The organism is Brevundimonas sp. (assembly GCF_046295775.1).
Classification (GTDB): Bacteria; Pseudomonadota; Alphaproteobacteria; order Caulobacterales; family Caulobacteraceae; genus Brevundimonas.
Map to the genome: position 1 here is coordinate 1 of NZ_JBKBML010000021.1, position 41,536 is coordinate 41,536.

The following is a 41,536-nucleotide window of genomic DNA, read 5'->3' on the forward strand; positions in this document are numbered from 1 at the left end:
CTTGAAAACCGCCGTAGGTGGAAGCCTACCGTGGGTTCGAATCCCACCCTGTCCGCCACCGACCCCAGCCAGCTTGTCTCTGGGGGGTGGTGCTCACCCTAACCCTCGCACATCTCGCATCTAATCCCGCGTCAACCGCCGTGGCTGGGCCGTATTCCAGGCCGTCTCCGCGCGCATTTCGCGATCCCAACGCCACCAGTCTCCGCGCGGTCTCGAGCTGGTGGAGTTTGCCTAATTCCCTGTTATCGCGATTTCGAGGTCGGTATCCAGCGCGCCGCCCCCACGCTTAAACCTCCGCAAATCCGGGCGATTCCGAGGTGATCTGGCCTTTCAGGCCCAAATCAGAACAGGGAATTTAATCTGACCAGAACACGGAATCTAACAGGAGGAGATCAGGGGCAAAACACGACCACAACACGCCGGGTCAGCGAATTGGCTAGCTCAGCAAAATCGTTGCCGCTGCTCGATCCAACAGGTTGGAATGGGTCCACTCATCAGCTGAGCCAAGCTCAGAGTTGGGGGTTGTCGACCTTCGAGGATCTGGCCCTGGATGTCGGGAGCCAGGAACGCCAGCCTCACCAGATTACGCTCATAGGCGCTCTTGGGAACCTGAGCATCGAGCGCGTCAAACGTGGCCTTCCCAGAGTTCCACCCCAGACCCTTGGCAAGACGGTGTGCCTGTCGAAGCCCCTTGATCAACACCGGATCAGGTCGAGATCTTTGGGGCAGCGCGCCACCCCGAGGTGCGATCAGATCGACACGCCCGCCGCGGACCTGACACCGGACCGGAAGGTCGAGGAGCATCTGAGTCAGATCGTGGGGATCGGCCTGCAGCTTCGAGCACGCGCCGGCCGAGAGTTGGTCGGACTTGAGCGTCAGCCGGACTGACTGCTCCAGAACGTCGATACGCGCGACCGGCATGGTCAGCGCCTGAAGGGATGTCGCCGCCCCGCCCAGCACGGATTGCAGCCCGCGCTCGACGACCTCATGGATCGCCTCCGCCTTCACCCGACGAATGGTGTTGCGATCGACCCGACTCGCCCTCCCCTGCTGTAGAGGTGCCGAGACATAGTAGCGGTAAACCTTGCCGCCCCGGCCGTAACCGAATGACGGGCTCATCGGATGGCCGTCCCCATCCTTCAGCAGTCCCTTGAGCGGCAGGTCTGAGGATCGCAACGCCCTATCGCGATAAGTGACGGCATTGGCGCGGATTTGAGCCTGCACGCGATCGAACACCTCGGGATCGATGATGGCGGGATGCGCGCCGGCGGCGGCGCCTTCGCTATGGGCGATCTCACCGAGATAGATGCGGTTCTTTAGGGTATGGAACAGGCCGCCTCTGCTGAACGCCACGCCTCCGGACCTCACACCCTTCCCGCTTACCCGCGCACGGGTGCGCCATCCGTCTGTTTCGAGGCGGGCCTCTAAGGCGGCGACCGATCCCAGCTCCAAATAGAGCTCGAATATCCGGCGGACCCTGGGGGCTTCGACCGGGTCGAGCGTCAGAGCGCGGGTCGCCTTGTCGGTGGGCAGGCCATAGCCAAGAGGCGGCACGCCGCCCATCCACATGCCTTTCTTCTTGGAGGCGGCGATCTTGTCGCGAATACGCTCGCCCGTGACCTCGCGCTCGAACTGGGCGAACGACAGCAGGACGTTCAACGTCAGGCGGCCCATGGAGGTGGTGGTGTTGAACGCCTGGGTTACCGAGACGAACGAGGCGTCGGCCCGATCCAGCCGCTCCACAATGCGGGCGAAATCAGACAGTGCCCGGGTCAACCGGTCGATCTTGTAGACGACGATCGTATCGATCTGCCCGGCGTCCACGTCCGCCATCAACTGCTTGAGAGCCGGACGCTCCATGTTGCCGCCTGAAAACCCGCCGTCGTCATAGATGGTGGGGATGAGCTTCCAGCCTTCGGCAGCCTGGCTCTTGATATACGCCTCGCAGGCTTCCCTCTGAGCATGGAGGCTGTTGAACGCTTGGTCCAAACCCTCCTCGGTGCTTTTGCGGGTGTAGATGGCGCAGCGGATGGCCTTCATCGTCCACCCTCCTCTCGCAAGCCGAAGAACCTAGGCCCGTTCCACCGCGTACCCGTGATGGCGCGGGCGACCTGAGAAAGGCTGGCATAGCGGCCATCTGACCAAACCAACTTGCCGTCGGGAGCGACCACCACCTCGTGGCGCACGCCCTGCCATTCGCGTGACAGCTTCGTCCCTGGCGTCAGCACCGAAGTCGCCGGCGCCGTTCCGGGTCGTCGAAGAGATCGTCGTTGATCAATGCCAAGACCGCCGGTTTGGTCGGCTTGAAGGCGAAACGCCAAGGCCAACGCCAACAACTCCGTTGACCGAAGACGCGGCGGCGGACCGAAGCGTTGGCGCCAGGCCTGACGAAGCGAATGAAGATCCATATCGGCGATGACGTCGAATGAGTTGTTCAAGGTCATGTTCACATCAAGATTGAAGTCACATTCGGCTTTGATGATGAAGTTTGCTCGAACTCAGCGACAAGTCCACCGACTAAGTCTCTACATTTTTAGATATATGCACGTACGACACACGTAACTTTCTGTGGATATTTCATATTATCAGAATTTATGGATTGCCAGATCGTGCCACGCGCACCACCCTAACCTCACAACCGGGAAAAAACTGAAGCACTTGATCGGCCGAGAGGCTGAAAAGGAGAAGTTATGCCTGGTGTGCCGAACGATCGCCCGCTCGCGGTCGAGTATGTGAAACTGTCTGACCTGCGGCTGGACCCGAACAATCCCCGCACACACTCCAAAAAGCAGGTAGCGCAGATCGCCGCCAGCATGCGCGAGTTCGGGATGGTCAATCCCGTCCTCGTCACCGAACACCTTGAGGTCATCGCGGGCCATGGCCGGGTGCTCGCTGTGGGAGTTTTGGAGCACGAGTTCGTGCCCGTTATTCGGCTCTACGGCCTATCTACTGCTCAGAAGAAGCAGCTTCGGATCGCCGACAACAAGATCGCGCTCAATGCGAGTTGGGACACGACCCTTCTTCGTCAGGAGATCCTGGAACTCCAGGCGCTGGAGATTGAGATCGATTTCACGGTGATGGGCTTCGAGCCGGCCGAGATCGATCTGATGCTGGCGTCGAAAGGGGAGGATACCGCCGAAGACGATCACCTCCCCGAGGCCCCAGCGACGCCGCGCGCACAGACGGGCGACATCTGGCAGCTCGGCAAACACCGGATCGGTTGTGGCGACAGCCGTGATGAGGCGTTTGTCCGCCGTGTGGTAGGCGATGACGCCGTGATCGACGCCGTCTTCGTGGATCCGCCCTACAATGTCTCGATCCAAAGCCACGCCAATGTCCGCTCCGATCACAAGGAGTTCGCCATGGCGTCCGGCGAGATGACGGATTCGACGTTCATCCGCTTCCTGGAGGTAACGCTCGGCGTCTGCGCTGCCGTCTCACGCGACGGGGCGGTGCATTTCGTCTGCATGGACTGGCGGCATATGGAGCATCTGTTGCGCGCCGGCGAGGTCGTCTATGACGAGCTCATCAACCTGTGCGTCTGGAACAAGTCCAATGCCGGCATGGGCTCGCCCTACCGCTCCAAGCATGAACTAGTGTTCGTCTACCGCGCCGGCTCCGCCCAGCATCAAAACAACATCGAGCTCGGCAAACATGGGCGTAACCGGACCAATGTCTGGGACTACAGCTCGGTCAATGTGGGCGGCTCTCGAGGCGCCGAGCTCAAATGGCATCCCACCGTCAAGCCGGCAGCTATGGTCGCCGCCGCCATCCAGGACGTCACGCGTCGTGGCGACTTAGTGCTCGACACCTTCCTGGGCTCCGGCACCACGCTCATCGCCGCCGAACGTACCGGCCGGGTCTGCCGCGGCGTCGAGATCGATCCCGCCTATGTCGACATCGCCATCGAGCGTTGGGAAGCGATCACCGGAAAGACGGCGGAACGGGTCGACAGCGCCGGCGGCTATGATGCTGGCCAGGAGGTCGCGGCATGACCGACAGCGGCGAAGGTGAATACGAAGTCGGCTATGGAAAACCGCCGAAAGCCACCCGCTGGATGAAAGGCGGCCGCTCTCCCAATCCCCGCGGCCGGCCAAAAAAGAGGCCCGTACTCGAACGTGCGCGCTCCACCCGCCAGATCTATGACGACATCATCGCCGTCATGGAGGAGGACGTGGTGGTGCGCACGCCCAAGGGCCAGAAGCGCATTCCCGCGAGCCTAGCCCTTCTGAAGAAGGCTCGCGAGGATGCGTTCAAGGGCAATGGCGTCAACAACCGTGCCTTGCAGAAGCTATATGTGGAGGCAATGGACTTCAGAGAACGCGAGCGCGACACGATCGCCTGGGAGGAGCTCATGGCGTTGGAGAAGAAGCTGAAGCGTGGCGGCATGCTCGCCGAAGACTACGAGATGCTCAACCTCCTGCGCCGCCTTGTCCGTGAAGAGTGAGGATCAACCCGCCAGGATCTTCGACTTCATCCCCTGAAACTCAGCGTCGCTGATCACCCCGGCGTCGAACATCACCTTGGCCTTCTGGATTTCGTCGACCACGCCTCCACCGGTTGCCGGGGCGCCCGCGTGGAAAACGACGCCGCCGGCGGCTGCGCGCACTTCTTCCATTCCGCGAACACGGCGCTTCTCTTCCCAGGCCTGTTCTTCATGCTGAGCGCGGGCATACATGCTGGAGGCGGGCTCACTCGGCACCCCTTCAACGCGGATCGCCATCAGCGGTCGGCCGATGTGGGCGAAGCGGAGGTTGGAGCCGCACAGCATTCCTAAGACGTTCTGTTCAATCGTGGCGTCGATCAGGTCTTTCCACTGGATGTCGGTCATCTTGAAGCCACCCAGCAGGCCGCGCTTCATGGTGATAACCCGGCTGTTGGTGATGGCGATCTGAGTGCGCCGGCTGAACAGGGCGAACACCCGGTGTTGTAGAGCGGAGGTGATCACCTGCTCATCGGCCATCAGCACCTTGTTCAGTTCTCTCTTGGCTTTTTCCGTCCGACCGCCGGCGCCGAGGAACACGGCCGCCATCCAGAGCGCCAGCACCGGTATGCCTAAAAAGGTGGCGATCAGGACGCACGCCGCGACAAGGAAAAACAGAACTCGAAAAATACCTGACATCAGCCCATCCCCTCCTAGGACGAATCGACATTCACCGCATCCAGAGCATTGAAGCGGCGATATGGACGAAGGCGAGGTAGTGGCTGCCCAGCCTGTCGAACCGGGTGGCGAAGCGTCTGAAGTGCTTGAGCTTGTTGAAGCAGCGCTCGACGCGGTTGCGCATCTTGTAGATCAGGGGATCGTGCGGGATCGATGTGTTGCGCGAGCGGGTCGAGGGGATGACGGCCTCGGCTCCGATCCTGGCCAGATGGGCGCGCAGGCTGTTGGCGTCATAGGCTCGGTCGGCGAGGACAGCCGCAGGCTGATAACATTCCAGAAGCGCCGGGACGGCGAGAATGTCGTGGCTCTGGCCTGGCGCGATCAGGAAGCGGACCGGTCGTCCGAGCGTGTCGCAGGCCATGTGGACCTTGGTCGTCAGTCCCCCTCTGGAACGCCCCACAGTCGGATCGAGGCCCCCTTTTTTGAGCCGCTGCCCCGGCCGGTCGTCGCCTGCTGATGAGCCCGCACCAGGGTCGAGTCCAGCATAAGATACCGGTTGTCCCGATCCTCGGCGAGATCGGCGAAGACCTTCTCCCACACCCCGGCCGCCGCCCATCGGCTGAAGCGTTTGTGCGCCGTCCTCCACTTGCCGTAGCGCTCCGGAAGATCCTGCCAGTGGGCGCCGGACCGCAGCACCCAGAGCACCCCGTTCACGAACAGCCGGTTGTCGGACCCCGTCCGGCCGGGGTCCGACGCCTTGCCCGGCAGCAAGGGCGCGATCCGCGACCACTGCGCATCATCCAGTTCGTAACGCTTCACGCCCACCGCTGACCTCCGCTAAAGCGGAGACCTATGAATCACGCATCAGGCCGGGCGTGAATCCCTGAATGTCGATTGGACCTAGAACAAAGGAGTAGGTAGCGGACGGTATTCCGCTGGCGTGCAGTGGGCCTCTTCGTTCTGCGGCGAACGTCTATCGAAATGCACGAACCGCCCACTTTGGCGATCAATGTAGACGTATCGACCGTCAATCGGTTCGAGGAGCTCGATCCGATCGGGCGTCACTTCGTGAATGTCGAGGACATTGCGACATGCGTGGTTGAACGTTTCACCACGCACGGTCGTGGTCCGGCAGTATCGTGATGTCGTCAGATCGAACGAGAAGCGTTCAGTTATAGGCACCCTGCCCCTCAGCGGGTGATATTGAACCGAACCTTCGCAGATCAGATCAAATTGATCGGCAGCCGCAACCGGCGTCGCGACTAGCGACACAGCTATCACTAAAATTCTCAAGAGACTTCTCCCGTCACGTGCCGGGTCAGAAGCCCAGCAATGCTCCTATCGTGGGAGCATAGACAAACCAGGCCATGAGCGGAAGCGCTATTGAGGTGCTTTCATGCCCGCCTGGGTTTCGTCGCCGGTTCACAGGGAGATTGTCGCCGCGCTGATTGAAGCGCGGCGCCAGCGTGGCATGACCCAACGTGATCTCGCCGCAGCGCTCGGCAAGCCGCCTTCGTTTATCGGTAAAATCGAGGCCATCGAGCGGAATGTCAGCGTCCTGGAATTCGTCGCTTGGGCCCGTGCGGTGGAAGCTGACCCCTCAGCACTATTGCCGCTAGGCGGTGAAGTGCCGGAGCTCTGAGCTAGAGCAAGCAGGCAGCTTTTGCCGTGCCTGGTTTGCGCCAAAAGCGGAAGTCCACACCCTGCCGTGAACACGACCTTCGGTGCCTAACTTGGTGCTGTCGAACATCGCAGTAGCTACAAAGCGCCTGATTGTGGCATGCGCCATCACACCGCCATGCGGCTCTTGAGCTAGTGATTAGCTTCCGGGTTGCGGTAACTATCAGGGCACGGCGACGTCGTGGGACCGACAAGGGTTTAGGAGGAGGCCACAGCTGTCTGTCTTATCGACGTGCGGGCCTTGGCGGAGCAGACGATGGCGAAATCAAAGTCAGGCGGGACGACGTCCGGGGAGGTGCCGAAACGGCTGACACCGACCCCTGAAGTGATGCGGGAGCTATATCTCTTATCGGGCAACAACTGCGCGATGCCGGACTGCGATGGCCTGATCATCGACGCCAAGGGCGTCGTGGTGGGTGAAGTCTGCCACATTAGCTCCGCCATGCCAGACGGAGCGCGGTTTGACCCACAGAAAACTAATGAACAACGTCGGGAGGTCTCGAACCTGATCTTGCTGTGCCGGGGTCATCACACCCAAGTGGACAGCAAGCAGCGAAGAAAAGACTATCCGGTCGAAGTGCTAACGAAAATCAAGCGGGAGCACGAAGCCAAATTCAAAGGCCTCGCAGACGCGCTGACGCATTCGTTCAACACCGGCTATGCGGATTCAACCGACAAACTGAAGCCGACGGACGCAAAGACCTATGCTCGTCTAGCGACCATTCTGCCCGAGGCAGCCCTTAAAGGTGAAGACGCGGCGAGACGCAAAAAGCAAATCTCAGCCTACGTCGCAAAGATGAAGGTGGTGCCCGACGCTGAGCGTCTGTTCATGCTCGCGATCATCAAACGCGCGCTCAAACTGGGGAAGGACGAGATGGTTGTGCATGTGGATGACGTGAAGAGCGCCCTGAGCGTCGGTCACAGCCGGATCAAGACCATGGGCGACGCTCTGTCACGCTACGGCGTTGGCGATGTCGATCTCTACGGCACGGGTCGAGGCACCGATGAACACCACGTCGGCATCAGAGACCCCTCCGACTACCTGACCTGGGCAGAGATCGCCGAATTCTGCGACAACACTGGTGTCCCGCTGGACGATTTTGTCCTGCGACTGAAGTTCGGTTTGCTCGACGGCTGAGCACTGGATGTATGGTCATATGCGCCAGTTATGGACATCGGCCTACTGCCCCAAATGCAGATCAATGCTCAGCTGAGAAATGTTCGCTGAAAGCAACAAATAGCGAGGGACGTCTATGGGCGAAGCGAAAAAGAAGATGGCGGCGGCGAGAGAATGGCGGGAGAGCCTTAGCCCGGACGAAATCGTCGTAGCAGACGCTGCGGCCAAGCTTTTCAGCGCGTTTGTCCAGCCCTTTCAGGCCATGGGCATGTGCTACCGCTTAACCTTCTTCCTCGCGGAATACCTGCAGGACCACCACGGGATCAGTGTTGTGCCGATAGTCGGCTACATCAACGATGGCGAGGGGGATATCATGGCGTCCCACGCTTGGATCGAACTTGGAGGGAAGAAGGTCGATCTCGCGCTGGCCTTTACGGAGCATCCCGAGGCCCAACTTGTAGGCGAGGTCCTTATCCTCGATCGCGTGACACGTCCTGGCGTCCGCTACACCTATCATCGCGAGAGGTCGCCGGAGGCGTTGAGGGCGATCATGCGCCTTCGTTCGGATATGAAGTTCGCGACCTTAGCCGACCATAAGGAGCAGGAGCATCTCACCATGAAGGCGCGCGCTCAGAACCCTGACCTGCGTCGCGCTTATCTTGACGACGCTCCTGACGGTTTCGTCTACGATCGCCTGGTTAAGTTGATCGAGTGAACCGGCCAGACAACGCCCTCGCCGGCGCGCGCGCTTGACGCGAGGACCTAGCACTTCGCCAAGCGCACGCAGTGTCGCACCAGCTCACGTTCTGGTGCAGGAGGTCCAGCTATGGTCCCATCCGACTATCCTGACGACTACGATGAGGACGACAGGCTCGACCCGAGCCGCGACTGGGAAGACGCAGCAAGCATCCACCCGGGCGCGCTGCCGGGCGCGCTGCGCCGCCTTACGCTGCTGGGGGACGATCCCTTCCTGAGCATGCAGGCGACGAACATCGGCCTAGTCGACGCCTTCCTTAACACCCTCGAAAGCCGGCTCATGCGTGAGCGCGTGACCCAAGACAGCACACCGCCCGACACCGCCTTTGTGCTCGCACAATCGCAAATGTGGATCTTCTCGACCTATGAGCTGCTGCGCACCTGGAAGCAGCGAGCCAAGGACACCATCAAGCTGATCGAGAACGGCGGGGTCGAGATGCGGCTGGCGAAGCTTCTGAAGCCTCTCAGCTACCGACACACGGCGCGCGAGATGCGGGCGCGGCAGCTGCAAAAGATCGCCATCATGCCCAACGCTTTGGACGTGCTCGACGCGGACTTGCGGCGAACCCATGTAACCTTCGGGCTGATGGAGGCGCTGCGGATGGCGCTGGCCAAGCACGAGGTGCCGAAGGTGAAGGATTCGGTGGCCTTCGCGCCAGGGTACGGTCGGATCAATATGTGGAATGGCTCGATCGACTTCGAGCTGTCCACGGACGCAGGAATTTTAGGGACCACGAGCCATCGCGAACTGGCCGAAGGGCTTCGACATATGTTTAATGGGCCACCGCAGACTTGGGACGAGCTCGCGAACTTCAACGACTACCTGAAGGGCCCGCCAGCGTCGTTTTGGCCTCCAGGACCGTAAGGTCTACAGGTAGGCTTTCATACGGAGCGCCACTATAGTTGGTCGCGCCTTAGAGGTGCCGCTCGATTTTGTCGCTAACCCCAGTGCTGGAAACGTCGAGTACAGGTAACGTGCACTGGAATTCACATTTTACGACTTCAATTACTGGATTCGTGCCCGATAGCGGGCGTTCCGAACGGTGCCGTTGCGTCAGGCTCGGCCTTAGTCGACGCCGCTGATGCGCCATATGCGGAAGTTAGCCACGCGCCCGAGAGGGGCGTTCAGGACGAGCCAGTTCAAGACATCACTCGAGCATCTCGCGAGATTTGAAAGTGAGAATAGTCAAAACCTCTCCATTAGCGGCCCGAATGCTCTGCTCGAAAATCTCGTACCGATCCGCATCGAAGCGATCAAACCAGGCATCAGCTCCGATGATCGTACGAGGCGATTTTTGCATCGCTCCATGCAGGACGTCCAATGCAGCCGATTCCGCATCGATTTCGTCGCGGGGGAACCAGCGTGATGGAACGGCTGGACCGGCGCGAAACCAGCGCCTGCCTTTTGGACCGTGACATACGAGGATTGCTGGCTCTGGACCCAAGGTGACGAGCCTGAGCGCCGTGGCGCTTCGGCTCGTGCCGAACTGTTCACGTAATTCGTCTACGGACTCGAAGGTCGTCTTTTTGAGCTTCGCCGCTGCAGGCTCGAACAGATAACCGTCGCAGTCGCCCTCGTACTATCGGCCGCCACCTCCTCCTGTGACAGCCCTGCGCGCAGCGCGACCGGACCTGAACAGCCGCGCGAAGCGACCATTCAGGACACTGATCTTCGGGTAGTGAACGGAACGGTCGTCGGCATCGCAGATGGCGACACCATCACGGTCGTGATGCCCAACCTAGAGGAGGTGAAGGTTCGGCTCGCAAACATCGATGCGCCGGAGCGCGGACAGCCTTGGGGCAATCGCTCGAAACAGGTCCTCTCCGGTATGGTCTCCGGGCGCGAAGTCGGCGTGAGGCAGACTGACGTGGATCGATGGGGACGGATCGTCGGCCACGTTTCCGTCGGGACCCAAGACGTTAATCGGGAGATGGTCGCGCAAGGCGCCGCTTGGGCGTTCAGGCGCTACCTGACCGACCCTTCTTTGATCGAAGTGGAGGCGGTCGCGAAGCGCGATCGTCTTGGCCTATGGGCCATGCCGGAGGCTGAAACGGTGCCGCCGTGGGAGTGGCGCCAAGGCGTTCGGGAACCGTCGGCTCCGGGTCCGGCACCGGTGCGGCAGCAGGCGCTTCCGTCGGCTGTGCCTGCGGGCGCGGCAGCACTCAGCTGCGGCCCGAAAACTCGATGTTCGCAAATGGCGTCCTGCGCTGAGGCCGAATTTTACCTTCGGCAATGTCGACTGACGACGATAGACGGCAATCGAGATGGAGAGCCGTGTGAGCAGCTTTGCGGGACCGCGTCGCGCTAGCAGGCGCTGCCGGCGTCCGGACAGCGGCGCGGCTGCTCGACGGCGGTGCCCAACGCCAGCCCGCGATCGTTCCGACAGCGAATGACGCGAGTCTGCTTTCGGACCTCAACAAATGTCCGCTGCTGGCGCATGGCTGACATCAGGCTTCTGGCTACAGATCGGACGCGGTCGACGCCGGCTAATGGTGGGAAGCGGAATGCGGATCGTCCTAGTACACGGGCACCACATCCCACCCTGTCAGGCCAAGCATAAACTCTCCGAAATCACGCACAGCCCCGTCGCGCGGTGACCATCGGTTAACAAAGCTGTACTGCCCCTGATTGCTGGCGACTTCGATAATCCACCTCGACCCGTCAAGACCGTCACCGCAGATCTTCGGTCGTTCGCCATGCACCTCAGTCGTACTGAGGGTCGCATGCAGTTGGCTTATTTCAGCATGGGTCAAAGGGCGCTCAAGAGTTCTAGGTCGACCTTGGAAGCCGCCTCCTCCGGCCCTCTGTTTGGCTGTCAAATATGCGCTGTCACCATCCGTTTGGTCTATCCGGACAACTATTGGTTCGTGAAAGCTGCGAAGCCACAATAATCGATATGAAGCGGTCTGGCCGGGACTGTTTCCAGTAGAAATCCTATAGAGTGATGGCTCGCTAAACGCACGAAGCTCTCCTGCAAACCAATCTGCTTCGAATGTAGAAATGACCGCTTCTTCGACATGTCCATAGCGACATCCGCTCGGCTGGTTGAGGAGCATGGGTGCAAAATAGATAGTTCTTGTCGTGCTATACCATCCAGCGAACAGAGCTGCCGCAAGGACCATCAAAGCCAATACTAGCGCGAATCCCTTCGGCATCATCTGGCCCGACATGAAATCATACCCCAAGGAAATTCGCGACTGGCGCGCAGCCGTCAGTGCGCCTGCAATAACCCGATTTCTCATAGTGAACCCAACGTCTGTAAAGGTTCGAGAGCAGACCTCGCCCATTCGCCAGATTGCAGACATTCGCCACGGCTTCCGAATGTCGAGTTGTCGGCGGAATGCCAACGCCTGCTCCTGGCGCTTAGCGGTCGCTAGCTCCCCTCCCCCTGTTCCCGCCTTGTTCGCGAAATGCGCATAAGCGGCATTATGCCGATGCGCCTAATATAACGAGAAGCATTCTGGCGAACATCAGACGGCGGCAAAAACCATAATTTTCACCCGAGTTGTAACCAAAACTCTGGGTCAAACCGTTTGGACGGCACGGCATCGAATTCAGTACTTGGTTCTAACATCCAACGTGCGCTCACGAATCATACGCAACAAAAGCGGCCCATCGTAGATCATATTAAGAGGTATCTTAACACGCCCCGCCACAGTCGATACTAGCGTCAGCTCAGATTCATCCCGACCAATTTCCACACTTACAGGATCATCCCCTTCAAAATCATACCGACGCTCTCTTAAATGACTAACATGTATACTATTTCTATCCACGCGCAAAAACCGATGCGCAGTAAGCGACATTATGAATTCAGGCAAGTATCTTATAAGGCCAACAAACAAAACTAGGCCGCAGGCATAAATAACGTAAATACCTGGCGGCTCTCTCAATGCCCCTAAGTACGTCGTTGGAAGGCCCGGAATAAAACTCGCGAAGCATACACACGCAACGACTACATACCTAGGGACAATCTTTGCGGCATTGTACTTGAAGCTTTGCTCAAATTCTACTGACAATACTGCCCCCTTAATCCAGCGTAGCTTCGAGCGGCAGCTGTGCCGGCCGCCTCTCCCGAGCTAGCACCTGCTGTCGCACCGGCAGCAGCCAAAGCAATTGCGCCGGGCCCTGTCGGTGACGCGCCCATCCCCGCGGCCATGCCGCCTAAAGCGCCTCCCATCGCCCCCCCAACCAGTGGAGCTATGAGATTGAGTGCTATAACATCAACACTCTGCCCTCGCATTGTCCCTTCCCACACGGCGGCACCCATGCCACCGGCGTTGAGTAAGAACCTCATTGGAGCAAAGGCGCGAGCGTGTTCCGATCCCGCAGCCGCTTCAACTGTATTTTCCAGCGCGCCGTGCGCTGAGCCGGCAATACCAGCTGTCATTGCGACTCCCGTAGCCCTTGATCCCGCTTGACAGTCGACCGGCTGTGAACGTCCCTCGAACGAACCGAGAATCGCCCCCCGGAACGGAGTGAATCCGATATTTTGCCCATCGTCCCATCCAGTAAACCGCCACCCGCTCAGAAAGCGTTCAATCCCGTCACGATCACAAATAGCGTTCGAAGGGCATCTTCTTCCAATAACAGGCCCAGTAGTACAATCTGGCCGGTCCATCACAGTCCCACAGTCACGCTCCAGCCCCATCGGATCGGTGAAGTTCACCGGATCCCCACCGACGTAGGCGTAGAGGTTGGGTCCGTCGCCGTATCCAATCGGATCGGTTTGCGTGAACCGCCCCAGCTGGGGCGCGTAGGCACGGGCGCGGTAGTGGTAGAGCTGCGCCTGCGGCAACCACATCTGCCCCGTGTACTGCAGCCGGCCCTGGTTGCCGGCGCCCGGCACGCCGTATTCGTCGTAGGTGTTGATCGCCAGGGTGGCGCCGGAGTTGTCCGTCAGGCCGACCACTGACCCGCGCTCATCAGTCATCAGCCAGCGCCGGTCGAAGCCCGTGCCCTCATAGGTCGCCAGCACGTCATCCAGGCCCGCGCCCGGCACATAGCGCCGCACCAGCTGGCCAGCGCTGTTGTACTCCCCCACGACCTGATGGCCGTCGTAGAAGAACATCACGTCCTCCGACGAGCCGGTCGTGCGCGCCAGCCGACCCAGCGGATCGTAGAACAGCGACGCGCCATTAGCTGCGATCATCTGATTGGCCTGATCGTAGCCGTAGCTGCCCACGCCGGGGGCCGAGGTGATGTTGAGCCGGGCGTCGTGGCTTGTAGCCGCGCCGTTGATGCTGCCGACTTGGTTGCGGCGGTTATGCGTATAGTTCGTCAGGCCCGCGCCGGGCGTATGGGCGTAGGCGCTGTTGGAGGCGGTGCGGCTCATGATCTGGCCGGCGGGGTTATAGGTGAAGCCCAGCGTTAGGTCCTGCGCCGTGCCCGCCGCATTGTGGGTCAGGCCCGACAGTCTCCCCGCCGCGTCGTAGGCGTAGGTGGTGTTGGCTCCGTTCGCCCGCGTGATCGATGCGCGACGCCCCAGGTTGTCATAGCCGTAGCTGGCCAGGGGCCAGTTGGTCCCATTCTCGCGAACCCCCGTCAGATCGCCGGCGACGTTGTAGTCGTACGCCGCCCAGAAGCCGTCCGGCCAGTGGATCGAGGTCCGACGGCCCGCCACGTCGTAGCCGTAGCTCATCGTGCCCAGGGCCGAGCCCTGGCTGGTCATTCGGCCCAGCGCGTCCCACGCCATCGGCCAGGTCCCGCCGCCGTGCGCCGTGGCGCTCGTCGGCCGGCCGAAGTTGTCATAGGCGTACAGGCCGCCGATCGCTGGGTTGGCCGCCACAGTCACGCTGGTCTGGCGACCCAGGGCGTCATAGGCCGCCGTCGTCACCTCCCCTGCCCGGTTGCGGACGCTGACCACATTGCCGGCCGCGTCGTAGCCGTACTCCTCATAGTCCGTGGTCGAGGTGCCCGCCGTCGATGGATTTGGGTAGCGCATCCGGCGCAGGCGGTCGAAGCCGTCATACGCCATCACCGAGACGTTGCCGTTGCCGTCCGTCAGGCTCTGCGGCAGGCCGTTGGGGGTGTAAGTCACGCTCTCGGTGATCGGCGCGTCGGAGCCGTAGCCCGCCGTGCTGGAGATCGGCCGCCCCGCCGCGTCATAGGCGTAGCGCGTGATCCGGTCGGGGCCGAACACGCCGATCGGCGTCTCCGGCGAGCAGGCGTCAGTCGGAACGGCTCCGTCCATCTTCATGCGCACGGTGACGCACGAGACCCGGCCTGCCGCGTCATAGGACCACTGCTGCTGAGTAAGAGGAGCTACGCCGCCGCTGGGCTGCTCGACGAACTCCAGGCGACCGTACGCGTCATATTTGTTGTTGACCGTCGCCAGCGGGTTGAACGCCCCCCAGGCCCCGGCCGCAGCCGTGCCGGTCTCGACCTTGGTCACCTGACCGCGCGGATTGTAGGTGTATCGCTGAGCGCGGTTCAGCAGAGGCCCGGCGCCGTCCGGGTCAGGGCCGACCATGCCGACGACGCGCCGCGCCGTGTCGTAATGATAGTGGACGCGGTCCCCGGCGCCCGCCAGCGGACCGTCGACCGAAGCGACATCGCCGACGGCGGTGTAGGCCATTGTCGTCGTGGCGCTCAGCGCCCCCGTGCCGTCGCGGTGCGTCACCGCCGTCGGCAGCAGATTGTTGGCCACGCCGGCGGCGCCGTACGTCACCACAGTGCGCGACTCCGCCGCCGTCCCGACACAGCCCGGAGCCGAACCCGTCGCACAGGTGGACACGGAGATCGGAAGCGTGACCGCCAGGCCTGCCGCGACGAAGCCTCCGCCGCTGTTCTTGATGAAGCCCGTCTGAGGCGCATAGGCGATCCGCGTCTGCGGCCGAGGCGCACCCGCCGTAGGCGCGGGAGCGGTGACCGTCAGAAGCCCTCCGTGAACCGGATCGTAGGCGTAGTTCGTCACGCCGCCCCGCGCGTCCGTCACCGAGGTCGGAAGGTTGCAGGTCACTGGATTGGCGCAACTCGCCGGATAGGCCGCGGACGTCGTGATGTTCGCCAGGCCCGAACCAGGCTTGGCCGCATATGCCACCTGAGTGACGTTGCCACGACCGTCGTAGGTGTAGCTGGCGACCTCGCCCTCAGGACCCGTTGCCGTCGCAACGCGCCTTCCGGCGTTATAGGTCCAACTCCAGCTCCGGCTGACGGCTGGGGCCACCGAAGTCACCTGCGTCGCGGAACTCGGTTGACCCACCGTGAGATCGGTCACGACCGTCAGCTTCTGGTCCAGAGGACCGGAGACCTCCATGGTGCGGATCGCACCGGCGTCAGAGATCGCATACTCCCAGCGCCCCGAAGCATCGGTGACGGCCAAGCCCCCCGTCATCAAGTCTCTCTCGGCGCTAATCAGCGGATGGGGATCGGATCCCACCAGAAGGTCCGTGCGCGCCGATGTGCCTAAGCCGGTCGTGCGATAGCGCGTCGCCACGCCATTCTGATCGGTGAAAGTCTGCTCGGTCACCCCGATAGCCGGTGAGGACGAGGAGACCGTCACACTGGGCCAGTTCTGCGAATATGTGCAGCTGAACGCCGAGGGTGCGCAATAGTCGACCGCTAGATTAAGTGCGGTCACCTTATCAACAGCCATCCACAAACTATCGTCCGAAAAGCTATCGGAGACATATTTGTAGTGCACCATATACCCTGTGTTCGTATGGTACGACTGGAGGCGCCCGACAGAGAAGTTCAGACAAAAGCTGGGCGGTGGCCCTCCTGGATATTCGAGTTCGGGGTCTGGATCAGTGCAACTAACGCCCTGAAACTGGGTGTATGTGTATGTTGTCATAGCTCCGTTCGGAGACTGTTTCCGAGTGACTGAGCCGTCCGGAAATGACGTGACGTGCTTCCTCTCCATCAGGTAAGTCGTCCCGTCGCCGCGAGTGTAGACGAACTGGCCGTTAGACGAGTTGTAAACCAAGGTAGACCCGGCGTTCTCTTTCGGCGTGAACACCATGGCCCCAACGGAGGTGAACACCTCGGTCATCCCATCGACCGTCACGACGCAATCGACGCCAATCCCGCAGGACGCAATGCCGCCAACCGCCTGATCCCACCATATGCCATTATCAAGCAGCACGCGGCCGTGGCTCAGTCCTCCGCCCGCAGGTCCAATTGAAACACCGCCCGACACCGGCATCCATTGCCCCGTCACCAGATCAACCCCGCGCTGGTCGAGTGTATAACGCTCAGGAGGGATCGGCTGCGATTGGGACAATGCCGGACCGGCCAATGCACCCGAAGCAAGCAGAGCGACGAAGCTGGCCTGCGCGCTCCGAGTCAGCCGCCTACGCGCACCCGTGTCGTTCACCATCGCCAAAGACTCCCCCAAGCCGGACAACAATCAAGTGTTGTCTGCAGCGACACGACGCGTCAAGGTAGAGCTTGGCTTTATTTATTCGACTTGGGGGAGCGGATGATGAAACGGCTACTTGCGGCGGGAACGACGCTTTTTTTGATTCTGGCGACTGGCGCGCATGCTCAGACGGCCCAGCAGTATCGCTACGACGTCCACGGGCGCTTGGCGCAGACTGAATCCACCTCCGGGCTCACCACTACCTACGGCTTGGATGCGGCGAACAACAGAACGTCGCGGAACGTCACCAACACCTTCGCAGCCTCCTGGCAGGTAGCCGATTTGCCGCATGTTATCGGCTTCCCGGAAGGCGGGGGCTGGGCGGCCAACGTCCATGAGCCGGCCGGGTACATCAATTTAGGGCCCTACACGCCCGGCGTCCCGATTGGTCCTCGCCAAGCGCTCTGGCGAATGATGATCGACGCCCATGACACTACAAACACTCAACTCGTTGCTCGAATCTATGTTTACGATCTCACTGCGGGTCAGGTTCTCGCCCAACGTGACCTGACCCGCCAAGATTGGACGGCGAACTGGACCTATAAGGTGTTTGAGTTGCCCTTCGCCATGGACGCTTGGCGGGCCGGTCATTTGATCGAGTTTAAGACTTATTTTTTCGCGACAGCTCATATAAGAGCCGACTTGGTCGGGTACCGCTGACGACGTCTGACTGGGTCATGCGGCGCACTTGATCGTCTCACCCGTCAAAACAACTAGATGATGTTGCTTGGGCAGAGATTGTTCATCGGCCGACAGCTCTGTCAGGTTAGCCGGCGAAGGCCGAAAAGACTCCCTACCCGAACCTTCTCAGGCGACGGCCGCCAGCCAAGCATCCTCGGCTCCGGCGCGGAAGCGGCGAAGGGTCGTCGGCTGATTAGATGTCTCTGGGTATAGAAGGTGTTGTAGATCGCCGCGTGGGTGGTGAGAAAACGCTGGGCCGAAGTCTGGCTCTTGAACAGCTGCATCTTCCGCTCTCGTCTGCCTTCATCATCCACAGCACGCCACAAGTACATCCGCTTGCCGCCGATCCTGCAGACCACCTCGTCCAGATGCCACCGCGGCGATGGCGCCGGCCGCTTCCGCTTCAGGTTGCGGGCGATCTGCGGTCTGAACTTGATCGTCCAGCAGCGGATGGTCTCGTAGCTGACGTTGATGCCTCTCTGCGCCAGCATCTCCTCGACGTCACGGAAGCTGAGCGTGAAGCGGAAGTAGAGCCAGACGGCATGCCGGATGATCTCAGGCGGGAACCGGTGCCGCTTGAACGAGAGTGACCGCATCTGTTCCTTGCCCCGCCGCGGCCACGCCGGCCGCTAAGTGGAGACAAGTTACCGTTAGACTGACAGCCCCCCCCGTCAGGCCGCCCGCGACGTTGTAGTCATACGCCGCCTAGAAGCGGTCGGGCTAGTGGATCGAGGTCCGACGGCATCACGAAGATGATATTGACTACAAAATCGTCAATAAAAGAAATATAACACTACACCTAGACAGCACCCAAAAACAAGACCAGACAATATTGTCAATGCCACTAGCTTTTTATTCAAGAAGTTACTATTCAAGAAGTTATTAGCCAACGGCGGATTCTTAGATTTTATATCTATAAACTTTACCCAACCAGAAGCAATAAATATAGGAAAAATGGCCAACAATGATATTGTTGTCAATATTCCAAAATTTATATCACTAAACCACGAAAGCAATATTATCGCAAGGCAGATAGCCGCTAATGCTCGCAGCGCAAAAACAATTTTCATGCAATTGCTGTATTTTATAGGCACGGAGAACCCCTTCTTCTTGAAATGGCGCCTGAAAGTCTATCGCCTACGAACCTCTCAGAAATGCTTTGTGCCATATCGTTTGGGATCAAACGCAAAGGTGAAAGCCTTATCGCCAAATCGGCCCCAAGGGGGATCGGATCGCCAGCGAAGCCTTGCATCACCACGCCAGATGTGGCCACGGCACCGCCGAAAGAGGTATGCACGATACCTGCGCTCATCAAGTATCCTCCGATTGCAGCTCCGACGCCCGTCTCCCAACTTACGGATGTAATTGCTGCTCCTGCGACCATAGTCGAAAGACCACCTAGTTCGATCCACCCACCGATGTCTGCCACCATATCTCCTTGGCGCCAAAGGCGGCAGTTGACGTTCGGATCCGCCAAACGCGGTAACTGAGCTGCCCCTCCTTCCGAAACACCTCCCAAACCAGGCCCTCCAAACCAAGGCCCTTCCTGCGATCCGCCCCATTGAATCTGCGGTCCGCCAGTTGGCCCCTCCACGAAGCACACTTCTATATTTTGTGAGTTGTATCCAATTCTTCCATCAGGTTCGCACTTGTCCCTGGCAACCCTCCTTCCAGGCACCAAGGCTTGGAGCCCCATAGGATCGACCCAGTTCACCGGATCCCCTCCCACGTAGGCGTAGAGGTTGGGGCCATCGCCGTATCCGATGGGATCGGTTTGCATGAACCGTCCCAGCTGGGGCGCGTAGGCTCGGGCGCGGTAGTGGTAGAGCTGGGCCTGCGGCAACCACATCTGCCCCGTGTACTGCAGCCGGCCCTGGTTGCCGGCGCCCGGCACGCCGTATTCGTCGTAGGTGTTGATCGCCAGGGTGGCGCCGGAGTTGTCGGTCAGGCCGACCACTGACCCGCGCTCATCGGTCATCAGCCAGCGCCGGTCGAAGCCCGTGCCTTCATAGGTCGCCAGCACGTCGTCCAGGCCCGCGCCCGGCACATGGCGCCGCACCAGCTGGCCGGCGCTGTTGTATTCCCCCACGACCTGATGGCCGTCGTAGAAGAACATCACGTCTTCCGACGAGCCGGTCGTGCGCGCCAGCCGCCCCAGCGGATCGTAGAACAGCGACGCCCCGTTGGCCGAGGTCATCTGATTGGCCTGATCGTAGCCGTAGCTGCCCACGCCGGGGGCCGAGGTGATGTTGAGCCGGGCGTCGTAGCCGACCGCCGCGCCGCCGACGCTGGTGACCTGGTTGCGTCGGTTGTTGGCGTAGCTCGTCAGGCCCGCGCCCGGCGTATGGGCATAGGCGCTGTTGGAGGCTGTGCGGCTCATGATCTGGCCGGCGGGATTGTAGGTGAAGCCCAGCGTCAGGTCCTGCGCCGTACCGGCTGCATCGTGGGTCAGGCCCGACAGCCGCCCCGCCGCGTCGTAGGCGTAGGTGGTGTTGGCTCCGTTCGCCCGCGTGATCGACGCGCGACGGCCCAGGTTGTCATAGCCGTAGCTGGCCAGGGGCCAGTTGGTCCCGTTCTCGCGCACCCCCGTCAGATCGCCCGCGACGTTGTAGTCGTAGGCCGCCCAGAAGCCGTCAGGCCACTGGATCGAGGTCCGACGGCCCGCCGCGTCGTAGCCGTAGCTCATCGTGCCGAGGATCGAGCCCTGGCTGGTCATTCGGCCCAGCGCGTCCCACGCCATCGGCCAGGTCCCGCCGCCGTGCGCCGTGGCGCTCGTCGGCCGGCCCAGATTGTCGTAGGCGTACAGGCCGCCGATCGCCGGGTTGGCCGCCGCAGTCACGCTGGTCTGGCGACCCAGGGCGTCATAGGCCGCCGTCGTCACCTCCCCTGCCCGGTTGCGGACGCTGACCACATTGCCGGCCGCGTCGTAGCCGTACTCCTCATAGTCCGTGGTCGAGGTTCCGGCGGTTGACGGGTTCGCTCCCATGCCCCCGCCACCACAGCTGCAGCCGCCTGTCCCGCCCGTCCCGCCTGCATACGCGGCTCAGCCGCCTCCAGCAGGTTACACGCCTCCGCCAGCTTACACGCCGCCTCTGGATTCCGTGTCGCCACCCACGATTTCTAGGACCGGCGAAAACAGAAACCGCTCGCTAGTCATCGACACCACGCGCGCAGGCCCATCAAGTCCCGGTTCCGGCCCGTCGTCAGTCGCTGAAAACGTTAGCCGCCCGGATCGGATCGCTTCGGCCAACTCCATCATTCCGCAGGGCTCTCTGATCCCTGCCGTCTTGGAGACAGCGCTGGACTCTACCCAACCAGGCGTCGTTCGAGCCATCGTCTCGCGCGCCATCACAGGCTTTGATGGCAGAAAGGTTCTGGTCCCCCGCGGATCACGGATTTTTGGAGAGTATCAAGCTGACCTGTCAGCAGGCCAAAACCGTGCGCTGATCCAATGGTCACGACTTGTCCGCCCAGACGGCGTGACAATAGCCTTAGGTTCTCCGGCCGCTGATCTACAGGGGCGCATTGGGCTTCGGGGCCAGGTGGACAATCACTTCCTGCAGCGGTTCGGTTCGGCTCTGCTGCAGACCACGGTCAGTCTCGGCACGGCTATCGCGGGTCGGAGCATTGGCGGCGACGGGGCGTTGATCCTTGCGTTGCCTGGCTCAATTCAAAACACCGGCCCCACGGGCCCTGCGACGCAACGGCTCACGCCGACGCTGAGGGTTCCTGCCGGCGCGAGTGTGAGTGTTCTAGTTGCACGAGACCTGGATTTCGCAACGGCAAGCGAGCGGTCGTGACCGAGCCGACCGATTCCGGACAAATTTATCTCCAGAGCTATCTGGCCCCATTTTCCGCTGTACTGCGCCGACCGGACGTTACGGACGTTTACGTCAATCGTCCTGGCGAAATCTGGATTGAGACTGTTGGTGGAACGATTGAGCGGACGAAAGTCGATACGCTTTCCAGCAGCGTCCTTGAAAGATTGGCCCGCCAGATTGCGGCGCACGCACACCAAGGCATAAGTCGCGAACATCCACTGCTGTCCGCTTCCCTGCCAAGCGGCGAACGCATTCAGATCATCCTTCCACCAGCCACACGCGGGCATCTGGCGATGGCAATCCGAAAGCACGTGGCCGTCGGTCTCAAGCTAGACGATTACGCATCAAACGGAGGGTTTGAGGGACTGGGGTCGCGGACGGCTGAGACCACAGAACTTAAGAACAAGCTCGAAGTGCTGCTTGCGTCCGGAGATTATGTGGCCCTGCTCTCTTCCGCGGTGAAGGGCAGGATGAACATCCTCGTTTCAGGCGGTACGTCTACTGGCAAGACCACGTTCCTTGACGCCCTCATCCGGGAGATCGACCCCTCGGAACGCCTGATCGTGATCGAAGACGCCCCGGAACTGAAGTTGAACCATGAGAATGCTGTGGGTCTGTTGTCTGCTCGCAGCGCGCTCAGCGAAACTGCTGTCACAACCGATGACCTTTTGAACGCAGCTTTGAGAATGCGGCCGGACCGGATCATCTTAGGCGAGCTTCGAGGAGCGGAAGCCTACGCATTTCTCCGAGCCGTAAACACCGGCCATCCTGGGTCCATGACAACCGTGCACGCAAACTCTCCCGAGCACGCTATCGAGCAAATAGCTCTGCTGGTCCTCCAAAGCGGCACAGCCCTCCGGCGTGAAGACATAGCTCACTACATCCGTTCAACGGTTGATGTGTACGTGCATCTGGAGCGAACGGCTAAGGGCCGGCGGATAACCGATGTTTATCTGCCTGATATCGGCGGCACCCCCCGCAACCGCCGAACTTGAGCTAGAGACAAGTTCGCATTGGACTGACTGCACCGCCACCCTTTTCCGTCAGGCGCCCGTCACGGGTCGAAGCAACCCGAGAATGGCTGAGCCGGCGATCAGGACGGCGGTGACGCACAGGGTCAAGACGACAGTCATCCTGAAGTGTTTGTGCAGAAAGTATAAAAGCTCTCCCGCCACGACGCTCTCCTGCAACAGCCCGCCCCATAATGGCACAGGCCGGAGGGACTGACGCAACAAACGTGCGTGAACGGTAGCGGACAGAACTAGACCAGCCGGCTTTGCTCCAACGCCGCGCCGATGAAGCTGGCGAACAGCGGGTGCGGGGCGAACGGGCGGCTTTTCAGTTCCGGATGGTACTGCACGCCGATGAACCACGGGTGGTCCGGCCGCTCGACAGTCTCGGGCAGCACGCCGTCAGGCGACAGGCCCGAGAAGACCATGCCGGCCTCCTCGATCGCCTCGCGGTAGTTGATGTTGACCTCGTAGCGGTGGCGATGGCGCTCGCTGATGTCGGTTGCGCCGTAAATGTCGGCGATCCGGGTCCCGGCCTTCAGCGTCGAGGCATAGGCCCCCAGGCGCATGGTGCCGCCCAGATCGCCGCCCTGCTGGCGCAGAACGCGCTGATTGCCCTGTGTCCATTCGGTCATCAAACCGACGACAGGTTCGGCCGCCGGCCCGAACTCTGTCGAGGAGGCTTTGCTCAGACCCGCCAGGTTCCGGGCGGTTTCGATCACCGCCATCTGCATGCCGAAGCAGATGCCGAAATACGGAATATGCCGCTCGCGAGCGAAGCGGGCCGCCTCGATCTTCCCCTCCGCCCCGCGTTCCCCGAAGCCACCGGGCACCAGAATGGCGTGGGCGTTCTGGAGCCGCTCGGCGCAGGCTTCGGGGTCGCCCTCGAAGGTGTCGGCCTCGACCCAGTCGATGTTGACCTTGGCGTTGTTGGCCACGCCGCCGTGATGCAGCGCCTCGATCAGCGACTTGTAGGCGTCCTTCAGCACTGTGTACTTGCCGACGACGGCGACGGTGACCTCGCCGTCCGGATTGGTGCGGCGGCGCACGATCTCTTCCCAGCCAGACAGGTCCGGCTCGGGCGCGTCGGTGACGCCGAAGTGGGCCAGGACTTCGCGGTCAAGCCCCTCGCGGTGATAGTCCAGCGGCACGGCGTAGATGTCGGCCGAATCCATCGCCTGGATCACGCCGCTCTCGCGCACATTGCAGAAGAGGCCGATCTTGCGCTTCTCGTCGGCCGGAATCGGCTGTTCGCAGCGGCACAGCAGGATGTCAGGCTGAATGCCGATGGAGCGCAGTTCCTTGACCGAGTGCTGCGTCGGCTTGGTCTTCATCTCGCCGGCGGTCTTGATGAAGGGCAGCAGCGTCAGGTGCACGAAGCACGACTGCCCGCGCGGCAGATCCTGGCCCAACTGACGGATAGCTTCGAAGAACGGCAGCCCCTCGATGTCGCCGACCGTGCCGCCGATTTCGACCAGCACGAAGTCCACGTCCTCGCCGTCGTCGGTCAGGGCCTTGGTCAGGCAGAAGGATTTGATCTGGTCGGTGACGTGCGGGATCACCTGAACCGTGGCGCCCAGATAGTCGCCGCGCCGCTCTTTCTCGAGGATGGTCGAATAGATGCGGCCGGTCGTGATGTTGTCGGACTTGGCCGCCGACACGCCGGTGAACCGCTCGTAGTGGCCCAGGTCCAGGTCGGTCTCGGCGCCGTCGTCGGTGACGAAGACCTCACCGTGCTGATACGGGCTCATCGTGCCCGGATCGACGTTCAGATAGGGGTCGAGCTTGCGCAGGCGGACCTTGTAGCCGCGCGCCTGAAGAAGCGCTCCGAGAGCGGCGGAGGCGAGGCCTTTTCCAAGCGAGGAAACCACGCCGCCGGTGATGAACACATAGCGAGCCATGGGCGGACACCCTACTGCATGATTCGCCCGGCGCGAGAGTGCGCGATGCGGCGAACTGTTGATCAAAAGAAGAAAGCGCGCCGGTCGGGCGCGCTTTCAGGGTCGTTTCTAGTCCTGTCGCCCTACTGGGCGGGAGCGGGAGCGGGAGCTGGCGCCGGAGCGGAGGCCGCCGGAAGGCTGGCTTCCAGGTCGTCCAGCGAAGGCGCGGTCCGCGTCGGCGCGGCCGGTTCGGCGGGTTGAGCGCCCGCCGCGGCCGGGGCCTGATCGCCGATGGCGATGGAGCCGATGGCGTCGGCGTCGATCACCGAGCGCGAGCCGCGCTCCATGTTGCCGGCGATGGTCAGGCCGATGGCGCACAGGAAGAACAGCACCGCCAAGATCGAAGTGGTGCGCGTCAGCAGGTTCGCCGCGCCGCGCGCGGTCATGAAGCCGCCGCCACCGCCGCCACCGCCGCCCATGCCCAGGGCGCCGCCCTCTGACTTCTGCAGCAGGATCACCCCGGACAGGGCGACCGAGATGATGATCATGGCGACGAGGAGAATGGTCTGGAGCATGGCAGCCGACATGTGGGCGCGGAACTGCGCCGATCAAGCGGCGGCCTCTAACACCGAAGCCGCTCGCGAGCAATCAAAGGGTGGCGCGAACGATCAGGCCGCGCGGATGATGGCCAGGAAGTCATCGGCCTTGAGCGACGCGCCGCCGACCAGGGCCCCGCCGACCTCTTCCACTGCCAAAATCTCGGCCGCGTTGCTGGGCTTGACTGACCCGCCGTACAGAATCAGCGGCGCCTGGCCGCCTTCGCCCAGTTGCTCGACCAGGGCGGCGCGCACGGCGGCGTGGACCTCGGCGATCTGCTCCAGCGTCGGCGTCAGCCCCGTCCCGATAGCCCAGACTGGCTCATAGGCTACGGCGAAGGCTCGCCCGTTCAGCGACATCGGCAGCGAACCGGAGATCTGGCTCCTGACCACTTCGATGGCACGGCCGGCCTCGCGCTCCTGCAACGTCTCGCCGATGCAGATGACGGGCTCTAGGCCCGCACGCAGGGCGGCCTCCACCTTGGCGGACACGTCGGCGTCCGTCTCGCCGTGTCCCTGTCTGCGCTCGGAATGGCCCAGGATCACGAGAGCGGCCCCCGCTTCGGCGAGCAACTCGGCCGAAATGTCGCCCGTGAAGGCGCCGGCCGCCTCGGCGCGACAGTCCTGCCCTCCAACCTCGACCACGGAGCCCGAGGCGAGTTCAGCAAGGCGCGAGACCAGCGTTGCGGGCGGCATGACGGCCACGCGGGATGACGTCGGCTCGCTGACCAGGGCCTCGATCAGACGGCGCGCCTGAGCCAGGCCGTCCGCCTGACCGTTCATCTTCCAGTTGCCGGCGATAAGCTTCACGGATCGTTTCATGCGCCTTCTTTAGGCGCCGCTTTTCCTCAAGCCAAGCCGTGACCGATCGCCTCGCCTTGCGGTCGCCACGGGTCGCGCCCTATACGGCCGTAGGGGCGCTTCGCCCGGTTCCAAGCCGCAGGTCCGTTTCATGATCTCGATGTTCCGCAACTTCGCCAAGTCCAAGTGGGCCGTGGGGTTGCTCGCCGTGATGGCGCTCAGCCTGCTGATCACGGGCGGCAGCCAGGTCGATATCTTCGGCAGCCTGGGACCGCGTCACGTCATCGAGGCCGGCGACCGCAGTCAGGGCCAGGAAGAGTTCCGGCGCGCGTTCGAGCGGGTTCGCGCCGACATCCAGAACCGATCGGGCCAGCCGGTGGCGTTCCAGGACCTGGTCAACGAAGGTCTTCATCTGCGTTACCTCGAAAGCCAGACCCAGCGGTTCGGCTTCCTGGAATGGGCCTGGGGCGCCGGCATCCGGCCCGGCAAGGAGCTGGTGCTGAAGCAGATCCGCGCCCTGCCCGCCTTCTTCAATCAGGTGACCGGTCAGTTCGACCCCGACCGCTATAACCAGATCCTGGCCGAGCAGAACGTCACCTCGGTCGAGATTGAACAGGATTTCCGCGACCAGGCGCTGCTTGAGCATTTCGGCTCGGGCCTGTTCGCCGGCGCGCGCGTTCCTCGCATCTACGGCGCTCTGGTGGCGGGTCAGGCGCTGGAGAGCCGCGACGGACGCTGGTTCGTCGTCAGCCAGGCGATGGCCGGCACGACGGCTGCGCCGACGGACGAGCAGCTGACCGCCTTCCTGAACGAAAACGCCGCCCAGCTGCGCCGGCCCGAGTTCCGCATGGCCTCGCTGGTCCTGTTCTCGCCGGACGCCGCTGCGATCCAGGCGCTCCCGATCACCGAGGCGCAGATCGCGGAACGGTTCGAGTTCCAGAAGGACGCCCTGTCCGAGCCCGAGCGCCGCAGCTTCACCACCCTGACCGCGCCGTCGCGCGAGGTCGCGCAACGCATCCAGGCCGCGCTGCAGGCCGGCGAAGACCCCGCCGCCGTGGGCCGCGCCAACAATATTCGTCCGGCCGTCTATGACACGCAGCCGCAGAGCGCGATCGGCGACCGTCCGGTCGCCGAGGCCGCCTTTGGCATGACGCCCGGTCAGGTGTCCCAGCCGGTTCAGGCCGGCGTCGGATTCACGGTCATCAAGCTGGACACGGTCACGCCTGGTCGTGCGGTGACGCTGGACAGCGCCCGGCCCCAGATCGTCGAGGAACTGCGTGGTCAGGCCGCTCGCGCCCAGACTTTCGAACGCGTCGAGGCCTATGAGCGCGCGCGCAACGAAGGAAAGACCCTGACCGCCGCCGCCCAGGAAGTCGGAGCGCGCATCATCCAGCTGCCGCCGGTGACGGCCGACGGTCAGCTGCCCGACGGCCAGCCGATGAACGCCCCGCCGCAGGTGCTCTCCAGCATCGCCAGCCTGAGCAAGGGCGGCGAAAGCGATGTCATCGACGCGGGCCAGGGCCAGTATTTCGCGGTCCGTCTGGAAGACATCACCCCGGCCGCGCTGCCGACCCTGGCCGAGGTGCGCGAGCCCCTGGCGCAGCAATGGGTGCTGCGCGAAAACGCCAAGCGCCTGGCCGCCAAGGCCGAGGAACTGGCCGGTCGCGTGCGCGGCGGCGAGGACATCGGCGCCGTGGCTGCATCGGCCGGAGCCACCCTCATCACCCGGGAGGGCGTCCAGCGCAGCCAGGAGACGGTGAACGAACTGGGCCAAGGCGCCCTGCAGGGCCTGTTCGGTCAGGCGCGCGGCCAGGTGTTCAGCCAGCCGAACAGCAACAACGCCTTCGTCGTCGGTCGCGTCGATCAGATCCGCGCGCCCTCGGCCGCGATCGCCGCGCCGCTGGCCGAACAGGCTCGTCCGCGCGTCACCCAGGACATGTTCGACGGCCTGATCCAGACCGCGTTCAACGCGGCGGCCGTCAAGGTGAAGGCCAGGAACGACCCCGCGCGCGCCCTGGAAGCGATCGGCGTCGAGGCCGCGGCCAACCCGGCCGGCGCCCCCGCCCCGGCGGCCCCGGCTGCTCCGGCGGGCCAATGACGGCAGAGGCCGGGGCCGCCGCAACGGCCTTCCGCGACGCACTCGGCGCCGGTCGGCCGGCGGTTCTGGTTCGGCGGTTGGTGGACGATCTGGAGACCCCCGTCTCGGCCTTCTTGAAGGTCGGGCGCGGGCGGCCCTGGACCTGTCTGCTGGAGTCAGTGGAAGGCGGCGCGGTCAACGGCCGCTATTCGATCCTGACGCTGGACCCCGATGTGGTCTGGCGCTGCCGCGGCGGCCAGGCCGAGACGGCGCGCGGCGAAGGCGTCGCTGCAGGCCGGTTTGAGGCTGAAGCTTCTCCCACACTGGACTCGCTGCGCGCCCTCATGGCGGCGTCCCGCTTCGCGCTGCCCGACGACCTGCCGCCCATGGCCGCCGGTCTGTTCGGCGTCTTCGGCTACGATATGGTGCGGCTGCTGGAGCCGCTGGGTCAGGCCAATCCCGACCCGCTGGACCTGCCCGACGCCGTGCTGACGCGCCCGTCGCTGGTGGCTATCTTCGATTCGGTCGCGCACGAGATCGTGCTGATCGCCGCCGCCTACCCCGACGCCGGGGCCGATCCCGAGCAGGCTCTGACATCGGCCCAGGCGCGGCTGGATCGGTTCGAGGCCGAACTGTCCGCCGCCACGCCCCGCCCTGCTGGAAACAGAGCCGCTGCCCCGGCCTTCGCCTCGCCGGTCGACGAGGCCGGCTTCGGCGCCCTGGTGGCACGTGCCAAGGACTACATCGGTGCCGGCGACATCTTCCAGGTGGTGCTGAGCCACCGCTTCAGCGCGCCGTTCGAGGGCGACCCCTTCGCCGTCTACCGCACCCTGCGCCGCCAGAACCCGTCGCCCTATCTGTTTTATCTGGACATGGCGGACTTCCAGCTGGCCGGCTCCAGTCCCGAGATCTTGGTTCGGCTCAAGAACGGCGAGGTCACCATCCGCCCCCTGGCCGGCACCCGTCCGCGCGGCGCGACGCCCGAGGCCGATCGCGCCCTGGAGGCCGAACTGCTGGCCGATCCCAAGGAGCGGGCCGAGCACCTGATGCTGCTGGACCTGGGCCGCAACGACGTCGGCCGAGTGTCCCAGCCGGGCTCGGTGCGGGTGGCCGAAAGCTTCAAGATCGAGCGCTACAGCCAGGTGATGCACATCGTGTCGGACGTGCGCGGCCGGGCCGACCCGAAGCTGGACGCCGTTGACGCCCTGCTCGCCGCCCTGCCCGCCGGCACGCTGTCCGGCGCGCCCAAAGTCCGCGCGATGGAGGTCATCGACGAGCTGGAGACGACCAAGCGCGGCGTCGGCTACGGCGGCGGCGTGGGCTACATCTCGGCAGACGGCCAGGCAGACATCTGCATCGTGCTGCGCACCGCCCTGTTCGCCCGCGATCAGGTCTTCGTCCAGGCCGGCGCGGGCGTCGTGGCCGACAGCGATCCGGCCGCCGAATACGCCGAAACCCTGGCCAAGGCCCGCGCGCCGATGCGGGCCGCGGGAGACGCCTGGCGGTTCAAGAGCTGAAGCGGCCCGGCGCCGACGTCCATCATCGGACGTCGCCGGGGTCTGTTATGGGTGGAAAGCGGACTTACTGAACTCTAGGCCCGGGTGCAGACCGGGGTGTTCGACCATCATTCAAACCGTAGGCTTCCATAAACAAGAGGTAGTCGCCGTATTGCGGGCGCTCCGCAGTCCCACAAATAGTCTCTAGCTGGCGCTCACGCAGAAGCTCACCATCAACGGAGACGAATGTCGCTTGATCATTCCTTGTTTCTATCGTGTCGGCGTTGGGTCGGTAGAAGCTGCTTTGGAACAATCTGAACGATTTTGCGCGACAATCGAAATCGATCCACTCGTCACTGTAGGCTGGCGTTCTTCCGCCAGATAGCGACACCCCGTTTCGATAGACCGTATAAACATGCAGGCGCAGGCTACCGTTTGACAGAGCTAGTGGGCTTCCTACGGCTGTCGCCATGTCCTGATCGGCGTAGGCGACGACCACTTCGTTCCTGGGAAAGACCATCCGCTGGCTGGTGAGCAGCTGGATCAGAATCGTAGCTGAAATCGCGAGTTCGCTGATGGCCATCGTCGCATCACAGCACACCTATCCCAGGTCGCCTATGGGTAGAAAGCGGTCTTCGGCTTCAAAGCTGAGAGCGGACACTGAGCTTAAGACCGGAAAACGGACGCTGTAGGTTTCCGCAAGGGTGGTTAGATCACCAGCGCCATCCGGCAGCGCGCGATACGCAACAAAAAGGTGGTCGCCGGCTACGGGCCCGATCCACGGAATAGATCGATCATTCGCGCTGTCTGCTCGGCGGGGTCGAGTCGTTCGCTGTGGCCTTGATATAGCGATATAAGATAGGCCTCGTCCCATTCGGTGATGCCGCTGTATCCTTGAGGATTTTCGAAAAGGTTCAGGATGGTATCAAAACTGGCTAAATCTGCCTCAGGATCAACCTGCGCCATAGCAATGAAGGCAATGTAGTCGGCCAGTTGTTCCAAGCTAAAACCGTCAGTGGCTTGAGCGTCAACAATCATCCACAGCCCGACGATCTGGTCTGTTACCGCGTTGCATGATCGACCAGTGCGCGACCCACCGAAGCCCGCGAGATTGATGTCTTTTAGCGATACTGATCGCGAGTAGCAGGGTAGAGCCACTGCGGGCTCGCCAGGCAAGCGAATGGCCGGGGCGCCCGTTATAACATTAACTGGGAGGCTTACGTGCCACCATCGCACCGGCGCGTCAGAGAGCCGGAACGCTGTCAGCGCAGCTGCTCCGCGGTTCGACTGCGTGGATCCGAAGCGGAAAAACTTCGACCTGAACCGATCGACCACAGCGTCAGCCAGGACCGCCCCATCGGCGGCACCCATGATCACGATATTGGGGGCGCAGCCGTCATTCTGTAGTGCGACGTCGAGGGCGGTCGCAACCTCTGTTGTTCGCCTGACGATCTCAGTCCTGACATCTGGCCGGAAGTTTACGGCATCCACGCAAATAGCCGTGTTCCATCGCGCAAGCCCCCGCATACGAGCGGGCGCAGCCAGAGATCCGACGAACTGCTCAACAGCGGTTTCAAGCGCGCGTCCGCGAACTATAACATCATCAACTGTAGTTGGCTCATCCAGCCCGTCTTGAGCCTGCGCTGCAGCGGAGGCACTCACCCCGGCCAGCAACAATACCAACCATAAAACGTATCTGGTCAAAGCACCGCGCATACGCACCGATAACACTGATCGCCGTTACTTAGAAGCGTTACGCTCATCTGTGTCGGCGGCCTGTATGCTCCGATGGGGTTTACTGCATTCGATCACCGCCACCGGAACGCGATACGACTTGCCCGCCTTCCGGTCCGCCGGGGCGGGCGTTCGTCGCTTCATGATACGTCCCCACGCCTCACACGGTTAGGATGCGTCATCCTGCCGCATAGCTCGCAGTGGTTTAGCGATTGAACTCGCGATCCTCACGTTCCGTGGGAGAGGGAAACATCATGCTGAAGAAAGTACTCGCAGCCGCCGCAATGGTTGGCGCTCTTGCGTTCTCACCCGCTACCGTTGTTGCCAATGTTCCAGCAGCACCCGCCCCTTGCACTGCCACGTCGTGCCCGGACTTCGACAACTGCATGATCGTTTGCTGGAAGATCACCGGCAACCATGAGCGGTGCGTCCTAGAGTGTCAGGACGCAGTCTGCGACGGCGGGGAACCTCCGATTATAATCCCCTGACGATCGCGCTACGGCTCGCTGGTTCGCTAGCCAAAGAGAAACCCCGGCTCTTAGGAGCCGGGGTTTTTGCTGCTCGACGCACGCCGACCCTGAGCGCCTGCGCGACGATGACGGGTTCCGGCGGGATTGAGCAGATCCAGGGGGCGACCACCTTCTGCGTCGTCGCCCGGCCGATCACTGGTCGTCGCGGGACACCGACGAGACCATCCGCGAGGTGAAAGAGCATAACGCGGTGTGGATGCGGCTTTGCAAAGAGTGACGCGAGAAGCGGACGCTCTGAACGTCAGCTTTTGGTGGGAAGCGGACCTACCGAACTAAGACTCCCGGTCGGGACCGAGGCGAGCGCCCATCGTTCAAGCCGTAAGCTTCCATGAACAAGAAATAGTCAGCGTATCGCGGACCCTCCACAGTCCCGCAGGCTGCTTCTAGCTGGCGTGATCGCAAAAAATTGCCTTCAACAAAGACGAACGCCGCTCGATCATCTCTGGCCTCAACCGTCTCGGCGTTAGGACGGTAGAAACTGCTCTGAAAAAGCCTGAACGTTTTTTCGCGGCAATCGAAATCAACCCACTCGTCACTATAGGCCGGCGTCCGTCCGCCAGACAGCGCCACGCCATTTCTATATACAGTGTAGACATGCACGCGCAGCTTGCCACTGGGCAGCACCTGCGGGGTTCGTACGGCTGTCGCTACTTCCTGATCAGCATAGGCGACGAGGACTTGGTGATCAGGAAAAACCGCTCGTTCGCTAGGGATCAGTTGGATCACAAGCGTAGCTGAAAGCGCGAGTTCGCTGATGATCATGGATGGATCACAGCATACATGTCCAAAGTCTCCAACGGGTCGAAAGCAGACGCTGGCACAACTGCCGGACCTAGACGCCAAATCCCGGACCAAGCACGACCGCGCCGGCCATCAGCACGGCCGACAGCGCCATTGCGGAAGCGGCGGCCAGCAGGCCCCAGGCGTTCGAGCGAACCGTGGGCTCGGCCAGCAGCTGGCGGGCCTTTTCGATGCGGGCGACGTCGGTCATGGCGATTCCTCCGAGCCGATCCGAGCATGGGGTGGTTAACCGAAGCGTTAAGGCCGTCGCCGGGCGCTCCCTCGACTTTCCGCGCCGCGCGAATATCTGAGCGCAAAGGCCGTCGCCATCTGGCCGATTTCGCACTAGAAGCCGCTCATGATCCTGGTCGTCGATAACTACGACAGCTTCACCTACAACCTCGTCCACTACCTCGCGGAGCTGGGCGCGCAGACGCATGTCGTGCGCAACGACGATCTGAGCGTCGACGAGGCCTGGGCGCTGAAGCCGCAGGGCGTGCTGCTGTCGCCCGGCCCTTGCGCGCCAGATCAGGCGGGCATCTGCCTGGGCCTGATCGAAAGCGCGCCCGAATCCATGCCGATCCTGGGCGTCTGCCTGGGGCATCAATCCATTGGCCAGGCGTTCGGCGGCGAGGTCGTGCGGGCCAAGACCCTGATGCACGGCAAGACCTCGCCCATCGAGCATGAGGGACGCGGCGTGTTCGCCGGCCTGCCCTCACCCTTTACGGCGACGCGCTATCATTCGCTGGCGGTGCGGCGCGAGACCCTGCCGGACGCGCTGGAGGTCACGGCCTGGACGGCGGATGGCGAGATCATGGGCCTGTCGCACCGGACGCGGCCGATCCACGGCGTGCAGTTCCACCCCGAATCGATCGCCACCGAGAACGGCCACGACCTGATCGCCAACTTCCTGGACATCGCCGGCGTGCGTCGGCTGAAGGCGGCCTGAATTGGCCGACGGGTTCAAGCCTCTGCTGTCGCGCCTGGTCGAGGGCCATGCCCTGACGGGCGATCAGGCGCTCGACTTCTTCGCCGCCTGCCTGCGCGGCGAACCGACGCCGGCCCAGGTCGCCTCGGCCGTCACGGCCATGCGGATGCGCGGCGAGACGGTGGACGAGATCGCCGCCTTCGCGCTTGCCATGCGCCAGGCCGCGCTGACGCTGGACCACCCCTACGACGCCATCGACACCTGTGGCACCGGCGGCGACGGGGCCCACACCTTCAACATCTCGACCGCCGCGGCCCTGGTGCTGGCCGGTGCAGGCGTGAAGGTCGCCAAGCACGGCAACCGGGCGCTCAGTTCCAAGTCCGGGTCGTCGGACGTGCTGTCGGCGCTCGGCGTCAATCTGGGCGCCGATCAGGCCCAGCAGCGTCGCGCGCTGGATGAGGCCGGCATCGCCTTCCTGTTCGCCCCCCACTACCACGGGGCAATGCGCCACGTCGGGCCGGTGCGGGCCGAGATCGGGTTCCGCACCGTGTTCAACCTGCTGGGCCCGCTGTCCAATCCCGCCGGTGCGCGGCGTCAGGTCATGGGCGTCTATGACCCGCGCCTGCTTGAGCCGCTGGCCGAGGTGCTGGGCCGCCTGGGCGCCGTGCGCGCCTGGACCGTGCATGGACAGGGGCTGGACGAGCTGACCCTGACCGGACCGACCGAGGTGGCGGAGTGGCGCGACGGCGCCGTCCGCCGCTTTCAGGTCACGCCCGAAGACGCAGGCCTGGCTCGCGCCGAAATCGAAGCGCTGCGCGGCGGCGACGCCGAGCATAACGCGGCCGCCCTGTCGGCTCTGCTGAACGGTGCGCCGGGCGCCTATCGCGACGTGGTCCTGCTGAACGCCGCCGCCGCTCTGGTGGTGGCCGACCGCGCCGCTGACCTGGCCGAGGGCGCGGCGATCGCCGCCGCCGCCATCGATGATGGCCGGGCGCGTCAGGCGCTTGAGCAACTGATCAAGGCCACCAACACCCCCATCGAAGGCGACGGCGAATGACCGACGTGCTGGCGCGCATCGCCGCCTACAAGCGGGAAGAGGTCTCGGTCCGCAAGGCCGAGCGGTCTCAGGACGCCGTCGAACAGGCCGCCGCCCAGGTCTCGGCCCCGCGCGGCTTCCGCGCCGCGCTGGAATGGGCGCACGAGGAGACGGGACGCCCGGCCCTGATCGCCGAGATCAAGAAGGCCAGCCCGTCCAAGGGCGTCATCCGCCCCGACTTCGACCCGCCGTCGCTGGCGCAGGCGTATGAGCGGGGCGGCGCCGCCTGTCTGTCGGTCCTGACCGATGGCCCCAGCTTTCAGGGCGACGACGCCTATCTGATGCAGGCGCGGGCGGCGACGGCCCTGCCCTGCCTGCGCAAGGATTTCCTGGTCGATCCCTGGCAGGTGGCCGAAAGCCGGGAACTGGGCGCCGACTGCATCCTGATCATCCTGGCCATGATCGATGACGCTCTGGCCGCCGAGCTGTTGGCCGAGGCGGCGCGGTTCGGGATGGACGCTTTGATCGAGACCCACGACGAGGCCGAAATGGCGCGAGCCTGCCGCCTGGGCGGCGATCTGGTCGGCATCAACAATCGGTCTCTGCGGACGTTTGAGGTCGATCTGGGCGTGACCGAGGTGCTGGCGATGCTGAGCCCGCCCCGCGCCCTGCTTGTCGCCGAAAGCGGCATCTTCACCGCCGAAGACGTGGCCCGTGTTTCCGCCGCCGACGCCCAGGCCATCCTGGTCGGCGAAAGCCTGATGCGGCAGGAGGATGTCGAGGCGGCGACCCGGGTCTTGCTGGCGTGACCGTCGTCGCGCGCTTTCACGCCGGAAAGCTGGTCGGCTACGGGGCCCTCGCGTTCGTGCTCTTGGTGGTCGGCGGCTGGATGCTCGCCTCTGGAGACCGCGGCAACGCTCGCACCATGGTTGCGGGCGCTATGGGGGTTTTCGCCGGCCTCGTCGCCATCATCACCGCGATCCGCATCGCTGTGTGGAGCGGTCCGGCCATCCGTATCCAAGACGGCGCCCTTCACGCCTTTGGGCAGAGCCGACCTATCCCGATTTCCGATATCGAAGATGTTCAGGTCTCGGCCAGCGACACCGGCAGCCAGAACTGGACGGGCGTTCTGCTCTATCGCGACGGGAGGCTGACGACCCGTCTGCACAGCTGGCTGCTCGCCGGGGACAGGTGCCGCATCGCACTTCGCCTGCGCAGCGCGCTCGGCATGCCGCTCGTGGGCCTGCGCCGTTAAGTTGACATTAGGCAAGAACACTTACAGAACATCGGCAACGGTTCACGCCTTGTTCTGGACGATTCGCCATGTTGACGCGCAAGCAGCACGAACTCCTGATGTTCATTCACGAACGCATTCAGGAAACCGGCGTCTCGCCCTCTTTCGACGAAATGAAGGAGGCGCTGGATCTTGCGTCCAAGTCGGGCATCCACCGGCTGATCACGGCGCTTGAGGAACGCGGCTTCATTCGTCGTCTGGCGCATAGGGCCCGAGCGCTCGAGGTCACCAAGCTGCCGGAACAGGCCACGGCCGGCGCTCCCCGCGGACGGGCGGGCTTCAAGCCGGGCGTCATCGAGGGCGGCCGGGTCGAGCCCGCCAACGACACCCGCGAACTGCCGCTGCTGGGCAAGATCGCCGCCGGCACCCCCATTGCCGCCATCCAGCACGAAACGGCTCGCTATCCCGTGCCGGAGGCCATGGTGGGCTCGGGCGAGCACTACATGCTCGAGATCGAGGGCGACTCCATGATCGAGGCCGGCATTCTCAACGGCGATCTGGTCGTCATCAAGCGCGTGGACAACGCCTCGTCGGGCGAGATCGTGGTGGCCCTGGTCGAGGGGGAGGAAGCCACGCTGAAGCGGTTACGCAAGAAGGGCGGCTCAATCGCGCTCGAACCCGCCAACCGCGCCTATGAAACCCGCATCTTCGGGCCGGACCAGGTCGAGGTGCAGGGCAAGCTGGTCGGCCTCATCCGCCGCTATCACTGAAAGTCGGGGTCGCCCAGGCGGCTCCACGGCCGGTCTCCCCTGAGGTCGGATCCCCACAGGGCGCGCCATCCCGCGCCGTCGCGCCACAGCTCGACAGTGCCGCCTCGCGCATAGTCCCGGCCATCCAGCACCAGGCGCTGCGCGCAGGCGGCTGGCAGGTCCGACACGATCGCGCGCACGCTGACGATCTCGGCCGACGCACATAGAGATTGCATCTGCTCGGCGGATGGCGCGCGCTTGCCCCACCACAGGGCGATGGGCGCTTCGGTTTCGGGGTCCGGCAGGCAGTGGGTGCGGCCGCAGGTCCAGTCTTCCCGGTCGCGGGCAACCGCCTCAAGCCCTCGACGCCGGCTCCACACGTCGGTGGCGAACGGGCCCGTGGGTCTCATCACCACCGCCGTGTCGGCTTGGCGATAAGCGGCGTTGGCCCCGGCGTTGCCGATCCAGACATCCGGTGCCGCCCCGCGCGGCCACAGCAGCACCGCCAGAGCCAGCGGCAGCCCCAGCCAGCGCAGCGGTCCCCGATGGATGCACAGGATCAGTATGCCGACGAAGGCGACCGGAAGCGTCAGGGTCGGCGCGCTGGCGATCGTGCGGATCGCGCCGGGAAGGTTCGAGGCCCAGTGGCCGATCGCCAGCATGGCGTCCACGCCCTTGCCCGCCACCCACAGGAAGGGAGCGCCCAGCCCCAGCGGCTCCAACGCCGCGCCTAGGGCCAGCGCCGGCATCATGATGAAGTCCGCGATGGGCGCGGTCGCCAGGTTGGCGGCCAGACCATACATGGCCGTGCGGTTGAAATGCTGCATGGCGAAGGGCCCGGTCGCGGCGCCCGCCACCAGGCTGGCCATGCCCGCAATCAGCAGCCAGCTGGCCAGCCGCTGTGTCCAGACGACGGGCCAGGGCGCAGATATCTCACGCGTCCGCTTGGGCCAGGCGGCGGCGAGCGCCACCAGGGCGGCCGTCGCGGCGAACGACATCTGAAAGCCCGGCGTCGCCACCGCCTCGGGCTGCAACAACAGGACGACGAAGGCGGCCACGGCCAGCGCATGCAGGCTGACGGCCTGGCGGTTCAGCAGCACCGCCAGAAAGGCGATCGACGCCGTCGTTGCCGCCCGCTCCGCCGGCGGCGGCGCGCCGGAGATCACCAATAGGTTCCGACCGCGATCAGACCGGCGACGGCGGCGACCTTCTTTCCCGACACCCGCAACGCCAGCCAGGGCCAGGCAGCCACAAGCAGGCGCACGCCGAAGAAGACAAAGCCCCCCACGATCGCCATGTGCAGGCCCGAGATCGACAGGATATGCGCCAGGCCGGAATCCCGCATGGCGTCCAGGTCCTCGGGCTGGATCCAGGTCTCGTGGCCTGTGGTCATGGCGGCGGCGACGCCGCCGGTGCGGGGGCCCAGACGCGCCACGATACGCTCGGCCAGGGCGAAACGTATGGCGTTGACCCGCATCTGCATCCGCAGCCGCCAGGGCGGTTCGCCAAGCGTCGTCGGGCGTGTCTCGCCCAGAGCGAACACAACGCCGCCCATGCCTTGGAAATAGGCGTTGCGGCCGAAGTCATAGGCGCCGGGGCTGACCGGCGGCGGCGTCGGGTTGAGAATGCCGTAGAGCCGCACCGCCTCGCCCGGTCGGGGCGGTTCGCCACGGACGGTGGCGCGAAGGCGAATCGGGGTCTGCTCGGGCGCCAGACCTAGGATGCGCACAGGCGCGATCAGAATGCGGTGGCCCCGTTGGCCAGGACTGTCCACGTCCAGCACCCAGGCATGGAGCGTGACCGGCTCGGCCAGAGACGGCGCGATCGGCGTGGCGACGGCTTCGGCCCGCAGCTTCGCCGCCGTCATGCCCCCGGCGAAGCAGGCCAGGAGCAGCAGCGGCAGGGTCCAGGCCTGCCCCATCCCCCTGCCGCGCGCCAGCAGCCACAGTCCGGCTGTCGTGACGCCAACGGCCAGCAACGGCCACAGCCCCGGCTCGGTCTTCAGATACAGATACAGGGCGCATCCGCCCCCGAAAGCGACCGGCGTCCAGAGCCGCCATTGATCGGTTTGCGCCGAGGCCTGATCGGCCAACCAGGCGCGGATGCGGGCGCCGATGCTGGGCTTTGCGGCGTCCGGCGCTATAAGGGCGCCCCGAACGGACGCCCCTGCCATGACCTCATCTTCCCCCGCCTCGACTGTCGTCACACGCTTCGCCCCCTCGCCCACAGGATATCTGCATATCGGCGGTGCGAGAACAGCGTTGTTCAACTGGCTGTACGCCCGCGCCAATGGCGGTAAGTTCCTGGTGCGGGTCGAGGACACCGACCGCGAGCGCTCGACCGACGCCGCCGTGGAAGCCATTTTCCAGGGCCTGTCCTGGCTCGGCCTGTTCGCCGATGAAGAGCCGACGTTCCAGTTCGCCCAGGCCGAGCGCCATCGCGAAGTCGCCGACCAGCTTTTGGCGAAGGGCCACGCCTATCGCGACTTCCTGACGGCCGAAGAGACCGGCGCCCTGCGCGATCAGGCCAAGGCCGAGGGCCGTCCCTTCGTCTCGCCCTGGCGCGACCGCGCGCCGACGGTCGACGATCTGATGAAGCCGCACACCATCCGCTTCCGTCGGCCCGAAGGCGCGGTGACTGTGGACGACGCCGTGCAAGGCTTGGTCAGCTGGGATTCTTCCGCTCTCGATGATCTGGTCATCGTGCGATCGGACGGCGCGCCGACATACAACCTCGCCGTGGTGGTGGACGACCACGACATGGGCGTGACCCACGTCATTCGCGGCGACGACCATCTGAACAACGCCGCGCGACAGAGCCTGATCTACGACGCCCTGGGCTGGGCTCGCCCTGTCTTCGCGCACATCCCGCTGATCCACGGACCGGACGGCGCCAAGCTGTCCAAGCGCCATGGGGCTCAGGCCGTTCATGAGTATGCCGAGATGGGCTATCTGCCCGAGGCGATGCGCAACTATCTGGCCCGGCTGGGCTGGGCGCACGGCGATGACGAGCTGTTCAGCGACGAACAGGCCATCGCCTGGTTCGACCTGGGGGGCGTGGGCAAGGCGCCCGCGCGGCTGGACTTCGACAAGCTGGCCCACGTCAACGCCCACTGGATCCGCCTGGCCGACGATGACCGCCTCGCCAAGCTGGCGCTGGACGTGCACCTGGCCCGCGGCCGTGCGCTGCAGGAAGACGACGAGGATCGCCTGACCCGCGCCCTGCCCTTCATCAAGGACCGCGCCAAGACCCTGCTCGACCTGGCGGATCAGTCTGAGTTTGCCTTGAAGGCGCGACCGCTGGGCCTGGGCGACAAGGGCCGCGCCATGCTGGTCGAAGAGACCTTGGCGCGCCTGCAGCGCCTGCGTGCGCGTCTGGGTCTGTTCCAGTCGTGGGACGTGTTCGCGCTGGAAGCCGAACTGAAGGCCTTCGCCGAAGAGGAAGGCGTCGGCTTCGGCAAGATCGGCCCGCCCCTGCGCGCCGTCCTGACCGGCGGCAGTCCCTCGCCCGACATCGCGCGCATTCTGTCATCACTTGGTCGCGACGAAAGTCTGGGACGCTTGGATGATGCGCTGCAACAGACTACATGAACGTCCACCATTGAAAGGCGCTGGGCCATCCCCGGTCCGCGCCCCTCGATAATCGACAAGGGGCCATGATGACCGAACAAGCCAAACCCGCCGGATCGGCGACCCTCTCCTATGGCGACAAGAGCGTCGATCTGCCGGTGCTGGGGGGCTCGACGGGCCCTGAAGTCATCGACATCCGCAAGCTGTACGCCGGCACAGGCGCCTTCACCTTCGACCCCGGCTTCACCTCGACCGCGTCGTGCGAGTCGGCTCTGACCTACATCGACGGCGACGCCGGCGTCCTGCTGCACCGCGGCTACCCGATCGACCAGCTGGCCGAGAAGTCGAACTTCATCGAAGTCTGCCACCTGCTTCTGCATGGCGAACTGCCGACGGCCGAGCAGTTCGAGGCGTTCGAAAACAGCGTCACCATGCACACGATGCTGCATTCGCAGTTCGACCGCTTCTTCGAGGGTTTCCGTCGCGACGCCCACCCGATGGCGATCATGGTCGGCACCGTCGGCGCCCTGTCGGCCTTCTATCACGACAGCCTGGACATCCATGATCCGGTCCAGCGCAACATCTCGGCCATCCGCCTGATCGCCAAGATGCCGACGATCGCGGCGCGCGCCTATAAATACCACATCGGCCAGCCCTTCGTGTCGCCGCGCAACGACCTGTCCTACGCCGAGAACTTCCTGCGCATGTGCTTCGCCGTGCCGGCCGAGGACTATGTCGTCGATCCGGCGCTTGTGCGCGCCATGGACCGCATCTTCACCCTGCACGCCGACCACGAGCAGAACGCCTCGACCTCGACTGTGCGTCTGGCCGGCTCGTCGGGCGCCAATCCGTTCGCCTGCATCGCCGCGGGCATCGCCTGCCTGTGGGGCCCGTCGCACGGCGGCGCCAACGAAGAGGCGCTGACGATGCTCAAGGAGATCGGCACCCCGGACAAGATCCCCGAGTTCATCCAGGGCGTGAAGGACCGCAAGTACAAGCTGATGGGCTTCGGCCACCGCGTGTACAAGAACTACGACCCGCGCGCGAAGGTCATGCAGCAGTCAGCCTACGAAGTGCTGGCCGCCACAGGCCGCGAGAACGATCCGCTGTTCCAGGTCGCCAAGGAACTGGAGAAGGTCGCGCTGCAGGACGAGTATTTCACCTCGCGCAAGCTGTTCCCGAATGTTGACTTCTATTCGGGCATCACCCTGTCGGCGATGGGCTTCCCGACCTCGATGTTCACCGTGCTGTTCGCTCTGGCCCGCACCGTAGGCTGGATCGCCCAGTGGCAGGAAATGATGGCCGATCCGTCGCAGAAGATCGGCCGCCCGCGCCAGCTCTACACCGGCCCGACCGAGCGCGACTACGTGCCGATCGACCAGCGCGGCTAAGCCACCGATACGTCCGAAAGCAAAACGCCGGGGTGGAAGCCCCGGCGTTTTTTCTTGTCTGAACTCAGTCGATCGCGCGGGTGACCAGATCGCGCCAGGCGGGGTCGGTGTCGTCCACCAGATCCACGTCGTCGATCAGCGCCACGGCCGAGCCGCCGTCCGGCAGGATGAGGCCGAGCACCTCCATGCTCTCGCCGTCCGGACCC

34 protein-coding genes and 1 pseudogene are annotated in these 41,536 nt (G+C 63.6%); 19 read left to right on the forward strand and 16 right to left on the reverse strand.

Annotated elements, in window-relative coordinates:
• Positions 1-441: 441 nt before the first annotated feature.
• Both ACK4I0_RS11415 and ACK4I0_RS11420 read right to left on the reverse strand, forming a co-directional pair.
• Entirely contained in the window at positions 442-2,040 is a 1,599-nt protein-coding gene (locus ACK4I0_RS11415) for a recombinase family protein (protein ID WP_409611044.1), read from the reverse strand.
• Positions 2,037-2,444 carry a DUF2924 domain-containing protein gene (locus ACK4I0_RS11420; protein WP_409611046.1) on the reverse strand — a complete coding sequence of 136 codons (408 nt, stop codon included), beginning with the start codon at positions 2,442-2,444 and terminating at the stop codon, positions 2,037-2,039. Before ACK4I0_RS11420 ends, ACK4I0_RS11415 begins: the two co-directional genes overlap by 4 nt.
• Before the next feature lie 246 nt (positions 2,445-2,690).
• Here ACK4I0_RS11420 and ACK4I0_RS11425 point away from each other — a divergent pair, with 246 nt between their 5' ends.
• Positions 2,691-3,995 (forward strand): site-specific DNA-methyltransferase, encoded by a 1,305-nt coding sequence (locus ACK4I0_RS11425; protein ID WP_409611048.1) that lies wholly within the window; start codon positions 2,691-2,693, stop codon positions 3,993-3,995.
• Positions 3,992-4,447 (forward strand): DUF5681 domain-containing protein, encoded by a 456-nt coding sequence (locus tag ACK4I0_RS11430; RefSeq protein WP_409611050.1) that lies wholly within the window; start codon positions 3,992-3,994, stop codon positions 4,445-4,447. The genes ACK4I0_RS11425 and ACK4I0_RS11430 overlap by 4 nt, the downstream gene beginning before the upstream one ends.
• 3 nt (positions 4,448-4,450) lie before the next feature.
• On the opposite strand, the gene ACK4I0_RS11435 is transcribed toward ACK4I0_RS11430, so the two are convergent.
• Complete coding sequence (locus ACK4I0_RS11435; protein WP_409611052.1) at positions 4,451-5,122, reverse strand: SHOCT domain-containing protein; 672 nt, start codon at positions 5,120-5,122, stop codon at positions 4,451-4,453.
• 31 nt (positions 5,123-5,153) lie between these two features.
• A protein-coding gene (locus ACK4I0_RS11440; protein WP_409611054.1) for an IS5 family transposase occupies positions 5,154-5,920 on the reverse strand; the annotation gives its coding sequence in 2 pieces (ribosomal slippage) (positions 5,154-5,563 and positions 5,563-5,920; 768 coding nt in all).
• 577 nt (positions 5,921-6,497) lie between these two features.
• Between ACK4I0_RS11440 and ACK4I0_RS11445 the strand changes: the two genes are divergently transcribed.
• The 5 genes from ACK4I0_RS11445 (at position 6,498) to ACK4I0_RS11465 (ending at position 10,963) form a co-directional block, all read left to right on the forward strand.
• Complete coding sequence (locus ACK4I0_RS11445; protein WP_409611056.1) at positions 6,498-6,743, forward strand: helix-turn-helix domain-containing protein; 246 nt, start codon at positions 6,498-6,500, stop codon at positions 6,741-6,743.
• 294 nt (positions 6,744-7,037) lie between these two features.
• Entirely contained in the window at positions 7,038-7,919 is an 882-nt protein-coding gene (locus ACK4I0_RS11450; RefSeq protein ID WP_409611058.1) for a hypothetical protein, read from the forward strand.
• 115 nt (positions 7,920-8,034) lie between these two features.
• A complete protein-coding gene (locus ACK4I0_RS11455) occupies positions 8,035-8,613 on the forward strand; it encodes a hypothetical protein (RefSeq protein ID WP_409611060.1) in 579 nt (192 codons plus the stop codon).
• 111 nt (positions 8,614-8,724) lie between these two features.
• Positions 8,725-9,519: a hypothetical protein gene (locus tag ACK4I0_RS11460; RefSeq protein ID WP_409611062.1), complete on the forward strand. Its 795-nt coding sequence runs from the start codon at positions 8,725-8,727 to the stop codon at positions 9,517-9,519.
• An 814-nt stretch (positions 9,520-10,333) separates the two neighbouring features.
• On the forward strand, positions 10,334-10,963 hold the full coding sequence (locus ACK4I0_RS11465; RefSeq protein ID WP_409611064.1) for a thermonuclease family protein: 630 nt from the start codon (positions 10,334-10,336) through the stop codon (positions 10,961-10,963).
• A gap of 1,701 nt (positions 10,964-12,664) precedes the next feature.
• On the opposite strand, the gene ACK4I0_RS11470 is transcribed toward ACK4I0_RS11465, so the two are convergent.
• A complete protein-coding gene (locus tag ACK4I0_RS11470) occupies positions 12,665-16,126 on the reverse strand; it encodes an RHS repeat-associated core domain-containing protein (RefSeq protein ID WP_409611066.1) in 3,462 nt (1,153 codons plus the stop codon).
• 954 nt (positions 16,127-17,080) lie between these two features.
• On the opposite strand from ACK4I0_RS11470, the gene ACK4I0_RS11475 reads away from it, so the two are divergent.
• Positions 17,081-17,677, forward strand: a complete 597-nt coding sequence (locus ACK4I0_RS11475; protein WP_409611068.1) for a hypothetical protein — start codon at positions 17,081-17,083, stop codon at positions 17,675-17,677.
• Positions 17,678-17,824: 147 nt separating this feature from the next.
• Here the strand turns inward: ACK4I0_RS11475 and ACK4I0_RS11480 are convergent.
• Positions 17,825-18,294, reverse strand: a pseudogene (locus tag ACK4I0_RS11480) (IS6 family transposase).
• Between the two features lie 488 nt (positions 18,295-18,782).
• Complete coding sequence (locus ACK4I0_RS11485; RefSeq protein ID WP_409611070.1) at positions 18,783-20,684, reverse strand: RHS repeat-associated core domain-containing protein; 1,902 nt, start codon at positions 20,682-20,684, stop codon at positions 18,783-18,785.
• On the opposite strand from ACK4I0_RS11485, the gene ACK4I0_RS11490 reads away from it, so the two are divergent.
• Complete coding sequence (locus ACK4I0_RS11490) at positions 20,683-21,498, forward strand: TrbI/VirB10 family protein (protein WP_409611072.1); 816 nt, start codon at positions 20,683-20,685, stop codon at positions 21,496-21,498. The two genes, ACK4I0_RS11485 and ACK4I0_RS11490, sit on opposite strands and share 2 nt — an antisense overlap.
• Positions 21,495-22,514 (forward strand): P-type DNA transfer ATPase VirB11, encoded by a 1,020-nt coding sequence (gene virB11 / locus ACK4I0_RS11495; RefSeq protein ID WP_409611074.1) that lies wholly within the window; start codon positions 21,495-21,497, stop codon positions 22,512-22,514. Before ACK4I0_RS11490 ends, virB11 begins: the two co-directional genes overlap by 4 nt.
• 266 nt (positions 22,515-22,780) lie before the next feature.
• Here the strand turns inward: virB11 and ACK4I0_RS11500 are convergent, their stop codons facing one another.
• The 3 genes from ACK4I0_RS11500 to tpiA form a co-directional block, all read right to left on the reverse strand.
• Complete coding sequence (locus ACK4I0_RS11500; RefSeq protein ID WP_409611076.1) at positions 22,781-24,430, reverse strand: CTP synthase; 1,650 nt, start codon at positions 24,428-24,430, stop codon at positions 22,781-22,783.
• Between the two features lie 122 nt (positions 24,431-24,552).
• The gene (gene secG / locus ACK4I0_RS11505) at positions 24,553-24,984 is read right to left on the reverse strand and encodes a preprotein translocase subunit SecG (protein ID WP_409611078.1); all 432 of its coding nucleotides are present in this window, start codon (positions 24,982-24,984) and stop codon (positions 24,553-24,555) included.
• Between the two features lie 93 nt (positions 24,985-25,077).
• Positions 25,078-25,827 carry a triose-phosphate isomerase gene (tpiA, locus tag ACK4I0_RS11510; protein ID WP_409611080.1) on the reverse strand — a complete coding sequence of 250 codons (750 nt, stop codon included), beginning with the start codon at positions 25,825-25,827 and terminating at the stop codon, positions 25,078-25,080.
• A 130-nt stretch (positions 25,828-25,957) separates the two neighbouring features.
• Between tpiA and ACK4I0_RS11515 the strand changes: the two genes are divergently transcribed.
• Positions 25,958-27,904, forward strand: a complete 1,947-nt coding sequence (locus tag ACK4I0_RS11515; protein WP_409611082.1) for a peptidyl-prolyl cis-trans isomerase — start codon at positions 25,958-25,960, stop codon at positions 27,902-27,904.
• Positions 27,901-29,400 carry an anthranilate synthase component I gene (trpE, locus tag ACK4I0_RS11520; protein WP_409611084.1) on the forward strand — a complete coding sequence of 500 codons (1,500 nt, stop codon included), beginning with the start codon at positions 27,901-27,903 and terminating at the stop codon, positions 29,398-29,400. Before ACK4I0_RS11515 ends, trpE begins: the two co-directional genes overlap by 4 nt.
• Before the next feature lie 64 nt (positions 29,401-29,464).
• Here trpE and ACK4I0_RS11525 read toward each other — a convergent pair whose 3' ends face one another.
• The 4 genes from ACK4I0_RS11525 to ACK4I0_RS11540 form a co-directional block, all read right to left on the reverse strand.
• Positions 29,465-29,962, reverse strand: coding sequence for a hypothetical protein (locus tag ACK4I0_RS11525; RefSeq protein ID WP_409611086.1), 498 nt, complete (start codon positions 29,960-29,962; stop codon positions 29,465-29,467).
• A gap of 182 nt (positions 29,963-30,144) precedes the next feature.
• Positions 30,145-31,083 (reverse strand): hypothetical protein, encoded by a 939-nt coding sequence (locus tag ACK4I0_RS11530; protein WP_409611088.1) that lies wholly within the window; start codon positions 31,081-31,083, stop codon positions 30,145-30,147.
• An 824-nt stretch (positions 31,084-31,907) separates the two neighbouring features.
• Complete coding sequence (locus tag ACK4I0_RS11535) at positions 31,908-32,405, reverse strand: hypothetical protein (protein ID WP_409611090.1); 498 nt, start codon at positions 32,403-32,405, stop codon at positions 31,908-31,910.
• 70 nt (positions 32,406-32,475) lie between these two features.
• Positions 32,476-32,634: a peptidoglycan-binding protein gene (locus ACK4I0_RS11540; protein WP_409611092.1), complete on the reverse strand. Its 159-nt coding sequence runs from the start codon at positions 32,632-32,634 to the stop codon at positions 32,476-32,478.
• A 147-nt stretch (positions 32,635-32,781) separates the two neighbouring features.
• Between ACK4I0_RS11540 and ACK4I0_RS11545 the strand changes: the two genes are divergently transcribed.
• The 5 genes from ACK4I0_RS11545 to lexA all read left to right on the forward strand — a co-directional run bounded on the left by ACK4I0_RS11545 (position 32,782) and on the right by lexA (position 36,391).
• Positions 32,782-33,372 (forward strand): anthranilate synthase component II, encoded by a 591-nt coding sequence (locus ACK4I0_RS11545; protein WP_409611094.1) that lies wholly within the window; start codon positions 32,782-32,784, stop codon positions 33,370-33,372.
• 1 nt (position 33,373) lies between these two features.
• Complete coding sequence (gene trpD / locus ACK4I0_RS11550) at positions 33,374-34,408, forward strand: anthranilate phosphoribosyltransferase (protein WP_409611096.1); 1,035 nt, start codon at positions 33,374-33,376, stop codon at positions 34,406-34,408.
• Positions 34,405-35,196, forward strand: coding sequence for an indole-3-glycerol phosphate synthase TrpC (gene trpC / locus ACK4I0_RS11555; protein WP_409611098.1), 792 nt, complete (start codon positions 34,405-34,407; stop codon positions 35,194-35,196). Before trpD ends, trpC begins: the two co-directional genes overlap by 4 nt.
• Complete coding sequence (locus ACK4I0_RS11560; RefSeq protein ID WP_409611100.1) at positions 35,193-35,642, forward strand: hypothetical protein; 450 nt, start codon at positions 35,193-35,195, stop codon at positions 35,640-35,642. Before trpC ends, ACK4I0_RS11560 begins: the two co-directional genes overlap by 4 nt.
• Positions 35,643-35,710: 68 nt before the next feature.
• On the forward strand, positions 35,711-36,391 hold the full coding sequence (gene lexA, locus ACK4I0_RS11565; RefSeq protein ID WP_409611102.1) for a transcriptional repressor LexA: 681 nt from the start codon (positions 35,711-35,713) through the stop codon (positions 36,389-36,391).
• On the opposite strand, the gene ACK4I0_RS11570 is transcribed toward lexA, so the two are convergent.
• On the reverse strand, positions 36,385-37,536 hold the full coding sequence (locus ACK4I0_RS11570; RefSeq protein ID WP_409611104.1) for a ComEC/Rec2 family competence protein: 1,152 nt from the start codon (positions 37,534-37,536) through the stop codon (positions 36,385-36,387). The two genes, lexA and ACK4I0_RS11570, sit on opposite strands and share 7 nt — an antisense overlap.
• On the reverse strand, positions 37,533-38,543 hold the full coding sequence (locus ACK4I0_RS11575) for a ComEC/Rec2 family competence protein (RefSeq protein WP_409611106.1): 1,011 nt from the start codon (positions 38,541-38,543) through the stop codon (positions 37,533-37,535). Before ACK4I0_RS11575 ends, ACK4I0_RS11570 begins: the two co-directional genes overlap by 4 nt.
• On the opposite strand from ACK4I0_RS11575, the gene gltX reads away from it, so the two are divergent.
• Positions 38,542-39,960 carry a glutamate--tRNA ligase gene (gene gltX, locus ACK4I0_RS11580; RefSeq protein WP_409611108.1) on the forward strand — a complete coding sequence of 473 codons (1,419 nt, stop codon included), beginning with the start codon at positions 38,542-38,544 and terminating at the stop codon, positions 39,958-39,960. The two genes, ACK4I0_RS11575 and gltX, sit on opposite strands and share 2 nt — an antisense overlap.
• Positions 39,961-40,028: 68 nt before the next feature.
• The gene (gene gltA, locus ACK4I0_RS11585) at positions 40,029-41,330 is read left to right on the forward strand and encodes a citrate synthase (protein ID WP_409611110.1); all 1,302 of its coding nucleotides are present in this window, start codon (positions 40,029-40,031) and stop codon (positions 41,328-41,330) included.
• Positions 41,331-41,536: the final 206 nt, after the last annotated feature.

What these genes read in the sequence shown, in the direction of transcription:
- secG (WP_409611078.1), bottom strand. Translation starts at nt 24,984, where the DNA reads ATGCTCCAGACCATTCTCCTCGTCGCCATGATCATCATCTCGGTCGCC.
- trpC (WP_409611098.1), top strand. Translation starts at nt 34,405, where the DNA reads ATGACCGACGTGCTGGCGCGCATCGCCGCCTACAAGCGGGAAGAGGTC.
- ACK4I0_RS11415 (WP_409611044.1), bottom strand. Translation starts at nt 2,040, where the DNA reads ATGAAGGCCATCCGCTGCGCCATCTACACCCGCAAAAGCACCGAGGAG.
- ACK4I0_RS11435 (WP_409611052.1), bottom strand. Translation starts at nt 5,122, where the DNA reads ATGTCAGGTATTTTTCGAGTTCTGTTTTTCCTTGTCGCGGCGTGCGTC.
- ACK4I0_RS11500 (WP_409611076.1), bottom strand. Translation starts at nt 24,430, where the DNA reads ATGGCTCGCTATGTGTTCATCACCGGCGGCGTGGTTTCCTCGCTTGGA.
- ACK4I0_RS11535 (WP_409611090.1), bottom strand. Translation starts at nt 32,405, where the DNA reads ATGATCATCAGCGAACTCGCGCTTTCAGCTACGCTTGTGATCCAACTG.
- ACK4I0_RS11420 (WP_409611046.1), bottom strand. Translation starts at nt 2,444, where the DNA reads ATGACCTTGAACAACTCATTCGACGTCATCGCCGATATGGATCTTCAT.
- lexA (WP_409611102.1), top strand. Translation starts at nt 35,711, where the DNA reads ATGTTGACGCGCAAGCAGCACGAACTCCTGATGTTCATTCACGAACGC.
- ACK4I0_RS11575 (WP_409611106.1), bottom strand. Translation starts at nt 38,543, where the DNA reads ATGGCAGGGGCGTCCGTTCGGGGCGCCCTTATAGCGCCGGACGCCGCA.
- ACK4I0_RS11540 (WP_409611092.1), bottom strand. Translation starts at nt 32,634, where the DNA reads ATGACCGACGTCGCCCGCATCGAAAAGGCCCGCCAGCTGCTGGCCGAG.
- ACK4I0_RS11460 (WP_409611062.1), top strand. Translation starts at nt 8,725, where the DNA reads ATGGTCCCATCCGACTATCCTGACGACTACGATGAGGACGACAGGCTC.
- trpE (WP_409611084.1), top strand. Translation starts at nt 27,901, where the DNA reads ATGACGGCAGAGGCCGGGGCCGCCGCAACGGCCTTCCGCGACGCACTC.
- ACK4I0_RS11515 (WP_409611082.1), top strand. Translation starts at nt 25,958, where the DNA reads ATGATCTCGATGTTCCGCAACTTCGCCAAGTCCAAGTGGGCCGTGGGG.
- tpiA (WP_409611080.1), bottom strand. Translation starts at nt 25,827, where the DNA reads ATGAAACGATCCGTGAAGCTTATCGCCGGCAACTGGAAGATGAACGGT.
- ACK4I0_RS11490 (WP_409611072.1), top strand. Translation starts at nt 20,683, where the DNA reads ATGCCCCCGCCACCACAGCTGCAGCCGCCTGTCCCGCCCGTCCCGCCT.
- ACK4I0_RS11430 (WP_409611050.1), top strand. Translation starts at nt 3,992, where the DNA reads ATGACCGACAGCGGCGAAGGTGAATACGAAGTCGGCTATGGAAAACCG.
- ACK4I0_RS11425 (WP_409611048.1), top strand. Translation starts at nt 2,691, where the DNA reads ATGCCTGGTGTGCCGAACGATCGCCCGCTCGCGGTCGAGTATGTGAAA.
- ACK4I0_RS11545 (WP_409611094.1), top strand. Translation starts at nt 32,782, where the DNA reads ATGATCCTGGTCGTCGATAACTACGACAGCTTCACCTACAACCTCGTC.
- ACK4I0_RS11445 (WP_409611056.1), top strand. Translation starts at nt 6,498, where the DNA reads ATGCCCGCCTGGGTTTCGTCGCCGGTTCACAGGGAGATTGTCGCCGCG.
- ACK4I0_RS11485 (WP_409611070.1), bottom strand. Translation starts at nt 20,684, where the DNA reads ATGGGAGCGAACCCGTCAACCGCCGGAACCTCGACCACGGACTATGAG.
- ACK4I0_RS11450 (WP_409611058.1), top strand. Translation starts at nt 7,038, where the DNA reads ATGGCGAAATCAAAGTCAGGCGGGACGACGTCCGGGGAGGTGCCGAAA.
- ACK4I0_RS11525 (WP_409611086.1), bottom strand. Translation starts at nt 29,962, where the DNA reads ATGGCCATCAGCGAACTCGCGATTTCAGCTACGATTCTGATCCAGCTG.
- gltX (WP_409611108.1), top strand. Translation starts at nt 38,542, where the DNA reads ATGACCTCATCTTCCCCCGCCTCGACTGTCGTCACACGCTTCGCCCCC.
- ACK4I0_RS11455 (WP_409611060.1), top strand. Translation starts at nt 8,035, where the DNA reads ATGGGCGAAGCGAAAAAGAAGATGGCGGCGGCGAGAGAATGGCGGGAG.
- gltA (WP_409611110.1), top strand. Translation starts at nt 40,029, where the DNA reads ATGACCGAACAAGCCAAACCCGCCGGATCGGCGACCCTCTCCTATGGC.
- ACK4I0_RS11475 (WP_409611068.1), top strand. Translation starts at nt 17,081, where the DNA reads ATGAAACGGCTACTTGCGGCGGGAACGACGCTTTTTTTGATTCTGGCG.